At 58.0% G+C, this 56,203-nt stretch carries 58 protein-coding genes and 2 pseudogenes (2 of these 60 cut by a window edge); 35 read left to right on the top strand and 25 right to left on the bottom strand.

The window, feature by feature from the left end:
• A protein-coding gene (gene htpX, locus KB890_RS24130) for a protease HtpX (RefSeq protein WP_002911381.1) crosses the window boundary here: on the top strand, positions 1-420 show its 3' portion. Its footprint begins 465 nt before the window's first position; the window shows 420 of its 885 coding nt (coding positions 466-885); its start codon lies off the left edge, out of view; it ends in the stop codon at positions 418-420.
• A 65-nt stretch (positions 421-485) separates the two neighbouring features.
• On the opposite strand, the gene KB890_RS24135 is transcribed toward htpX, so the two are convergent.
• A complete protein-coding gene (locus KB890_RS24135) occupies positions 486-1,856 on the bottom strand; it encodes an MFS transporter (protein ID WP_004180431.1) in 1,371 nt (456 codons plus the stop codon).
• Between the two features lie 177 nt (positions 1,857-2,033).
• Between KB890_RS24135 and kdgR the strand changes: the two genes are divergently transcribed.
• Positions 2,034-2,825 carry a DNA-binding transcriptional regulator KdgR gene (kdgR, locus tag KB890_RS24140; RefSeq protein WP_002911378.1) on the top strand — a complete coding sequence of 264 codons (792 nt, stop codon included), beginning with the start codon at positions 2,034-2,036 and terminating at the stop codon, positions 2,823-2,825.
• A 56-nt stretch (positions 2,826-2,881) separates the two neighbouring features.
• Here kdgR and KB890_RS24145 read toward each other — a convergent pair whose 3' ends face one another.
• Positions 2,882-3,121 (bottom strand): YobH family protein, encoded by a 240-nt coding sequence (locus KB890_RS24145; protein WP_004145533.1) that lies wholly within the window; start codon positions 3,119-3,121, stop codon positions 2,882-2,884.
• A 159-nt stretch (positions 3,122-3,280) separates the two neighbouring features.
• On the opposite strand from KB890_RS24145, the gene mgrB reads away from it, so the two are divergent.
• The 6 genes and pseudogenes from mgrB (at position 3,281) to rlmA (ending at position 7,538) form a co-directional block, all read left to right on the top strand.
• Entirely contained in the window at positions 3,281-3,424 is a 144-nt protein-coding gene (gene mgrB, locus KB890_RS24150; RefSeq protein ID WP_002911375.1) for a PhoP/PhoQ regulatory lipoprotein MgrB, read from the top strand.
• Positions 3,425-3,498: 74 nt separating this feature from the next.
• Entirely contained in the window at positions 3,499-3,789 is a 291-nt protein-coding gene (locus tag KB890_RS24155; RefSeq protein ID WP_002911374.1) for a YebO family protein, read from the top strand.
• A gap of 590 nt (positions 3,790-4,379) precedes the next feature.
• Positions 4,380-4,451, top strand: a pseudogene (locus KB890_RS24160) (DUF2627 domain-containing protein); the annotation flags it as partial.
• Between the two features lie 85 nt (positions 4,452-4,536).
• Positions 4,537-4,746, top strand: a complete 210-nt coding sequence (gene cspE, locus KB890_RS24165) for a transcription antiterminator/RNA stability regulator CspE (protein ID WP_001062678.1) — start codon at positions 4,537-4,539, stop codon at positions 4,744-4,746.
• A gap of 187 nt (positions 4,747-4,933) precedes the next feature.
• Positions 4,934-6,682, top strand: a complete 1,749-nt coding sequence (gene ftsI, locus KB890_RS24170; RefSeq protein WP_002910924.1) for a peptidoglycan glycosyltransferase FtsI — start codon at positions 4,934-4,936, stop codon at positions 6,680-6,682.
• Between the two features lie 61 nt (positions 6,683-6,743).
• Complete coding sequence (gene rlmA / locus KB890_RS24175; protein WP_002910922.1) at positions 6,744-7,538, top strand: 23S rRNA (guanine(745)-N(1))-methyltransferase; 795 nt, start codon at positions 6,744-6,746, stop codon at positions 7,536-7,538.
• 3 nt (positions 7,539-7,541) lie between these two features.
• Here the strand turns inward: rlmA and mntP are convergent, their stop codons facing one another.
• The 5 genes from mntP to manX form a co-directional block, all read right to left on the bottom strand.
• Positions 7,542-8,108: a manganese efflux pump MntP gene (mntP, locus tag KB890_RS24180; RefSeq protein WP_002910921.1), complete on the bottom strand. Its 567-nt coding sequence runs from the start codon at positions 8,106-8,108 to the stop codon at positions 7,542-7,544.
• A gap of 418 nt (positions 8,109-8,526) precedes the next feature.
• Positions 8,527-8,985 (bottom strand): DUF986 family protein, encoded by a 459-nt coding sequence (locus KB890_RS24185; RefSeq protein ID WP_002910920.1) that lies wholly within the window; start codon positions 8,983-8,985, stop codon positions 8,527-8,529.
• Between the two features lie 62 nt (positions 8,986-9,047).
• Entirely contained in the window at positions 9,048-9,899 is an 852-nt protein-coding gene (locus KB890_RS24190; protein ID WP_004145526.1) for a PTS mannose transporter subunit IID, read from the bottom strand.
• Positions 9,900-9,911: 12 nt separating this feature from the next.
• On the bottom strand, positions 9,912-10,712 hold the full coding sequence (locus KB890_RS24195; protein WP_002910918.1) for a PTS mannose/fructose/sorbose transporter subunit IIC: 801 nt from the start codon (positions 10,710-10,712) through the stop codon (positions 9,912-9,914).
• 56 nt (positions 10,713-10,768) lie between these two features.
• On the bottom strand, positions 10,769-11,740 hold the full coding sequence (gene manX, locus KB890_RS24200; RefSeq protein WP_002910917.1) for a PTS mannose transporter subunit IIAB: 972 nt from the start codon (positions 11,738-11,740) through the stop codon (positions 10,769-10,771).
• 446 nt (positions 11,741-12,186) lie between these two features.
• Here manX and yoaE point away from each other — a divergent pair, with 446 nt between their 5' ends.
• Positions 12,187-13,746 (top strand): CNNM family cation transport protein YoaE, encoded by a 1,560-nt coding sequence (gene yoaE / locus KB890_RS24205; RefSeq protein ID WP_004145524.1) that lies wholly within the window; start codon positions 12,187-12,189, stop codon positions 13,744-13,746.
• A gap of 33 nt (positions 13,747-13,779) precedes the next feature.
• On the opposite strand, the gene KB890_RS24210 is transcribed toward yoaE, so the two are convergent.
• The 4 genes from KB890_RS24210 to pabB form a co-directional block, all read right to left on the bottom strand.
• Complete coding sequence (locus tag KB890_RS24210) at positions 13,780-15,357, bottom strand: EAL domain-containing protein (protein ID WP_004180430.1); 1,578 nt, start codon at positions 15,355-15,357, stop codon at positions 13,780-13,782.
• 182 nt (positions 15,358-15,539) lie between these two features.
• Positions 15,540-16,904, bottom strand: a complete 1,365-nt coding sequence (gene sdaA / locus KB890_RS24215; RefSeq protein WP_004151445.1) for an L-serine ammonia-lyase — start codon at positions 16,902-16,904, stop codon at positions 15,540-15,542.
• 162 nt (positions 16,905-17,066) lie between these two features.
• Complete coding sequence (locus KB890_RS24220; protein ID WP_004180429.1) at positions 17,067-17,645, bottom strand: CoA pyrophosphatase; 579 nt, start codon at positions 17,643-17,645, stop codon at positions 17,067-17,069.
• A 3-nt stretch (positions 17,646-17,648) separates the two neighbouring features.
• Positions 17,649-19,004: an aminodeoxychorismate synthase component 1 gene (gene pabB / locus KB890_RS24225; protein WP_004180428.1), complete on the bottom strand. Its 1,356-nt coding sequence runs from the start codon at positions 19,002-19,004 to the stop codon at positions 17,649-17,651.
• A gap of 88 nt (positions 19,005-19,092) precedes the next feature.
• Between pabB and KB890_RS24230 the strand changes: the two genes are divergently transcribed.
• Positions 19,093-19,278 (top strand): YoaH family protein, encoded by a 186-nt coding sequence (locus tag KB890_RS24230; RefSeq protein WP_004145519.1) that lies wholly within the window; start codon positions 19,093-19,095, stop codon positions 19,276-19,278.
• Here KB890_RS24230 and KB890_RS24235 read toward each other — a convergent pair whose 3' ends face one another.
• Positions 19,279-19,623 (bottom strand): RidA family protein, encoded by a 345-nt coding sequence (locus tag KB890_RS24235; RefSeq protein WP_002910910.1) that lies wholly within the window; start codon positions 19,621-19,623, stop codon positions 19,279-19,281. It abuts the gene before it with no gap.
• Between the two features lie 131 nt (positions 19,624-19,754).
• Here KB890_RS24235 and KB890_RS24240 point away from each other — a divergent pair, with 131 nt between their 5' ends.
• From KB890_RS24240 to rnd, 5 genes are all read left to right on the top strand, one after another.
• On the top strand, positions 19,755-21,665 hold the full coding sequence (locus tag KB890_RS24240; protein ID WP_020324955.1) for an ATP-dependent DNA helicase: 1,911 nt from the start codon (positions 19,755-19,757) through the stop codon (positions 21,663-21,665).
• A 145-nt stretch (positions 21,666-21,810) separates the two neighbouring features.
• Positions 21,811-22,506: a tRNA (adenosine(37)-N6)-threonylcarbamoyltransferase complex dimerization subunit type 1 TsaB gene (tsaB, locus tag KB890_RS24245; RefSeq protein ID WP_004151443.1), complete on the top strand. Its 696-nt coding sequence runs from the start codon at positions 21,811-21,813 to the stop codon at positions 22,504-22,506.
• Between the two features lie 38 nt (positions 22,507-22,544).
• Positions 22,545-23,126 (top strand): Slp family lipoprotein, encoded by a 582-nt coding sequence (locus KB890_RS24250; protein WP_002910905.1) that lies wholly within the window; start codon positions 22,545-22,547, stop codon positions 23,124-23,126.
• A gap of 205 nt (positions 23,127-23,331) precedes the next feature.
• Complete coding sequence (gene fadD / locus KB890_RS24255; RefSeq protein ID WP_002910904.1) at positions 23,332-25,017, top strand: long-chain-fatty-acid--CoA ligase FadD; 1,686 nt, start codon at positions 23,332-23,334, stop codon at positions 25,015-25,017.
• An 81-nt stretch (positions 25,018-25,098) separates the two neighbouring features.
• Positions 25,099-26,214 carry a ribonuclease D gene (rnd, locus tag KB890_RS24260; RefSeq protein WP_020324960.1) on the top strand — a complete coding sequence of 372 codons (1,116 nt, stop codon included), beginning with the start codon at positions 25,099-25,101 and terminating at the stop codon, positions 26,212-26,214.
• A gap of 77 nt (positions 26,215-26,291) precedes the next feature.
• Here rnd and minE read toward each other — a convergent pair whose 3' ends face one another.
• From minE to minC, 3 genes are read right to left on the bottom strand one after another with little or no spacing between them, the layout of a single operon-like run.
• Positions 26,292-26,561 (bottom strand): cell division topological specificity factor MinE, encoded by a 270-nt coding sequence (minE, locus tag KB890_RS24265; RefSeq protein WP_002910902.1) that lies wholly within the window; start codon positions 26,559-26,561, stop codon positions 26,292-26,294.
• A 3-nt stretch (positions 26,562-26,564) separates the two neighbouring features.
• Positions 26,565-27,377, bottom strand: a complete 813-nt coding sequence (minD, locus tag KB890_RS24270) for a septum site-determining protein MinD (protein WP_002910900.1) — start codon at positions 27,375-27,377, stop codon at positions 26,565-26,567.
• A 23-nt stretch (positions 27,378-27,400) separates the two neighbouring features.
• The gene (minC, locus tag KB890_RS24275) at positions 27,401-28,099 is read right to left on the bottom strand and encodes a septum site-determining protein MinC (protein ID WP_004180423.1); all 699 of its coding nucleotides are present in this window, start codon (positions 28,097-28,099) and stop codon (positions 27,401-27,403) included.
• A gap of 126 nt (positions 28,100-28,225) precedes the next feature.
• On the opposite strand from minC, the gene KB890_RS24280 reads away from it, so the two are divergent.
• From KB890_RS24280 to KB890_RS24290, 3 genes are all read left to right on the top strand, one after another.
• Positions 28,226-28,507, top strand: a complete 282-nt coding sequence (locus tag KB890_RS24280; protein WP_002910898.1) for a YcgL domain-containing protein — start codon at positions 28,226-28,228, stop codon at positions 28,505-28,507.
• Between the two features lie 16 nt (positions 28,508-28,523).
• Complete coding sequence (locus tag KB890_RS24285; protein ID WP_020324951.1) at positions 28,524-29,183, top strand: fumarylacetoacetate hydrolase family protein; 660 nt, start codon at positions 28,524-28,526, stop codon at positions 29,181-29,183.
• A 94-nt stretch (positions 29,184-29,277) separates the two neighbouring features.
• On the top strand, positions 29,278-29,724 hold the full coding sequence (locus tag KB890_RS24290) for a YcgN family cysteine cluster protein (protein WP_002910896.1): 447 nt from the start codon (positions 29,278-29,280) through the stop codon (positions 29,722-29,724).
• A gap of 6 nt (positions 29,725-29,730) precedes the next feature.
• On the opposite strand, the gene KB890_RS24295 is transcribed toward KB890_RS24290, so the two are convergent.
• The 3 genes from KB890_RS24295 to nhaB form a co-directional block, all read right to left on the bottom strand.
• On the bottom strand, positions 29,731-30,075 hold the full coding sequence (locus tag KB890_RS24295; RefSeq protein WP_020324966.1) for a TehB family protein: 345 nt from the start codon (positions 30,073-30,075) through the stop codon (positions 29,731-29,733).
• A gap of 150 nt (positions 30,076-30,225) precedes the next feature.
• Positions 30,226-30,756, bottom strand: coding sequence for a disulfide bond formation protein DsbB (gene dsbB, locus KB890_RS24300; protein WP_002910894.1), 531 nt, complete (start codon positions 30,754-30,756; stop codon positions 30,226-30,228).
• A gap of 128 nt (positions 30,757-30,884) precedes the next feature.
• Positions 30,885-32,435, bottom strand: coding sequence for a sodium/proton antiporter NhaB (gene nhaB / locus KB890_RS24305; RefSeq protein WP_004180420.1), 1,551 nt, complete (start codon positions 32,433-32,435; stop codon positions 30,885-30,887).
• 36 nt (positions 32,436-32,471) lie between these two features.
• Here nhaB and KB890_RS27715 point away from each other — a divergent pair, with 36 nt between their 5' ends.
• Both KB890_RS27715 and fadR read left to right on the top strand, forming a co-directional pair.
• Entirely contained in the window at positions 32,472-32,603 is a 132-nt protein-coding gene (locus tag KB890_RS27715; protein ID WP_004163532.1) for a hypothetical protein, read from the top strand.
• An 80-nt stretch (positions 32,604-32,683) separates the two neighbouring features.
• Entirely contained in the window at positions 32,684-33,403 is a 720-nt protein-coding gene (fadR, locus tag KB890_RS24310) for a fatty acid metabolism transcriptional regulator FadR (RefSeq protein ID WP_002910890.1), read from the top strand.
• A 74-nt stretch (positions 33,404-33,477) separates the two neighbouring features.
• On the opposite strand, the gene KB890_RS24315 is transcribed toward fadR, so the two are convergent.
• Positions 33,478-35,010: a SpoVR family protein gene (locus KB890_RS24315; protein ID WP_002910889.1), complete on the bottom strand. Its 1,533-nt coding sequence runs from the start codon at positions 35,008-35,010 to the stop codon at positions 33,478-33,480.
• 76 nt (positions 35,011-35,086) lie between these two features.
• Between KB890_RS24315 and KB890_RS24320 the strand changes: the two genes are divergently transcribed.
• The 3 genes from KB890_RS24320 (at position 35,087) to dadX (ending at position 37,710) form a co-directional block, all read left to right on the top strand.
• Positions 35,087-35,233 (top strand): hypothetical protein, encoded by a 147-nt coding sequence (locus KB890_RS24320; RefSeq protein WP_020324949.1) that lies wholly within the window; start codon positions 35,087-35,089, stop codon positions 35,231-35,233.
• A gap of 98 nt (positions 35,234-35,331) precedes the next feature.
• Positions 35,332-36,630: a D-amino acid dehydrogenase gene (locus KB890_RS24325; RefSeq protein ID WP_004175465.1), complete on the top strand. Its 1,299-nt coding sequence runs from the start codon at positions 35,332-35,334 to the stop codon at positions 36,628-36,630.
• Positions 36,631-36,639: 9 nt separating this feature from the next.
• Positions 36,640-37,710 (top strand): catabolic alanine racemase DadX, encoded by a 1,071-nt coding sequence (gene dadX, locus KB890_RS24330; protein ID WP_002910887.1) that lies wholly within the window; start codon positions 36,640-36,642, stop codon positions 37,708-37,710.
• A gap of 16 nt (positions 37,711-37,726) precedes the next feature.
• On the opposite strand, the gene KB890_RS24335 is transcribed toward dadX, so the two are convergent.
• Both KB890_RS24335 and ldcA read right to left on the bottom strand, forming a co-directional pair.
• Complete coding sequence (locus KB890_RS24335; protein WP_002910885.1) at positions 37,727-39,460, bottom strand: potassium/proton antiporter; 1,734 nt, start codon at positions 39,458-39,460, stop codon at positions 37,727-37,729.
• A gap of 92 nt (positions 39,461-39,552) precedes the next feature.
• Positions 39,553-40,467, bottom strand: coding sequence for a muramoyltetrapeptide carboxypeptidase (gene ldcA, locus KB890_RS24340; RefSeq protein WP_002910883.1), 915 nt, complete (start codon positions 40,465-40,467; stop codon positions 39,553-39,555).
• Positions 40,468-40,642: 175 nt separating this feature from the next.
• On the opposite strand from ldcA, the gene emtA reads away from it, so the two are divergent.
• On the top strand, positions 40,643-41,254 hold the full coding sequence (gene emtA / locus KB890_RS24345) for a membrane-bound lytic murein transglycosylase EmtA (protein ID WP_002910846.1): 612 nt from the start codon (positions 40,643-40,645) through the stop codon (positions 41,252-41,254).
• A gap of 41 nt (positions 41,255-41,295) precedes the next feature.
• Here emtA and KB890_RS24350 read toward each other — a convergent pair whose 3' ends face one another.
• Entirely contained in the window at positions 41,296-43,416 is a 2,121-nt protein-coding gene (locus KB890_RS24350; RefSeq protein WP_004180419.1) for a TonB-dependent siderophore receptor, read from the bottom strand.
• A 251-nt stretch (positions 43,417-43,667) separates the two neighbouring features.
• Positions 43,668-45,413 carry an alpha,alpha-trehalase gene (locus tag KB890_RS24355; RefSeq protein WP_020324959.1) on the bottom strand — a complete coding sequence of 582 codons (1,746 nt, stop codon included), beginning with the start codon at positions 45,411-45,413 and terminating at the stop codon, positions 43,668-43,670.
• Positions 45,414-45,597: 184 nt separating this feature from the next.
• On the opposite strand from KB890_RS24355, the pseudogene KB890_RS24360 reads away from it, so the two are divergent.
• From KB890_RS24360 to KB890_RS24395, 8 genes and pseudogenes are all read left to right on the top strand, one after another.
• Positions 45,598-45,726, top strand: a pseudogene (locus tag KB890_RS24360) (biopolymer transporter TonB); the annotation flags it as partial.
• A 71-nt stretch (positions 45,727-45,797) separates the two neighbouring features.
• Positions 45,798-47,237, top strand: a complete 1,440-nt coding sequence (locus KB890_RS24365) for a circularly permuted type 2 ATP-grasp protein (protein ID WP_004180417.1) — start codon at positions 45,798-45,800, stop codon at positions 47,235-47,237.
• On the top strand, positions 47,231-48,160 hold the full coding sequence (locus KB890_RS24370; protein ID WP_002910835.1) for an alpha-E domain-containing protein: 930 nt from the start codon (positions 47,231-47,233) through the stop codon (positions 48,158-48,160). Before KB890_RS24365 ends, KB890_RS24370 begins: the two co-directional genes overlap by 7 nt.
• Complete coding sequence (locus KB890_RS24375) at positions 48,157-48,972, top strand: transglutaminase family protein (protein WP_002910832.1); 816 nt, start codon at positions 48,157-48,159, stop codon at positions 48,970-48,972. The genes KB890_RS24370 and KB890_RS24375 overlap by 4 nt, the downstream gene beginning before the upstream one ends.
• A 16-nt stretch (positions 48,973-48,988) precedes the next feature.
• On the top strand, positions 48,989-49,735 hold the full coding sequence (locus KB890_RS24380) for a proteasome-type protease (protein ID WP_004175481.1): 747 nt from the start codon (positions 48,989-48,991) through the stop codon (positions 49,733-49,735).
• 479 nt (positions 49,736-50,214) lie between these two features.
• On the top strand, positions 50,215-51,072 hold the full coding sequence (locus KB890_RS24385; protein WP_004180416.1) for a GIY-YIG nuclease family protein: 858 nt from the start codon (positions 50,215-50,217) through the stop codon (positions 51,070-51,072).
• A gap of 155 nt (positions 51,073-51,227) precedes the next feature.
• Complete coding sequence (locus KB890_RS24390) at positions 51,228-52,214, top strand: fatty acid desaturase (RefSeq protein WP_020324956.1); 987 nt, start codon at positions 51,228-51,230, stop codon at positions 52,212-52,214.
• Entirely contained in the window at positions 52,207-53,007 is an 801-nt protein-coding gene (locus KB890_RS24395) for a phosphate/phosphite/phosphonate ABC transporter substrate-binding protein (RefSeq protein ID WP_004180414.1), read from the top strand. The genes KB890_RS24390 and KB890_RS24395 overlap by 8 nt, the downstream gene beginning before the upstream one ends.
• Positions 53,008-53,044: 37 nt before the next feature.
• Here KB890_RS24395 and KB890_RS24400 read toward each other — a convergent pair whose 3' ends face one another.
• Together KB890_RS24400 and KB890_RS24405 are read right to left on the bottom strand one after the other, a co-directional pair.
• Positions 53,045-53,167, bottom strand: a complete 123-nt coding sequence (locus KB890_RS24400; protein ID WP_004145488.1) for a nitrilotriacetate monooxygenase — start codon at positions 53,165-53,167, stop codon at positions 53,045-53,047.
• A 297-nt stretch (positions 53,168-53,464) separates the two neighbouring features.
• Positions 53,465-53,608, bottom strand: coding sequence for a hypothetical protein (locus KB890_RS24405; RefSeq protein WP_004219597.1), 144 nt, complete (start codon positions 53,606-53,608; stop codon positions 53,465-53,467).
• Positions 53,609-53,784: 176 nt separating this feature from the next.
• On the opposite strand from KB890_RS24405, the gene tdcA reads away from it, so the two are divergent.
• From tdcA to tdcC, 3 genes are all read left to right on the top strand, one after another.
• A complete protein-coding gene (gene tdcA, locus KB890_RS24410; RefSeq protein WP_020324950.1) occupies positions 53,785-54,726 on the top strand; it encodes a transcriptional regulator TdcA in 942 nt (313 codons plus the stop codon).
• Positions 54,727-54,819: 93 nt separating this feature from the next.
• Entirely contained in the window at positions 54,820-55,809 is a 990-nt protein-coding gene (tdcB, locus tag KB890_RS24415; protein WP_004180413.1) for a bifunctional threonine ammonia-lyase/L-serine ammonia-lyase TdcB, read from the top strand.
• A 25-nt stretch (positions 55,810-55,834) separates the two neighbouring features.
• Positions 55,835-56,203, top strand: partial view of a threonine/serine transporter TdcC gene (gene tdcC, locus KB890_RS24420; protein WP_004145486.1) — the 5' end (the start) only. It continues 963 nt past the right edge of the window; only the first 369 of its 1,332 coding nucleotides appear in the window; its start codon is at positions 55,835-55,837; its stop codon lies beyond the right edge, outside the window.

The raw sequence follows: 56,203 nt of genomic DNA on the forward strand, positions 1-56,203 counted from the left end.
CAGGGGGTGGTGAACACCTTCGTTATCTTTATCTCCCGCGTTATCGCGCAGATTGCGGCCGGTTTCCTCGGCGGCAACCGGGAAGATGAAGGGGAGAGCAGCAATGGCAACCCGCTGATCTACTTCGCGGTCGCTACGGTGCTTGAGCTGGTGTTCGGTATTCTGGCCAGCATAATCACCATGTGGTTCTCGCGTTACCGTGAGTTCCATGCTGACGCCGGCTCGGCGCGTCTGGTAGGCCGCGAGAAGATGATTGCAGCCCTGCAGCGTCTGAAAACCAGCTATGAGCCGCAGGAAGCCAGCAGCATGATGGCGTTCTGCATTAACGGTAAAGCGAAATCCATGAGCGAACTGTTTATGACTCACCCGCCGCTGGATAAGCGTATTGAAGCCCTGCGTAGCGGTGAATATCTGAAATAATCTATCTTCTGACGCTGAAAACGAAAATCCGCAGCCCGCAAGCTGCGGATTTTTTTTACCGTCCGTCAGGCTGCGCGCGGCTGAGTGACCCGCAGACCGCTAATTAGCGCGGCGACGATAGCCAGGGTGCCGGCCAGCAGCAGGGCGGTGTGGGTGCCGTTGTTACCGAGCAAATTGAATAGCAGCGCCACCAGCGCCGCGCCGGTGCTCTGTCCGAGCAGGCGAGCGGTGCCCAGCATGCCGCTGGCGCCGCCGCTACGATGGCTCGGAGCCGAGGCGACGATGGTATGGTTGTTCGGCGACTGAAACAGCCCGAAGCCGGCGCCGCACAGCGCCATGCGCCAGATGATATCCAGATCGGAGGGCGACGAGGGCAGCAGCGCCAGGCCGAACAGGCCGCAGGCCATAATCAGCAAACCGATAGCCCCCAGCAGCCCGGCATGACATTTCTCGATCAAATAGCCGGCCAGCGGCGCCATCACCATGGTCGCTAACGGCCAAGGCGTTAGCAGCAGACCGGTCTCCACTTCGCTGCGCCCCATCATCGACTGCAGAAAAAAGGGCAGGGAGACCATCGCCAGCATCTGCGCGCAGAAGGAGCAGATGGAAGTGCAGATAGAGAGAGAGAAGAGTGGGATACGCAGCAGGTCGACCGGCAGCAGGGGGACGGGCATCGTGAGCTGGCGGCGAACGAAGAAGAACCCCACCACCAGCATAGCGGCGACCTCCGCCAGCACCAGCTGAGTGGACTGCCCCTGGGCGAAACCGCTCAGGGCGGTGATCAGCAGCCCGAAGGTAAGGGCGTTCATAATGGTGCTCGGCAGATCGAAGCGGATGATTTTGCTGCGCGCGCTGTTGGGCGGCAGAAAGCGCATGGCCAGAACAAAAGCGACGATGCCGAGAGGCACGTTAATTAAAAACAGCCATTGCCATGAGGCGAGGGAGAGGATCGCTGCGGCGATAGTCGGGCCGGCCGCCGAAGAGACGGCAACGACAAAGGAGTTAATGCCCATGCCGCGACCAAGAAAGCGCTGCGGATAAATCAGACGGATCAGCGCGGTGTTGACGCTCATCAGCGCGGCGCCGCCCAATCCCTGCGCGACGCGAGCGAAGGTTAGCATTTCGAGGCTACGCGACAGCGCGCAGGCCAGCGAGGTAAAGATAAACACCACCAGGCCTATCTTATAGATACGCCGATAGCCGACCATGTCGCCGAGGAAGGAGAGCGGCAGCAGGGCGATGACAATGGCGATTTGGTAGGCGTTAACGATCCAGATTGAAGCCGCCGGTGAGGCGTTGAGATCGCTGGCGATAGTCGGCAGCGCGACGTTGGCGATAGCCCCGTCGAGCACGGCCATGGTCAGCCCAAGCACGATGGTCAGAATGGCGCCATAGCGTTGCGGCAACGGCACGCCATCAGAAGAATTTTTATCCATGGTGAATATGAGTCTTAAATGAAACGGTTTTTTGAATGATGAGTTTAGCATTGATTAATTCGCAGTATGTCGCAGATTTGTAACGAAGTGGCAGAAGAATGATTGCGGCTCAGAGGCGGCGAATTTATAATAAAAACCGGTTCTAATTTTTATAAAACAGTTACGACGAGGTGATAAATGGCAGGTGCAGATTTGGATAAACAGCCAGATTCTGTCTCTTCGGTATTGAAGGTTTTCGGCATCCTACAGGCGCTGGGTGAAGAGCGTGAAATTGGCATTACCGAACTGTCCCAGCGCGTCATGATGTCGAAAAGCACCGTTTATCGCTTTTTACAGACCATGAAATCACTGGGCTATGTGGCACAGGAAGGAGAGTCTGAGAAATACTCTCTCACCCTCAAGCTGTTCGAACTGGGCGCGCGCGCGCTGCAGAACGTCGACCTGGTGCGCAGCGCCGATATTCAGATGCGCGAACTTTCGCGACTGACGAAAGAGACCATCCATCTTGGGGCGCTGGATGAAGACAGTATCGTCTACATCCATAAAATTGACTCGATGTATAACCTGCGGATGTACTCGCGTATTGGCCGCCGCAACCCGCTGTACAGTACCGCGATTGGCAAGGTGCTGCTGGCATGGCGCGATCGCAGCGAAGTGGAGCAGATCCTCGACGGCGTGGAGTATAAGCGCAGCACCGAGCGGACCATTACCAGCACCGAGGAGTTGCTAAAAGTGCTGGATGGCGTTCGCGAGCAGGGCTATGGCGAGGATAATGAGGAACAGGAAGAGGGGCTGCGCTGCATTGGCGTGCCGGTGTTTGACCGTTTCGGTGTGGTCATCGCCGGGCTGAGCATCTCTTTCCCAACGCTACGTTTCTCTGAAGAACGCTTGCATGAATACGTGGCGATGCTCCATCAGGCGGCGCGTAAGATTTCTGAACAAATGGGATACAACGACTATCCGTTCTGAGGCGGCGGATACCGGGTTGGCGACCGCGGCGCTACGTCGCGATCGCCGGTTCGATGTTAGCCGTTATCAACCACGGTTGTGCTTTTACGCAGCAGAGGGCAACTGCTGACGCCGATCACTCCGCTGTCGGAATGAACATAAAGTGCGGTGCTGACTCCGCGGGCGGTGAGGTATTGGCACTTAAGACCCAGACCGCCGACGTTTTCCTCACTGTGGAATAACACCCCATAACCGCTCAATAATACGCCAATCCATAAGATAGCCACCAAGATAATAGTACGAATGATTAATCGCATTGATGCCTCATTATTTGTATGATCCCTGGCGTGATTTTGACACGAACACGTTTTGAAACAAGTCGATGATTCCTAAACTTACCTTTCGTAATACAGTTAGCCGCGGTTTAAGAAGGCCGTGCTATCCTGGCGACATTGCGTACTGATGCGGAGAGTGGAGTGAAAAAATTACGGTGGGTTTTACTGATAGTCATCATAGCAGGCTGCCTGTTGCTGTGGACTCAGATGCTTAACGTAATGTGCGACCAGGATGTTCAGTTTTTCAGCGGCATTTGCACTATTAATAAATTTATTCCGTGGTAAGACATTTTTCTGCCGACTGATTTCCTTCTGCGCCGCGGGTGGTAGAATGAACGCCTTCTCTTTGAGGTGGTGAAATGAGTGAGTTACTAAATCCTGGGATTTTAAATCTGGCATCGCTGGCTGTGTCCGTGGCGCTGCTGCTTGTCGGTCTGTTGTTATGGTTCTTCGTCAACCGCGCCAGTTCGCGGGCGAATGAGCAGATAGAGCTGCTGCAAGCGCTGCTGGATCAGCAAAAGCGGCAGAATGCGCTGTTACGTCGCCTGTGCGAAGCTAATGCGCCAGAGAAAGAGGATGTGGCTGAGCCGACCGTCGCCGGCAAGGCGAAAGGGGAGGATGAGTTTATCCGCCTGGTAGCTGAACGTTAAGGTGCCCGACAGGTGTGCATCATAAGATGCGCACCTGCATGATAGCGGGCGGTAATATCTTATTCTTATTCCATTATTCCTTTCTTAGTGCAATATCCTCTTTATTACACGCTGTAAATAAAGTCATTCTCGCCGCGTTTATTGTTGGGTAACGTGACACTGTCATCTTTTTTTCATTATTAAGGTGCAGAATTAGCACTATTTTTAGCGTGACGACTAACAGGTTTTATTATCACTACACTGGCACGGCTTAGCGATTTTTAGTCTGGAGTTATAACGAATTATGCGCATCAATATTCACCGTTGCCCACCAGACGCTTACATCACAGCAGTTCGTGTACGGACATACCTGGACGAAGCGAAGTTGTTGAGCTATGGTAAAAAAGTTGCAGTAATGAGGCAGCGAATGGGCGATATTGGCTGATGCTGTAGCGCCTTGCCAGGGGCGGCAAAGACGCATAAATGTGCAGGCGATCAAATGATTACCTTATAATTTGTGCGAACGATCGAGACACGTTTAAAAATGGCTTGCCATTATTTACGTAGTGTGTGATAACACGTTTCGGGTTAAACGAGGTACAGTTCTGTTTATGTGTGGCATTTTCAGTAAAGAAGTCCTGAGTAAACACGTTGTCGTTGAATACCGCTTCTCTGCCGAACCTTAAATTAGTGCCTCATGCAGTTATGTGTCAGTTTTATCTAGGTAAACGCCAGCAGGCGAAGAAAACAGTCTAAGGAATTTTGCAAATGGCAAAGATTAAAGGTCAAGTTAAGTGGTTCAACGAGTCTAAAGGTTTTGGTTTCATTACTCCGGCTGATGGCAGCAAAGACGTGTTCGTACACTTCTCCGCTATCCAGGGTAACGGCTTCAAAACTCTGGCTGAAGGCCAGAACGTTGAGTTCGAAATTCAGGACGGCCAGAAAGGTCCGGCTGCAGTTAACGTAACTGCTATCTGATACAAGACCACTCTTCTTGTATAAAAGCCTCGCCTGCGCGGGGCTTTTGCATTTTTATTGCAAAGCATGTCATTTTTCCCCCTCCCGTCGCGTCTTGTTGCAAATACTCATCTTTATTAGCATTGTGTAGCAGTCTGTTTTGCTAATTTTCTGTTAAATCAGTTGGTTGCAAAACAATGCCGGAGCTATGGTGTTAAAGAAAAAAACGAAGTCCGCCGCCAGTTTCACCCCGATTCGCTTCGGGTTACTGTGTGTGGCCATTCTCGGTTGTCTGGGGCTGCTGCTGGTCCGCGTGGGCTGGCTACAAATTATCTCCCCCGATAACCTGGTAAAACAAGAAGATATGCGCTCCCTGCGCGAAGAACCCGTAGCGGTTGAGCGGGGGATGATCAGCGACCGGGAAGGACGGCCGCTGGCGGTGAGCGTTCCGGTCAGTGCTATCTGGATCGACCCGCAGACCACTATGGAGAAGGGCGGTGTGGGCTATGGGCCCCGCTGGCAGGCGATGGCCGAAGCGCTGCACCTCAACCTCGGAGAGCTGGCCCAGCGGGTACAGAGTCATCCCCACGCTCGCTTTCTCTATCTGGCGCGTCAGATCAATCCCGAGCAGGCAGAGTGGATTGATAAACTGCATCTGCCGGGCGTCTACCTGCGCGATGAATCGCGACGGTTCTACCCGGCGGGCCACGTGGCTGCCAATCTGCTGGGCTTTACCAATGTTGATAATCAGGGCATCGAAGGGGTGGAGAAAAGCTTTAACGCCCAGTTGACCGGTAAACCCGGGCGACGTCTGGTGCGTAAAGATAAACATGGCAATGTCATTGAGAACATTACCGAAGTGCCGCCGGTTCCGGCGCATAATCTGCAGCTGAGTATTGATGAACGCCTGCAGACGGTGACGGAAGACGCCCTCGACAACGCCGTCCGCTGGAACAAAGCAGAGTCCGGGGCGGCGGTATTGATCAAAATTGATACCGGCGAGATCCTGGCGATGGCCAGCTATCCGGACTTCAATCCGAACAATCGCGATAGCGCGACGCTGGATGATTTTCGCAACCGGGCCATCAGCGACACCTTCGAGCCCGGGTCGACGGTCAAACCGCTGGTGATCATGACTGCGCTACAGCAGGGGATTGTCCAGCCAGACAGCGTGGTGGATACCCATCCGTTCGTCCTCGATGGCCATCGTATTCGCGATGTGGGCTATTATCCGGAGCTGAGCCTGACCGGGATCCTGCAGAAATCCAGCGATACCGGCGTGTCCCACCTCTCGCTCGCCATGCCGGTGCAGCATCTGATCGATACCTATAAAGCTTTCGGCTTTGGCGAACCGACGGGGCTGGGGTTGACCGGCGAAAGCGCCGGGCTGATGCCGCATCGCCGCTACTGGGGGCAACTGGATCGCGCCACCTTCGCCTTCGGCTATGGTTTGATGGTCACCCCGCTCCAGCTCGCCCACGTCTACGCCACCATCGGCGGCTTCGGCATTGCGCGACCACTGTCGATTACCCGCATCGATCCGCCGGTGATGGGCACGCGGGTGATGCCGGAGAGTATTGTGCATAGCGTGGAACATATGATGGAGAGCGTGGCGCTCCCGGGCGGGGGCGGTACCAAAGCGGCGGTACGCGACTACCGGGTGGCGGTAAAAACCGGCACGGCGAAGAAAATCGGCCCGGACGGCAAATATATCGATAAGTATGTGGCCTATACCGCCGGCGTGGCGCCCGCCAGTCGACCACAGTTCGCGCTGGTGGTGGTGATGAACGATCCGAGCAATGGTTCCTATTACGGCGGCGCTGTGTCCGCGCCGGTCTTCAGCCAGATCATGGGCGATGTCCTGCGGCTGGAGAACGTCATGCCGGACGGCATGCCGCAAGGGGCGGAGAATCTGATCGTAATGCACGATAGCCACCCACAGGGGCCGGCGCTGTAACAGTGGTCTGCAGGGGCGAATAGCGCTACACTTTCGCCCTTTCAGCAACACCGGAGCCGTCATGTCATACAGTTGCCCCCTTTGTCACGCGCCGCTCAGCCGTAGCGACAACCACTATTCCTGCCCGCAGCGGCACCAGTTCGATCTGGCGAAAGAGGGGTACGTCAATCTGCTACCGGTGCAGTTCAAGCGGTCGCGCGATCCCGGCGATAGCGCCGAAATGATGCAGGCCCGGCGGGCGTTCCTCGACGCCGGACATTATCAGCCGCTACGGGATGCTATCGCTGAGCGGCTGCGACATTACGCCCCTACGGATTTACTGGATATCGGCTGTGGCGAGGGGTATTACACCCACGCGTTTGCCGCCATCGCCAGCCGCAGCTGGGGGCTGGACGTGTCGAAGCCGGCGATCCGCGCGGCGGCAAAACGCTATCCGCAGGTGAATTTTTGCGTGGCCTCCAGCCAGCGCCTGCCATTTTCCGACGCTAGCTTCGACGCGGTAGTGCGCATTTACGCGCCCTGCAACGCCGAAGAGCTGGCGCGGGTGGTGCGTCCCGGTGGTTGGGTGATCACCGCCACGCCGGGTCCCCGTCACCTACTGGAGCTGAAAGGGCTGATTTACGATGAAGTTCGCCTGCATGAGCTGAAGACGGAAGCGATGCCGGGGTTCCGCCTGGAGGCTCAGCAGCAGCTGGCTTATCCGATGATCCTGACGGGAAGTGAAGCGCAGGCCCTGCTGCAGATGACGCCGTTCGCATGGCGGGCTAAAGCCGAAGTGCACGCCGCGCTGCGTCAGCAGCCGACCTTTGGTTGCCAGACCGATTTTATGATCCACTGCTGGCAGCGCGAAGCGTAAAGCTTAACCGGCGAAATGGCTCCAGAGGATTTCGCTGCCGATGCCAATCAGCACGATACCGCCGAGAATTTCGGCTCGTTTGCCAAGCAGCGGGCCGATAAAGCGACCGACCATCATCCCCAGCGTCGACATGATAAAGGTGGCGCAGCCGATCGCCAGCGCGGTGGTCACAATGCTGACCTGCAGGAAGGCCAGACCGACGCCGACGGCCATCGCGTCAAGGCTGGTGGCGAAGGCGGTGGTGACCAGAAGCCAGAAACCATGTCGGTGAGGCGCCTCGCACGCCTCGTCGCTGTCGCCGCGAAAACCTTCGACGATCATTCGCCCGCCGAGAAACACCAGTAAAATAAAGGCAATCCAGTGATTCCACTCGAGGATAAACTGGCTGGCCAGCATGCCAAGCCCCCAGCCGACCAGCGGCGTCAGGGTTTCAATGGCGCCAAAAATCAGCCCGGTGCGTACTGCCTCTGAAAATTTGGGTTTATGCAGGGTGGCGCCTTTGCCGATGGAGGCTGCGAAGGCGTCCATGGACATGCCGAAAGCGAGAAGAATGGTAGCGGATAAATTCATGTGCGTGTCCTGACCGGGGATAATCCATATGACACATCGCTGCCCCCAGTAAACATACGCGGAGCCGCTCAATGGCTGAGCAATACGTACAGCAGTGATGTATCTATGGTCTCGCCTGATTGAATCTCTTCAACCCGTACGTGCCACGTTTTGCAACGAGTATGTTGACACGTACATTTCCTGGCGGGCAGGAAATCGGCTACTCCCCAACGACGGGCGCAACCTTAACATATTTTTAGAATATAAAACAATAACAGAAGAGGGCTATTTTAATAACCAAATGATAACGATTTTCATTTAAATTTATAAGTGAAAAAATAGTTAATAAAAAAGATAAGGTTAGGCGGGAAATATAGCCGTGGCTATAATATTTCTCCGCTGCTAACGGGAATAATATAGCGCTGGCTATATTTTTAAGTCATTGAGTTGTAATGAGAAGTTTGTATATCTTCTCCAGATCGTCGATATTTCGTACGCGTATCAGCAGCCGCCGTTGCTCTAATTGCATCACCAGCACACCGTCCTCGGATAAATTCATCTCTTTAATCCGCTGATATTCTATCCACACGTTGGCGAAGAAAAAGCCGCGCGGTTTAAAAATGATTTTCGGCGTACGGATCCAGAATAAATAGAGCCCCATCAGCGCCAGCGCAGATAATAGCCAGGTGGTGATCGCCGTGCCGTGCTGGGTGATGTTGTTATAGATCAGAATGGCGGTGAGGCCGACAAAGATCATGCCGTCAACGCGACTGCGGCGAAGCAGGGGGATGGCCAGCAGTACCGGGCCGTTTCGCCTCGGCATAATAAACTGGTCATATATCGCGTAGGCCAGTAGCGCAAGGATAAACAGGATGATCACCAGGTCCGTGAAGGTCATTGCTTTGCGTTTCTCCTGATAAAAAAAAGCCGGGGGCAAGCCCCCGGCGTACAGCCTGGAAATTACAGACCCAGCAGGCCGACCGCGTAGCCGGCGATACCGATGACGAAGAAGCCAACGATGATCCACAGCGGGTTAACTTTCTTACGCAGCAGCCACATACAGGCGAAGGTCAACAGCAGCGGCACCAGACCAGGCATCAGCTGATCAAGGATAGTCTGCACCGTGGTGACGTGAACCTGTCCGTCAGAGCCGGTGATTTTTGACACCACCATCGGAATGTTCACATGCGTCCACTTGTTAACCAGCGCCCCCATGACAAACAGGCCGAGGATTGACGCCCCCTCAGTCAGTTTCTGCAGGAAGCCGCCGCCCATATCTTTAACGATATCCACGCCTTTGCGATAACCATAGGCGACACCGTAGTAACGGGTCAGCAGACGCACCGCGTTGAACAGGATAAAGAACAGCAGAGGACCGAGCAGGCTACCGCTCATCGCGATCCCGGCGCCTAAGGCTGCAAACACCGGACGCACGGTACCCCAGAAGATCGGGTCGCCAACGCCGGCCAGCGGTCCCATCAGACCGACTTTGATGCCGTTGATAGCGCCATCGTCAATCTCTGCGCCATTGGCGCGCTGCTCTTCCATCGCCAGGGTTACGCCCAGTACCGGAGCGGCAACGTAAGGGTGGGTGTTGAAAAACTCAAGGTGACGCTTAATCGCCTGCTTACGCGCATCGTTGTTCTCCGGGTACAGACGACGAATCGCCGGAACCATAGAGAAGCAGAACCCCAGCGCCTGCATACGTTCGAAGTTCCATGAACCCTGGAACAGGTTAGAACGAATGAACACGCCACGAATATCACTCTGTGTGAGTTTTTTCTCGGTGGTATTTTTAGTCATATCAACCATTTCGCTCACCTGTTAGTCCAGTTCGTTATCGAGATCGTTGTTACCAGCCGCCTGAGCCGGCGCACCGGCGACGCGGTTATATTTCGGGCTCAGCTGGATGTAGAGGATTGCCATGACCGCACCAATCACACCCAGGGCCACCAGGTTGAAGTTGGTGAAGGCGGCGGTGACGAAGCCGAGGTAGAAGAACGGCATCAGATAGCCTGCGCGCATCATGTTGATGACCATTGCATAACCGACAACCACGATCATACCGCCGGCGATGTTCAGACCGCTGGTGACCACTTCCGGGATAGCATTCAGCAGGCCCTGAACTTCGCTGGTGCCGACGGAAATCGCCACGATAACGGCCGGGATAGCGATACGCATCGCCTGCAGGAACAGGGACGAGACGTGCAGCCACGACAGGGCGGTCAGGTTACCATTCTCCGCCGCTTTATCCGCCGCGTGCTGGAAGGCCACGGTGATGGTGCGCACGATGATGGTCAGCACCTGGCCTGCCGCCGCCAGCGGGATAGCCAGCGCGATACCGGCGCCGATGCTCTGATGGCCGGCAATAACCAGGACGGTGGAAATAATGGACGCCAGCGCGGCATCAGGGGCTACCGCCGCACCGATGTTCATCCAGCCCAGGGCTATCATCTCCAGCGTACCGCCGATGATAATACCGGTTTTCATATCGCCGAGAACGGCGCCGATCAGCGTACAGGCGATCAGGGGACGGTGGAACTGAAATTCATCAAGTACCGACTCCATACCCGCAATACACGCGACGATGAACACCAGCACAATCTGAAGAAGGGTAATCTCCATTGTACTTCTCCTGTTGATTAAGTCTTAAAGTGAAAACTGGGGCGCGATCCGCCGGGTTATTTATCAACCTTAGCGATCAGATCCATCATTTTCAGTTTCGGGTCGGTGGACACTTTACGTGCCTCCAGCTCGATACCGCGGGCGTTCAGCTTTTTAAACGCCTCAATATCTTTGGCATCGACTGAAATCGCGTTGTTAACCTGGGTTTTACCCTGGCGGAACGCCATACCGCCGATGTTGACGCTGGTGATTTTCACGCCGCCCTCGACGATACGTTCAACGTCGGTCGGGTTAGTAAACAGCAGCATAACGCGCTGTCCGGCATACTTGGGGTTGTTGTAGACGCGGATCATTTTGGCCACATCCACCACGTGAGCGGTGACGCCCGGCGGCGCAACCTGGGTCAGCAGAGTTTTACGCACGGTATCCGCGGCCACTTCATCACTGACAACGATGATGCGGGTAACGTTGGTCTCTTTGGTCCAGCGGGTGGCGACCTGACCATGGATCAGACGGTCGTCTATACGCGCAAGGCCAATTACCATGTAGTCGTTCGGGCCCATGGGTTTGGCCGGTGCGGCGGCTTTTGGCGCTGCGGCAGGCGCGGGCGCAGGGGCCGCTTTTTCCACCGGTTTGGCTTTAAGCGCTTTCACGCCTTCGCTGCCGGTTTCAACCGCTAAGGCGACCAGTTCATCAAAGGAAGGATCGTCGTCGCGGGCCATGAAGGTTTCCACCAGCATCGGGATATTGACGCCGGCGATAACTTCGTAATGCTCTTTATCGACGACAATGCGGCTCGCAGCGTTGAAAGGGCTGCCTCCCCATGTATCGACGAGAAATAGCACGCCTTTACTGGTATCCAGTTTTGCCAACTGGGCGTTGTATTTCTCGATCAACGTTTCGGCATTTTCACCCGGAACGAAATCGATCCAGCCAACGTTTTCCTGCTCGCCCAACAGCATTTCTGCTGTTTTCAGCAGCTGTTCTGCAGCCCAACCATGTGTGCCTATTACAATAGCAATCGTCACTTGCTACCTCCTTTATTATCGTGAATGCATCATCTGCTTTGATACATCCTGAATCACTCTTGAGGACAAAATCGATTCAGTTAGGGTGTAAGATAGAAAATAGTTACTACCGCGAATTATTTTAGACAGTGAAAAAATAATTAATGTGATGAAGATCCGTTAATCACGTATCGTCTGCGAATAATTTTGCAGCGCAAAAAATAGCCTTAGTTATTGCAAATTCAGGTAAATTATTTCCAATTTCGATCTATATTTTGCTATGTTTAACTTCCGTTTAATTACTCAGGAGTATAGGGCATAGCCCGCAGTATGGACCGTCATCGACGTCTTTTCACTTTCTGGCATCTGATTGCCACCTCTACGTATCCCGCATTTCTTTCAGCACCTGGTGTCGCGCCCCTGCATGGCATGGCGATGACTGACCTTGCCGCAAACCGGAGTCGTACATGGAATTGTTAATGGATCCCTCAATCTGGGCCGGCCTGTTGACGCTTATCGTTCTGGAAATTGTGCTCGGTATCGACAACCTGGTGTTTATTGCCATCCTGGCGGACAAACTGCCGCCGAAGCAGCGCGATAAAGCGCGTCTGATCGGCCTGTCACTGGCGCTGGTGATGCGCCTGGGGCTGCTGTCGGTCATCTCCTGGATGGTGACGCTGACGAAACCACTGATTACCATCGCCGATTTCTCCTTTTCCGGGCGCGATCTCATCATGCTGCTCGGCGGGATCTTCTTGTTGTTTAAGGCGACAACCGAGCTGCATGAACGGCTGGAAAACCGCCAGCACGATGCCGGTCACGGTAAAGGCTATGCCAGTTTCTGGGTAGTAGTATTGCAGATAGTGGTGCTGGATGCCGTCTTCTCCCTGGACGCCGTGATCACGGCGGTCGGGATGGTTAACCATCTGCCGGTGATGATGGCGGCGGTGGTGATCGCGATGATCTTGATGCTGCTGGCCTCCAAGCCGTTGACGCGCTTTGTCAACCAGCACCCGACGGTGGTCGTGCTCTGTCTGAGCTTCCTGTTGATGATTGGCCTGAGCCTGGTGGCGGAAGGGTTTGGCTTCCATATTCCGAAAGGGTATCTGTACGCGGCGATCGGTTTCTCGATCATTATCGAGTTCTTTAACCAGGTGGCGCGCCGTAACTTTGTTCGCCACCAGTCGACGCTGCCGCTGCGCGCTCGGACCGCGGATGCCATCCTGCGCCTGATGGGCGGCCGCAAACAGGCCTCCGTCAGCCATGACGCAGACAGTCCAGCCGCGGTGCCCGTTCCTGAGGGCGCCTTTGCGGAAGAAGAGCGCTACATGATTAATGGCGTGCTGACCCTGGCCCAGCGCTCCCTGCGCAGCATCATGACCCCGCGCGGAGAAATCAGCTGGGTCGACGCTGAACAGAGTGAAGATGAAATTCGTCGTCAGCTGCTGTCGTCGCCGCACAGCCTCTTCCCGGTCTGCCGCGGAGAGCTGGATGAAATCATTGGTATCGTGCGGGCGAAAGAGATGCTGGTGGCCCTGGAGTCGGGGGAAAACGTCGCGGCGCTGGCTTCTGCCTCCCCGGCAATTGTCGTTCCGGAAACGCTGGACCCGATCAATCTGCTCGGGGTCCTGCGTCGGGCGCGCGGCAGCTTCGTCATCGTAACTAATGAATTTGGCGTGGTGCAGGGGCTGGTCACGCCGCTGGACGTCCTTGAAGCCATCGCCGGTGAATTCCCGGACGCTGATGAGACGCCAGAGATTGTCATCGATGGCGATGGCTGGCTTATTAAGGGGTCGACCGACCTGCATGCGCTGCAGCAGGCGCTGGGGCTGGATCCACTGATCAATGACGATGAGGATATTGCCACCGTTGCCGGGCTGGTGATCTCCGCCAATGGTCATATCCCGCGCATTGGCGACGTCGTGTCGCTTCCGCCGCTGCATTTTACCGTAGTGGAAGCGAATGATTACCGGGTCGATCTGGTGCGCGCGGTGGTCACTCGTCCGCCGAGCGACGAAGAAGAGTAATCGCCAGGCTCGCCGGCCGCTGCGGCCGGCGAGTTATTCTGTCGTCTCGCTCTCATCCTCACTCTCCTCCCTGCTGGCCAGCCACGCCGGGAACGCCTCCACCGGCATCGGCCGCGCATAATAAAACCCCTGCAGCACATCGACGCCGTGGCTACGCAGGTAGTTTTCCTGCTCCAGCGTCTCCACCCCTTCGGCAACGGTAACAATATGCAGGCGGTTGGCGAGGGCGATAATAATATCTGTCACCGTCGCGTTCACGCTATCTATGCCTACCGAGCTGGTGAACGAGCGGTCGATCTTCAGGACGTCCGGGCGCAGCTTTTCCAGCCATGAGAGCGAAGTATTGCCGGTACCAAAATCATCGATCGCCAGCTGTACGCCTTTAAAGTGCAGATGTTCGGCCATATGCTGGTCGCCATCCTGCAGGACATCGCGTTCGGTTAGCTCGACCACCAGCTGCTGCACCGGATCCACGCTGAACCAGTAATTGTGCAGGTCGCGCAGCAGGAGTCCGTTAGCGAAATGGCGCGCGGCGACATTGATCGCGATGTGAAAATGGCGGTCGCGAGGAAAAGCGTCCAGGCGGCGAGCGGTTTCGGCAATCACATAGCGGGTGAGAGGGATGATCAGATTATTGCCTTCGGCGATGGGGATAAATACCTCCGGCGAAATCGTCCCACGGCGGGGATTATTCCAGCGCAGCAGGATCTCCACCCCGCAGCAGCGGCCGCTGCGCGCATCCTGCAGCGGCTGGCACCAGAGGGCAAACTCCCGGGCCGAAATGCCAAGGCTTATTTCCCGCGAGAAACTCATTCTGCCGGCGGTGGCCAGCCAGGCGATGCCGGTCATTAGCAGGCTAAAAATCAGCGCCAGCGGCAGCTCGCCGGGCAGCTCCTCAAGCGCAATCGCCGAGGCGCCAGGGCCGTTAATATTGACAGTAAACGGAAACTCCGTAGAGCGCTGGCGATAAATCACCGTGCCCTGCGGGACATGCGCTTTTTCGAGAAGCCCATGGCGGCTGCTAAAATAACGATCGCCAACCTGCAGGCTGACGTCGCTGATCAGGGCCGATTTTTCATTAAGAATTAAGGTTCCCAACAGCTCAATATTCACCACCAGCATCACGCCGTCCAGGCCGTTCTCCGCGGCTGGATACCATTGGATCAGTACCGGCGAGCCTTTGAGCAAGGAGCTGTCGTTCGAGAAGAGCAGCAGAGGGCGGGGCGCAGGAAGCGCGGGCTGCAGGCGATGTAAGTCCGCCTGTCGCGGGCCAAAAATACTGGAACAGTAAACGATACCTGACGTGACGAGGGCGACGGAACGAATGGTTTGCAACGAGGCCGCCATTTTGCGCAGCGTCAGATGGATATCAGGGCAGGGTTTGCCCACCAGAGGGAGCAGGGTGGCTCGCTGCGCGCTTAGCGGGCGCAAGATGTCATTGAGCGCCGCCACCCGTTGGCTGGCGGCCGTGCGAATATAATCTTCATTTACGCTGCGCTGCGAAATAAATCGGATGGCTAATGTGGCGCTTAGGGTCGCCAGGGCTACCAGCAGGCAGACAATAATGCGTTTGTGACGATAGGCCGTAATGACTTTTTGTGCAGTCTGCATGTGCGACACCCTGTCGACAGGACGAGTGGTTAAGCGTGGCTTATTTGATAGAGCAAGTGTAGTGGCAGAATATCGCCAGGTATAGAAAAAAGAAAATGCGCCGTTGAAGGCGCATCAGGGAGATTTCAGTCACCAGGGTTAACCCCCTGCGCGCTTTGCAGGCGCAGAGGGGCACGAAAAGTTTAGTCACACTGAACTTTAATCGCCAGGCCGCCGCGCGAGGTTTCGCGGTACTTGGCGTTCATGTCTTTACCGGTTTCATACATGGTCTCGATCACCTTATCGAGCGAGACGCGCGGTTCGCTGGTGCGGCGCATCGCCATTCGCGCGGCGTTGATCGCCTTGACGGAAGCGATGGCGTTACGTTCAATGCATGGCACCTGCACCTGGCCGGCGACCGGATCACAGGTCAGGCCGAGGTTGTGTTCCATGCCGATCTCCGCCGCCACGCAAACCTGTTCCGGGCTGGCGCCGAGCAGTTCAGCCAGGCCCGCCGCCGCCATCGAGCAGGCGACGCCCACCTCGCCCTGACAGCCGACTTCCGCGCCGGAAATGGACGCATTCATCTTATACAGCGCGCCGATCGCCCCACAGGCCATAAAGTAGCGAATATAGATCTCCGGGCTGACGGACTCGATAAAGTGATCGTAATAGGCGAGTACCGCCGGAACGATGCCGCAGGCGCCGTTGGTCGGCGCGGTTACCACGCGACCGCCGGCGGCGTTCTCTTCATTGACCGCCAGCGCGAACATATTGACCCAGTCAACAACGTTCATTGGATCGCTGGAGAGCTTATCGCTGGCCACCAGCAGACGACGCAGCGCCGAGGCGCGACGCGGTACGCGCAGCGGGCCAGGCAGCACGCCCTCGGTGTTCATCCCGCGGTCGATACAGGCGCGCATGGTCTGCCAGACGTTGGCGAAATAATCCTCGATCTCTTTTTTGCTGTGCAGAGCCAGTTCGTTCTGCATCACCATCCCGGAGAGCGACAGGCCAGTCTCTTTGCAGTAGGCCAGCATTTCCTGCGCCGATTTAAATGGGTAGGGCACCTGCAGTTCGTTGGCGTTTTCCTTGCCGAAGTGCTCTTCGTCGACAATAAAGCCGCCGCCGATAGAGTAGTAGGTCTTGCAGTAGATCTCTTTCTCGCCGGCCCAGGCGTGAATGGTCATGCCGTTTTCGTGCAGCGGCAGGTTGTCGCTACGAAAACGCATGCCGTCATCCGCCGGGAAGTCGACCTCGTGCTGGCCGTTGGCCAGCAGCAGACGACCGCGCGCTTCGACGTCACGGATAAAAGCCGGGATCGCGTCAATATCGACCGTATCGGGCTGATTGCCCGCCAGTCCCATGATAATGGCGATGTCCGTATGGTGGCCTTTGCCGGTTAATGACAGTGAACCGTAGACGTCAACCGCCACACGAGTCACTGCATTAAGCAATCCTTTTTCGACCAGGTCATCGACGAACTGTTTTCCGGCCTTCATCGGGCCAACAGTGTGGGAAGATGAGGGACCAATCCCCACCTTGAACATGTCGAATAGACTAATCACGATAATACTCCTGACAGGGTTACCGCGGGTGCGGTAACGATGTAATAACTGCGCATAGTGTAAGAGGGAAGCGCCCTGTCAGTTCAACTATTCACATGAATTAAACTAATGGCTAACCGCGATTTTACTAATAATGAGAGCGCCCTCTCATTATCAGTATAGCTAAGGACGTGCGCCAATTTGCAGCGCCAGCTCGCGAATGATCCCGGCGGTCATTCCCCAGACAAAATAATGCTGGTACCAGGAGAGCCAGACGCGGTGGTCGTTGCCCCGGCGGTGGATATCGAGCGGATGGTAGCGCCCAAGGCGCAGGGCTTCGGCGAGCGGCATTTCAAATACCGCGGAGACTTCGTCCTGGCTGGCGTGGTAGTGCAGATCCGGGGGAATAATGCCCACTACCGGCGTCACCTGAAAGCCGGTGACGCTGTCCACCGGCGGCAGGACGCCGATCACCTCGACCGCCTCCGGCGGGATCGCCACCTCTTCCTGAGCTTCGCGCAGGGCGGCGGCGATAAGCGTCGCGTCGGTATTATCTACTGCGCCGCCGGGAAAGGCGACCTGGCCGGCGTGCTTGCGCAGCAGCGGCGAACGCTGGGTCAGCAGCAGGCCGGGCTGCGGCCGGCGCACGATCGGCACCAGCACCGCCGCCTGCCGCTGATTGAGCGCATGGCGCGAAGGCTGCGGGCGCAGAAGCTGAAAGCGGGACAGAAAATCATCCAGATTAAGGGCGCGATCCGCCATGGTCTAATTCTCCAGTTGCTGCAGGATACGATTAACTTTATCAAAAGTTTCCTGATATTCCGCCGCTTCCTCGCTATCCGCCACAATTCCGCCGCCGGCGGAGCAGTACAGCTGTCCCTGCCATGCCGTCAGGGTGCGAATGGTGATGCTGGTATCCATATTGCCGCAATAGCTCAGGTAGCCAATGCTCCCACACCAGGCGTTGCGACGCTGGGGCTCCAGTTCATCGATAATCTCCATCGCCCGCACTTTCGGCGCGCCGGTGATCGAGCCGCCGGGAAAGGCGGCGCGCAGCAGGTCGCTGGCGTGCAGCGTCATTGGCAGGCGGGCGGTGATGGTACTGACCAGATGATGGACCGCCGGGAACGGCTCCACCACGAACAGCTCGGGGACCCGCACGCTGCCCGGGACGGCGACGCGGCCGATGTCGTTGCGCATCAGGTCGACAATCATTAAATTCTCGGCGCGATCTTTCGGCGAATTCGCCAGCTTCTCAGCCTGCTGCGCATCTGCCAGCGGCGAATCGAGCCGCGGCAGGGTGCCTTTTATCGGCCGCGTCTGGATCTCCCCCTGGCGCAGCTGGATAAAGCGCTCCGGCGACAGGCTTAAAATCGCCCCTTCATCGAGGCGAATAAAGGCGCTAAAGGGGGCGCGGTTGACGGCGTTCAGCTGGCGGAAGGCCTGCCATTCATCACCGACGTAGCTGGCCTGAAAACGCTGGGCGAGGTTGACCTGATAGCAGTCGCCGCTGTGCAGATAGGCCTGTACCTGGCGAAATTTTTCCCCGTACTGCTGGCGGCTCATATTTGACTGCCAGGCAGAGCTCAGGGCGAAGGTTTCACCCGGCGTCGGCGTTTGCGCCTCCAGCCACTGTAGACGCTGCTGCGGGTCGTCATAGCTGAGCAGCGATATCTGTTGGCGCTGGTGGTCGACGATAAGCGCCCAGTCATAGATCCCCACCGCCATATCCGCCAGCGCGATATCGGCCTGCGCGTGCGAAGGGAGACGCTCAAAGCGACGGCCCAGGTCGTAACCGAATAATCCCAGCGCGCCGCCGAGAAACGGCAGATCGTCATGGGGCTGCGGCGTGAACGGCTGACGATCCAACTGCTGCTGCAGGAGCTGCAGCGGATCTTCCGCTGAGACAACAACGGTTTCGCCGTCGTCGACCCACGTCTGTTCACCGCGCGTCAGCAGCGTGGCGCGCGGGGCAGCCACCAGAATATCAAAGCGGTTATGCGGATGGTCGGCAAAGCCGGAATGCAGCAGCATCGCCCAGGGCAGGGCGCTTAACGGCGCAAAATAGTGTTCGGCCGCATCCGGGCGCCAGGGCAGGGTAATAATCGCGGGGGACAACATCTTTCTCGATCCTGAACGTTGCCGCCCCTCTGGCGTAGTTGGGGACGGCGTGAAATAATTACGCCCCACAATGTAGCAGGAGTAAAAGATGTTTGCAGGTTTACCTTCGCTGAGCCACGAGCAACAGCAAAAAGCGGTCGAACGTATCCATGAGCTAATGGCTCAGGGGATAAGCAGCGGCCAGGCGATTGCCCTGGTGGCGGAAGAGCTGCGCGCAACGCATACCGGCGAGCAGATCGTCGCGCGCTTTGAAGATGAGGATGAGGACGAGTAATTACACCGCGGCGATAATTTTGATCTCAACTTTATACTGCGGGTTCATCAGCGTCGCTTCCACCGTGCAGCGCACCGGGGCGTGACCAGCCACCACCCACGCGTCCCAGGCTTTATTCATCGCCGCAAAGTCGCTTTTATCGGCGAGGAAGATGGTGGCGTCAAGAATACGCGACTTGTCGCTGCCCTGTTTTTCCAGCACCGCGTCAATCTGCGCCAGGGTATTGGCGGTCTGCTCGAAAGCGTCGGCATCGAGATTTGCCGGCACGCCGGTGTAGTACAGGGTCTGGTTGTGGATCACCACGTCTGACCAACGGGCTTCGGCATCAATACGCGTAATTGTCATTGCTTTTTCCTCTTTAAGCATTCCATTCGGCTGCGGCAAGACTGCCATAATGTGCCGCTCGCGTCACTACCCGGACTGGCGAAACGCCGTCCTCCCTGACATAATCACTGTCCAAATAACCAGGGGGCAATGTGATCGACGATTTTGCAGCAGACGGCCAGCTAGCCAAAGCCATACCGGGATTTAAACCGCGCGAGCCGCAGCGCCAGATGGCGGTGGCGGTCAGCGAAGCGATTGAGGCCTCCCGGCCGCTGGTGGTGGAAGCGGGGACCGGAACCGGTAAAACCTACGCTTACCTGGCGCCTGCGCTGCGGGCGAAAAAAAAGGTGATTATCTCCACCGGCTCGAAAGCGCTGCAGGATCAGCTTTACAGCCGCGATCTGCCCACCGTCGCCAAAGCGCTCAAATTCACCGGGAAACTGGCGCTGCTCAAAGGGCGTTCCAACTACCTGTGTCTCGAACGTCTTGAGCAGCAGGCGCTGGCGGGCGGCGATCTGCCGGTGCAAACCCTCAGCGATGTGATCCTCCTGCGCTCCTGGTCGAATCAAACCCAGGATGGCGATATCAGCACCTGCGCCAGCGTCGCGGAAGACTCTCAGGCCTGGCCGCTGGTGACCAGCACCAACGATAACTGTCTCGGTAGCGACTGCCCACTGTATAAAGATTGCTTCGTGGTGAAGGCGCGTAAAAAAGCGATGGACGCCGACGTGGTGGTGGTCAACCATCACCTGTTCCTGGCCGATATGGTGGTCAAAGAGAGCGGCTTTGCCGAGCTGATCCCCGAGGCGGAAGTGATGATCTTCGATGAAGCCCATCAGCTGCCGGATATCGCCAGTCAGTACTTTGGCCAGTCGCTCTCCAGCCGCCAGCTGCTGGACCTGGCGAAAGACATCACCATTGCCTACCGCACCGAACTGAAAGACACTCAGCAGCTGCAAAAATGCGCCGACCGCCTGGCGCAAAGCGCGCAGGATTTCCGCCTGCAGCTGGGAGACCCGGGCTACCGCGGCAATCTGCGCGAGCTGCTGGCGGACAGCCACATTCAGCGGGCGCTGCTGCTGCTCGATGACGCGCTCGAGCTATGCTATGACGTCGCCAAACTTTCGCTGGGCCGCTCGGCGCTGCTCGACGCCGCTTTTGAGCGCGCCACCCTCTATCGCGGGCGCCTGAAGCGGTTGAAAGAGATCAACCTGCCGGGCTACAGCTACTGGTATGAGTGTACCTCGCGCCACTTTACTCTCGCGCTGACGCCGCTGACCGTGGCCGAGAAGTTTAAAGAGGTGATGGCGCAGAAGTCGGGGAGTTGGATCTTTACCTCGGCGACGTTGTCGGTTAACGACGATCTGCATCACTTTACCGCCCGGCTGGGGATCGACGAGGCGCAGACTCTGCTGCTGCCGAGTCCCTTTGACTATCAGCACCAGGCGCTGCTCTGCGTGCCGCGCAACCTACCCCTGCCGAACCAGCCCGGCGCAGCGCGACACCTGGCGGCGATGCTCAAGCCGCTGATCGAGGCCAACGATGGTCGCTGCTTTATGTTGTGCACCTCGCACGCCATGATGCGCGATCTGGCGGAGCAGTTCCGCGCCACCATGACGCTACCGGTGCTGCTGCAGGGCGAGACCAGTAAAGGCCAGCTGCTGCAGCAGTTCGTCAGCGCCGGCAACGCGCTGCTGGTGGCTACCAGCAGCTTCTGGGAGGGAGTCGATGTGCGCGGCGACGCGCTGTCGCTGGTGATTATCGATAAGCTACCGTTCACCTCGCCGGACGATCCGCTGCTAAAAGCGCGAATGGAAGATTGCCGGCTGCGCGGCGGCGATCCCTTCGATGAAGTGCAGCTCCCGGATGCGGTGATCACCCTCAAGCAGGGGGTGGGCCGCCTGATCCGCGATATCGACGACCGCGGGGTGCTGGTGATCTGCGACAACCGGCTGGTGATGCGCCCCTACGGCGCGGTGTTCCTGGCCAGTCTGCCGCCGGCGCCGCGAACCCGCGATATCAGTCGGGCGGTGCGCTTTCTCGCCGTACCGCCGGCAAGGTAATCCGCACTAAAATGTGTTAAGCTGCGCGCCATTTTGTTAATTAGCGGTTCCCAATAGACTTCGGGCGGCATGGCGGCGGGTTGGCCGTTTGCCGGAAATCAGGCTGCCTGAAGGCCTGAACTATGTAACGAGAGCGTGACCACCCATGCGAATTTTGGCTATCGATACCGCCACAGAGGCCTGCTCCGCGGCTCTGTGGAATGATGGCACCCTTAGTGCTCATTTCGAAATTTGTCCCCGCGAACATACCCAACGTATCCTGCCGCTGGTGCAGGAGGTCCTCACCGAGAGCGGCACCACGCTGAGCGAGCTGGACGCGCTGGCCTTTGGCCGCGGTCCGGGCAGCTTTACCGGCGTGCGCATCGGCATCGGTATCGCCCAGGGGCTGGCGCTGGGCGCCGAACTGCCAATGATTGGCGTTTCCACGCTGGCCACCATGGCGCAGGGCGCCTGGCGCAAAACCGGCGCCACCCGTGTGCTGGCGGCCATTGATGCGCGTATGGGCGAAGTCTACTGGGCCGAGTACCAGCGCGACGAGCAGGGCGTCTGGCATGGCGAAGAGACGGAAGCGGTGCTCAAACCGGACGCGGTAGCCGAACGACTGGCACAGCTTTCCGGCGAATGGGCCACCGTCGGCACCGGATGGCAGGCGTGGCCGGATCTGGCGAAAGCGAGCGGACTGACCTTAAGCAGCGGCGAAATTGAATTGCCGGCGGCGGAGGATATGCTGCCGTTAGCCTGTTACCTGCTGGCGGCGGGGAAAACCGTGGCCGTGGAGAAAGCGGAGCCGGTTTATTTGCGAAACGAGGTGGCGTGGAAGAAACTTCCAGGCCGCGAGTGAATCTCAGTAACAAGAAGACTGAGAAAAGGAGTCGCATCATGGCGGGTCAAAAACAGGGCGTTCGCTGGCTGTTAGCCGCGGCGGTTGCCGTTGCGCTAAGCGGCTGCGTGTCAGTGCCGGATGCCATCAAAGGCACCAGCCCGACGCCGCAGCAGGATTTAGTGCGGGTGATGAACGCGCCGCAGCTGTACGTTGGCCAGGAAGCGCGCTTTGGCGGTAAGGTGGTCAATGTGCAAAACCAGCAGGGGAAAACCCGCTTAGAAATCGCCACCGTACCGCTGGACAGCGGCGCGCGGCCAGTGCTGGGCGAGCCGTCCCGCGGAAGGATTTTTGCTGACGTCAATGGCTTCCTCGATCCGGTGGATTTCCGCGGTCAACTAGTGACCGTGGTCGGACCGATCGCCGGGGTGGTTGACGGCAAGGTGGGCAGCACGCCGTATAAATTTATGCTGATGAACGCCACCGGCTACAAGCGCTGGAACGTAGTGCAGCAGGTGGTGATGCCTCCGCAACCTATCGACCCGTGGATGCTGGGTCCGCGCCCCTGGGGCTACGGCTATGGCGGCTGGGGCTGGTACAATCCCGGCCCTGCTGAGGTGAGAAACGTTGTAACCGAATGATTTTGTTGTTTATGTTAGTTCAAAGAAACAGCGGCCGGTCCGCTGTTTCTTTGTTTTCAGTCGAATAAGAAAAAAAATAGTGACGCGCTTCGCAACCTGCTCATTGCCTAATTAATAAACTGGTACGCTGAGTTAATATAATGTTAACAAAATGTATTATCCAGGGGCTGTGATGACGACGAATAACTATTTCAGAGGTGATGCAGTGAAAAAGGTTTGGCTAAACCGTTATCCCGCAGATGTTCCGGCGGAGATAAATCCTGACCGCTATCAATCCCTGGTTGAACTGTTTGAACATGCCACCACCCGTTACGCCGACCAACCGGCGTTTATCAATATGGGTGAAGTGATGACCTACCGTAAGCTGGAGGAGCGTAGTCGCGCCTTCGCCGCTTATCTTCAGGAGGGGTTGGGGTTACAGAAGGGCGATCGCGTGGCCCTGATGATGCCTAACCTGCTGCAGTATCCGGTGGCTCTGTTTGGCATCCTGCGCGCCGGGATGATCGTGGTTAACGTCAACCCCTTATATACCCCGCGCGAACTGGAGCATCAGCTCAACGACAGCGGCGCGGCGGCGATCGTCATAGTCTCCAACTTTGCCCATACCCTGGAAAAAGTGGTGGCGAAAACTCAGGTCCAGCATGTGATCCTGACGCGCATGGGCGACCAGCTTTCCACCGCCAAAGGTACGCTGGTGAACTTTGTGGTCAAGTATATTAAGCGCCTGGTGCCGAAGTACCATCTGCCGGACGCCATCTCGTTTCGCAGCGCGTTGCAGCACGGCTATCGCATGCAGTACGTCAAGCCGGAGATCGTTGCGGAAGATCTGGCGTTTCTGCAGTACACCGGGGGCACCACCGGCGTGGCCAAAGGTGCGATGCTAACCCACCGCAATATGCTGGCTAACCTCGAGCAGGTCAATGCCACCTACGGCCCGCTGCTGCATCGCGGCAAAGAGTTCGTGGTGACCGCGCTGCCGCTGTATCACATTTTCGCCCTGACCATGAACTGCCTGCTGTTTATCGAACTGGGCGGGCAAAATTTGCTGATCACCAACCCGCGCGATATCCCCGGGCTGGTGAAGGAGCTGGCGAAGTATCCTTTTACCGCCATGACCGGGGTCAATACCCTGTTCAACGCCTTGCTGAACAACAAAGAGTTCCAGCAGCTTGATTTCTCCTCGCTGCATTTGTCCGCCGGCGGTGGGATGCCGGTGCAGCAGGCGGTGGCCGAGCGCTGGGTAAAACTGACCGGGCAATATCTGCTGGAGGGCTACGGCCTGACAGAGTGTTCCCCGCTGGTCAGCGTTAACCCGCACGATATTGACTACCACAGCGGCAGCATTGGCCTGCCGGTGCCTTCCACCGAAGCCAAACTGGTGGATGATGATGATAACGAAGTGGCGCCGGGTCAGCCGGGCGAGCTCTGTATTAAAGGGCCGCAGGTGATGCTGGGCTACTGGCAGCGCCCTGACGCGACGGATGAGATTATCAAAGACGGCTGGCTGCACACCGGGGATATCGCGGTGATGGATGAAGAGGGGTTCCTGCGCATCGTCGATCGCAAAAAAGATATGATCCTGGTGTCGGGTTTTAACGTCTATCCGAACGAAATCGAAGATGTGGTCATGCAGCATAGCGGGGTGCTGGAAGTGGCGGCCATCGGCGTGCCGTCCGGCAGCAGCGGCGAAGCGGTGAAGATTTTCGTAGTCAAGAAAGATGCTGCGTTAACCGAAGAGGCGCTGATTACGTTCTGCCGTCGCCATTTGACCGGATACAAGGTGCCGAAGCTGGTGGAATTCCGTGACGAACTGCCGAAATCCAACGTCGGGAAAATTTTGCGGCGAGAACTGCGTGACGAAGCGCGCGCTAAAGTGGACAATAAAGGCTAAGTAACGAATGAGTCGCCTGACGCCGGCTACGCCGGCGTTTTTTATGGGCGCAAGTTAAGAGAGTATGCTTTGAACTATCAGATGATCACCACCGACGATGGCCTGCGCGCTGTCTGCGAAGCGGCAAGCGCGGCCACCGCCGTCGCTCTGGATACGGAATTTGTCCGCACCCGCACCTATTACCCGCAGCTGGGCCTGCTGCAGCTGTTCGACGGCCAGCAGGTCTCTCTGATCGATCCCTTGACGATTAACGACTGGGCGCCGATGCGCGACCTGCTGCTCAACCAGGATGTGACTAAATACCTGCATGCCGGCAGCGAAGATTTAGAAGTCTTCCTTAATGCATTTAACCTGATGCCGCAGCCGCTGATTGACACCCAGATCCTGGCGGCCTTTTGCGGCCGCCCAATGTCCTGGGGCTTCGCCTCAATGGTGGAAGAGTATTCCGGGGTAGCGCTGGATAAAAGCGAATCCCGCACCGACTGGCTGGCGCGCCCGCTGACTGAGCGTCAGTGTGAATATGCCGCGGCCGACGTCTGGTATCTGCTGCCGATCGCCAGCCAGTTAATGGCGGAGACCGATCGCGCTGGCTGGCTGCCGGCGGCGCTCGACGAGTGCCGCGTGATGCAGCAGCGTCGTCAGGAGGTGGTCGACCCGGCCGAGGCCTGGCGCGATATCGGCAACGCCTGGCAGCTGCGTACCCGCCAGCTGGGTTGTCTGCAGCTGTTGGCGGAGTGGCGCCTGCGCAAAGCGCGCGAGCGCGACCTGGCGGTAAACTTTGTGGTGCGGGAAGAGCATCTGTGGAGCGTGGCGCGCTATATGCCCACCAGCCTGGGCGAGCTCGACAGCCTCGGGTTGTCCGGTAGCGAAATTCGCTTCCACGGCAAAACGCTGATTAGCCTGGTCGAGAAAGCGCAGGCGCTGCCGGAGTCGGCCCTGCCGGCGCCGCTGCAGAACCTGATCGACATGCCGGGCTACCGCAAAGCCTTTAAAGATATTAAAGCGCTGGTGCAGGAAGTGAGCACAGAGAAGGGCGTAAGCGCGGAGCTGCTGGCGTCGCGTCGGCAGATCAACCAGCTGCTGAACTGGCACTGGCAGCTGAAAACGCAAGCCGGTGAACCTGAGCTGATTTCCGGTTGGCGCGGGGAGCTGATGGCCGAGCGGCTGAAGAGGCTGTTAAACGACTATCCGCGCTAGTTCGCGGCCAGGTTCAGACCATTAAAAAACCGGCGGCGCGTGGCGTAGCCGGTTTTTTTTCGCGAAAGCGCGACAGGTCAGGATTTCGACTCTTCCGTTTCGGGTAGGGTCACGTTCAGCTCAAGAATGGATATATCCCCGTCCCGCTGCTCCAGCTGCACGCTGACCATCTCCGGGTCGATCTGTACGTATTTACAGATCACTTCCAGGATATCTTTGCGTAACTGCGGCAGGTAATGCGGCTCCGCGTCTCCGCGGCGGCGCTCGGCGACGATGATTTGCAGGCGTTCTTTCGCAATATTAGCCGTGTTCTTTTTTCGCGAGAGAAAAAAGTCGAGTAAAGCCATAATTTATCCTCCGAACAGGCGTTTGAGGAATCCTTTCTTCTCTTCTTCAATGAAGCGGAAAGGGCGTTCTTCTCCGAGCAGACGTTCAACGGTATCGGCATAGGCTTTGCCTGCGTCCGAGGCGGCATCGAGGATCACCGGCTCACCCTGGTTGGATGCGCGCAGGACTGACTGGTCTTCCGGGATCACGCCTACCAGGTTGATGCGCAGAATTTCCAGCACGTCTTCCATGCTCAGCATATCGCCTTTATTAACGCGGCCTGGATTGTAGCGGGTCAGCAGCAGATGCTCTTTGATTGGCTCTTCGCCATTTTCCGCGCGGCGGGATTTAGAGGCGAGAATGCCAAGGATGCGGTCGGAGTCGCGAACGGAGGAGACTTCCGGGTTAGTGGTGATGATGGCTTCATCAGCAAAGTAAAGCGCCATCAGCGCACCGGTTTCAATGCCTGCCGGGGAATCACAGACGATGAAATCGAATTCCATTTTCTTCAGTTCTTCGAGAACCTTGTCGACGCCTTCGCGAGTCAGAGCGTCTTTATCCCGGGTCTGGGAAGCCGGGAGAATGTAGAGATTTTCCGTGCGCTTATCTTTAATCAGCGCCTGGTTCAGTGTGGCATCGCCCTGAATGACGTTGACGAAATCATAAACGACGCGACGTTCGCAGCCCATAATCAGGTCGAGGTTACGCAGGCCGATGTCGAAGTCGATAACGACGGTTTTCTTTCCCTTCTGGGCCAAACCTGTAGCGATGGCCGCGCTGGAGGTGGTCTTGCCAACGCCCCCTTTACCCGAAGTCACAACAATAATGCGTGCCATAGAAATTCCTTGTTAAAAAGGGATTAATTTAACGGTTGAATTGCCAAAGCGCTTTCACCTAAACGCAGGCGCGCCGCTTTGCCATAAAATTCGGCCGGGATGTTATCGCTCAGCCAATATTCCCCGGCGATGGAGACCAGCTCCGCCGCAAGGTGGGTACAAAATATCTGGGCGTCTCTGTCGCCACCGGCGCCTGCCAGCGCGCGTCCTCGCATCATGCCATATACATGGATATTTCCGTCAGCGATAAGTTCCGCACCGGCACTCACATGATTTGTAACAATAAGATCACAGTGTGGCGCATAAATGCGCTGACCGGAACGTACCGGCTGATCAATCAAACGCGTTTTTGTGATCTGACTAGCAACTGGCGGCGGCGGGGTGGGGTCGGACGGTGCCGGACGAGAGGCTTTTTCTTTCCCTTCGGTTAATAACGGGATGCCGGCGCGGTCGATTTCGGTTTTCAGGCGCGGAATTTTGCATCCGCTAACGCCCATAATACGTAAACCGGTCGCGGCGATAGCCTCGTTGATGGCGCGCCATTCTACCTCCTCCTCGATGCTGGCGATATTCACCACCACCGGAGCATGACGTAAAAAAGCGGGAGCCTGGGCGATTTTGTCTTCTAACGCCTGACGAATAACCTCGGGATTTGCATCGTGCAAATGAACGACAGATAACGTGAAGCTACTGCCTTTAAGTTCGATTGGCGTATTTGACATCCTGGCCTTACTCAATTTGCTGTTTATCAACCGCCGAAGTGCGGTGATATTCCGAAGACTAAAAGGCATGTTATAGTCACTCATATATTGAGGCAAGTGACCACGGGTCTAATTCCGAGTAAAACTATGTTTTGTGTGATCTATCGAAGTACTAAACGTGAACAAACCTATTTATACGTCGAAAAAAAGGACGATTTCTCGCGCGTTCCTGACGAGCTAATGCGCAGCTTTGGCACGCCGCAAATGGCGATGCTGCTGCCGCTGGATGGGCGCAAAAAACTGGTTAACGCCGATCTGGAAAAAGTGAAACAGGCGTTAAGCGAACAGGGCTATTACCTGCAACTGCCTCCGCCGTCTGAAAATCTACTAAAGAAACACCTGGCGGAACAGGGGAAACAATCCGATTAACCCACGAGGGAAAATAATGTACCAACATCATAACTGGCAGGGTGCGCTTCTGGATTATCCAGTAAGCAAAGTAGTGTGCGTCGGCAGTAATTATGCGAAACACATCAAGGAAATGGGCAGTGCGACGCCGGAAGAGCCGGTGCTGTTTATTAAACCTGAGACTGCGCTGTGCGATCTTCGTCAGCCGTTGGTGCTCCCTGAGGGGCTGGGCTCGGTGCATCACGAAGTCGAGCTGGCGGTGCTTATCGACAGCACGCTGCGTCAGGCGACGGAAGAGCATGTGCTTAAAGGGATTGCCGGCTATGGCGTCGCGCTGGATCTCACGCTGCGCGACCTGCAGGCGAAAATGAAAAAAGCGGGACAACCCTGGGAGAAGGCCAAAGGCTTCGATAACGCCTGTCCGATCTCCGGCTTTATCCCGGCCGCTGAGTTCCACGGCGACCCGCAGAATACGTCGTTAAGCCTGAAGATTAATGGCGAAGTGCGCCAGCAGGGCACCACTGCCGACATGATCCATAGGATTGTGCCGCTGATCGCCTATATGTCGCGCTTCTTTACCCTCAAAGCCGGGGATGTGATCCTCACCGGCACCCCGGAAGGCGTGGGGCCGCTGCACAGCGGTGACGAGCTGGAGGTCGGCTTCAACGGCCTGGCGCTCACTACCCGCGTGCTGTAAGCGCTATTTGCCGCCTTTTGGGGCGGCAAAACTTGCATCGGCGTGCCAGACTGGTTATAAGGTGCACCCTTAACTGGCAACGACGGACACTCCGATGAGCGAACAACCTTTCTGGCAACAAAAAACACTGGATGACATGAGCGACGCGGAGTGGGAATCGCTGTGTGACGGCTGCGGCCAGTGCTGCCTGCACAAGCTGATGGATGAAGACACTGACGAGATCTACTTCACCAACGTCGCCTGTCGTCAGCTCAATATCAAAACCTGCCAGTGTCGTAACTACGCGCGTCGCTTTGAGTATGAGCCGGACTGCATCAAGCTTACCCGCGAAAATCTGCCGACCTTCGAATGGCTGCCGCCGACCTGTGCCTATCGCCTGCTGGCGGAAGGCAAGCCTCTGCCGGCCTGGCACCCGCTGCTGACTGGCTCAAAAGCGGCGATGCACGGCGAACGCATCTCCGTTCGCCATATTGCGGTGCCTGAGTCCACGGTGGTCGACTGGCAGGACCATATCCTTAATCTGCCTGACAGGGCGCGCTAAGCGCCGTCACGCTTTCTTCGCGTGGAACAGCCCGTTTTCACCGTCGGTTTCTTCCGCCACCCAGAAGTGAATATTGAAGCGGGCGTCGTCACTGAGTTCGACGCGGTGCCAGTACTGCGGCGGACTGGTAGCAAACTGCCCGGCATGAATCACGACTTTTTTCTCCGGCTCCGTCGCCTGTTCATTGGCAAAACCGTAATAGGTCACCGTTCCCTCCATGACGCACAGCTGGCCGAAGACGCCAGCCGCGGTGTTGTGGTGGCTCAGCAGGGCGGCAGGGACATTCTCTTTGGTAAAGAATGGGGTGGAGCGTTTAACTTTCCAGTCTGTGGGGATCAGTAAAGATGACATGTGAGCTCCTGTGGGGTTTTAAAAGATGTATTTAATATGCGCCTTTTGGTGGCTGTGGTCAACCATAGACATGAAACGATTCAGCGATGCGCAGGAGGCATAAAAAAACGCCCCGCAGGGCGTTTCATTGTGGGCTGTACTCGCCGCGGCTTAACGACCAAACAGATCGCGTTTTTTCGCTTTGAAAGGCTGAGCAACGATCACCAGAATAGCGACCAGCAGATAGGCGGCGAAAATCCCCACCAGCCATTGCGGCATCTCCAGCGACAGGAACTGCCACTGACGTACTGAACAGTCTCCGGACGCAACGAAAACCTGCGGCAGCCATTTATCCAGCGGCAGCCAGGTTGGGAAGCGGGCGGCGAAATCGCAGGTCTGGAACGGTGAAGGGTGCAGCTGGATCATCGTATGCTCCCACGCCAGCTGTAGTCCGCGTATCGCGCTGTACAACCAGATTGCCATGGCGACATAGCGCAGCGGCGTTTTGGGGGCGATAGCGCCCACCAGTCCCGCGCCCATGATGCCGAACAGCGCGCAGCGTTCGTAAATACACATGACACACGGCTGCAGCAGCATCACGTGCTGGAACCACAGCGCGACAAGTTCGAGAATAAAAGCGGTCAACGCCATCAGGAGCCAGGCACCGCGTCCTCTTGAGCACTGGTTTAAATATTGCAACATAATCATTTCCCTGGAAGATGCTAAATCATGGCAGTGTAAACGAAAACCGAACCGACGCCAGAGGCGCGGCGGAAAATATTCCGTAACGGGTTATTGATGCGCCCGGGCGAACCCGGGCAAAAACTGACTCAGGGCAGGCTGGGCGTCACCAGCCAGCCGTGCGCCAGCAGCCAGTCGGTGACTGGCATCAGGGTGAACTCGACGCATAACAGGCCGACCAGCGTCAGTACGATGGTGTAGGGCAGCGCCATCCACACCATACGGCCATAGGAGAGCCTAATAAGCGGCGCCAGGGCGGAAGTCAGCAGGAAGAGAAACGCCGCCTGGCCGTTCGGGGTGGCCACCGAGGGCAGGTTGGTGCCGGTGTTGATCGCTACCGCCAGCATCTCAAACTGGGGCAGGCTGATGGCGCCATGTTCGAGCGCCGCTTTCGCTTCGTTGATGTAGACCGTGCCGACAAACACGTTATCCGAAATGGACGACAGCAGGCCGTTGAACAGATAAAACAGCGACAGCTGCGCGTGCGGCGAGGCCTGCAGGACAAACTCGATCACCGGCGTGAACAGCTGCTGATCGATGATAACCGCGACGATGGAGAAGAAGACCGTCAGCAGCGCGGTAAAGGGCAGCGCCTCGGTGAACGCCTTGCCAATGGCGTGCTCATCGGTAACGCCGGTAAAGGTGGTGGCGAGGATGATCACCGACAGGCCAATCAGGCCGACCTCAGCCAGGTGAAAAGCCAGGGCCACGATCAGCCAAACGCCAATGAGCGCCTGGGCAATCAGCCGCAGTCGCTCCTGACGGCTGCGCTGGGCGCGGCTGCGATCGTCAAACTCCTGCAGCACCTTGCGCACCGTCGGCGGTAGCGGTTCGCCGTAGCCAAACAGGCGATACTTTTCGACAAGCAGACAGGTTAACAGACCGCAGACCATCACCGGCAGGGTCACGGGCGCCATGCGAAGAAAGAACTCGCCAAAATGCCAGCCCGCGGCTTTGGCGATAATCAGGTTTTGCGGCTCGCCGACCATGGTCATGACGCCGCCGAGCGCGGTCCCGACGCCGGCGTGCATCATCAGGCTGCGCAGAAAGCCGCGGAACTGCTCCAGCACCTCACGGTAGTGCTGCTCGATATGGCTGTCATCGAGCAGGTCGCTATCGTCCGGGCGCGCCGAGGCGACGCGGTGATAGATGCCGTAGAACCCGACGGCGACGCTGATCACTACCGCCACCACCGTCAGCGCATCGAGAAAGGCCGAGAGGAAGGCGGCCGCCAGGCAGAAGGCCAGCGATAGCAGCATTTTGCTGCGGATCCCCAGCAGCAGGCGCGTAAACACGAACAGCAAAAGCTGTTTCATAAAGTAGATACCCGCCACCATGAACATCAGCAGGAGCAGCACCTCCAGATTGCCGGCGATCTCTTCCCGCACGTGCGCCGGGCTGGTCATGCCGATCAGCAGCGCCTCGATAGCCAGCAGACCACCCGGCAGCAGCGGATAGCACTTCAGCGCCATGGCGAGGGTAAAGATAAACTCGACCACCAGCAGCCAGCCGGCGACAAACGGCGCCACGGCGAACACCAGCGGATTTACGATTAAGAAAATGATTAATGCCAGCTTGTACCAGTCCGGCGACTGGCCAAGAAAATTGCGCCACAGCGCGCGGCCATAAGAAATTTCCACGACAGAATCCTTCCCCGTCAATGAGTGCATGGTTTTGTGCATAACGATTGGCAAGAGTACCAGTTGAGCAAAATGAGAAGCAACTTTCTTCGCGCCGCGCTGGCGGTTTGTGAAGATAAGGAAAAGCGCAAAGTAAAAGCGGAAAATGAAACGGCGATCCCTTTTTAATTCACTTGCCATGCTATCTGCGCTATAGCGGCTCTGGTATGATGAGTGCAATTGTAACGCTGTGTAATGGAAATCTTACTATGGTCATTAAGGCGCAGAGCCCTGCGGGTTTCGCGGAAGAGTACATCATTGAGAGTATCTGGAATAACCGCTTCCCTCCCGGATCGATTCTCCCCGCTGAACGCGAGCTTTCTGAGCTGATCGGTGTCACCCGCACAACCCTGCGCGAAGTATTGCAGCGTCTGGCCCGTGACGGCTGGCTGACCATTCAGCATGGTAAGCCCACTAAAGTGAATAACTTTTGGGAAACCTCAGGCCTGAATATCCTCGAAACGCTGGCGCGCCTCGATCACGACAGCGTACCGCAGTTGATTGATAATCTGCTCTCCGTGCGCACCAACATTTCCACGATTTTTATCCGCACCGCGTTTCGCCAGCATCCGGATAAAGCGCTGGCGGTCCTGGACAGCGCCCGGGAGGTGGAGGATCACGCCGACGCCTTCGCCGAGCTTGATTATAATATTTTCCGTGGTCTGGCGTTTGCCTCCGGCAACCCGATCTACGGTCTGATCCTCAACGGCATGAAGGGGTTGTATACCCGCATCGGCCGCCACTATTTCTCCAGCCCGGAAGCGCGCAGCCTGGCGCTCGGTTTCTATCATCAGCTGGCGAAAGTGTGTGAGGCTGGCCTGCATGACCAGGTTTACGAGCTGGTTCGTCGCTACGGCCATGACAGCGGCGAGATCTGGCACCGGATGCAGAAATCGCTGCCCGGTGATTTAGCCATGAATATGCGTTAAGCGGGCTTTTCGCGATCGATATACAGAACAAGGGGGCCAATGGCCCCCTTTGTTATTTTACTCGCCCCGCAATGCTATAGTGCGTTCGGCCGCGCCGGGCAGCGGTCCAACAGCTCAATGCTGCCGTCGGCGTTCTGCTGCTCCAGCAGCACATCGAACCCCCACAGACGATGCACATGCTTCAGCACTTCGCGCCGGCCTTTGTCCAGCGGGACGCGGTTGTGCGGCACATAGCGCAAGGTCAGCGATCGGTCGCCGCGCAGGTCAACGTTCCACACCTGGATGTTCGGCTCAAGATTGCTGAGGTTATACTGCGCGGAGAGCTTATTGCGGATCTCGCGATAGCCCTCTTCGTTGTGAATCGCCGAGATCTCCAGGTAATTGTTGTGATCGTCGTCGAGCACGGTAAAGAAGCGGAAATCGCGCATGATCTTCGGCGACAGGAACTGACTGATAAAGCTTTCATCCTTAAAGTCGCGCATGGCGAAATGCAGCGTTTCCAGCCAGTCAGAACCGGCGATATCGGGGAACCAGTACTTATCCTCTTCCGTGGGCGACTGACAGATGCGCTTGATGTCCTGGAACATGGCGAAGCCCAGCGCGTAGGGGTTAATCCCGCTGTACCACGGACTGTTGTACGGCGGCTGGAACACCACGTTGGTATGGCTGTGGAGAAACTCCAGCATAAAGCGCTCAGTCACTTTCCCTTCATCGTAGAGATGGTTGAGGATGGTGTAGTGCCAGAAGGTGGCCCACCCCTCGTTCATCACCTGGGTCTGTTTCTGCGGGTAGAAATACTGGCTGACTTTACGCACGATGCGCAGGATCTCGCGCTGCCACGGTTCGAGCAGCGGGGCGTTCTTCTCCATAAAGTACAGCAGGTTCTCCTGCGGTTCGGAGGGGTAGCGACGAGCGGATTCAATCGCTTTTTCTTCCTCGCGCTTCGGCAGGGTGCGCCACAGCATATTCACCTGGCTTTGCAGATACTCTTCCCGGCTTTTCTGCCGCGCTTTCTCCTCCTGCAGAGAGATTTTTTGCGGACGTTTATAGCGGTCGACGCCGTAGTTCATCAGCGCGTGGCAGGAGTCGAGCAGTTTCTCTACTTCGTCGACGCCATAGCGCTCTTCGCACTCGGTGATGTACTTACGGGCAAAGATCAGATAGTCGATGATCGAGCTGGCGTCGGTCCAGCTGCGAAACAGATAGTTATTTTTAAAAAACGAGTTATGCCCGTAGCAGGCATGGGCCATCACCAGCGCCTGCATGGTGATGGTGTTTTCCTCCATCAGGTAGGCGATACAGGGGTTGGAGTTGATGACTATCTCATACGCCAGACCCTGCTGACCGTGCTTATAGGCCTGCTCGGTCTCAATAAATTTTTTGCCAAACGACCAGTGCGGATAGTTGATGGGCATGCCGACGCTGGAGTAGGCGTCCATCATCTGCTCGGAAGTAATGACTTCGATCTGGTGCGGGTAGGTGTCAAGACGATAGAGCTTGGCGACCCGGTCCACTTCGGCCAGGTAGGTTTCCAGTAACTCGAACGTCCAGTCGGGTCCATCGCTTAAACGGGTGGTGTCCCTGTTCATGGAGTCAATCGTAGCCATTAGCGCGCCCTCGTTGTTGTTGGTTTTCTCTGAACGGAAAACCTCTAAACAAGCATAGAACACGGTGCAGCAAACTGTGCTGTACGCCAATCGCTTTTCTTCGCGATTTCCCCATCTCAAAGCCGTTTTTTTGCCTTGTTTGCAGAATTTAATGCTGGGTAAAAATAAAGCGCAGCATGAGATCGTAAATCTCACAGCGCAGGTCTGGTGCGGTTTGCTGTGAGTTAAGTCACCATAAATAAAGCGTATGTTGAATAATATTTTCAACTGAGTTATCAATTTGTAATTAGATGATTGTTCTTTAACTGTTACGGAGTCGCTATGCGTGTCGTCATACTGGGAAGTGGGGTGGTTGGGGTAGCCAGCGCGTGGTATTTGAGTCAGGCGGGTCATGACGTGACGGTCATCGACCGTCAGCCCGGTCCGGCAGAGGAGACCAGCGCGGCCAACGCCGGGCAGATTTCTCCCGGCTATGCGGCGCCCTGGGCGGCGCCGGGGGTGCCGCTGAAGGCGATCAAATGGATGTTTCAGCGCCATGCGCCGCTGGCGATCGGTCTTGACGGCACCTCGTTCCAGTTGAAGTGGATGTGGCAGATGCTGCGCAACTGCGACACCCGCCACTATATGGAGAACAAAGGCCGTATGGTGCGCCTGGCGGAGTACAGCCGCGACTGCCTGAAGGCGCTGCGCGACACCACCGGCATTCAGTATGAAGGGCGCCAGGGCGGGACGCTGCAGCTGTTCCGTACCGCCAAACAGTATGAAAATGCCACCCGCGACATCGCGGTGCTGGAGGACGCCGGCGTGCCGTATCAGCTGCTGGAAGCGAAGCGGTTGGCGGAAGTGGAGCCGGCGCTGGCGGAGGTCAGCCACAAACTGACCGGCGGCCTGCGTCTGCCAAATGATGAAACCGGCGACTGCCAGCTGTTTACCACCCGTCTGGCGGCGATGGCGGAGCAGGCCGGCGTGACCTTCCGCTTCAACACCGCGGTGGATGCGCTGCTGCACGAGGGCGATCGCATTGCCGGGGTGAAATGCGGCGATGAGATTATCAAGGGCGATGCCTATGTGATGGCCTTCGGCTCCTACTCGACGGCGATGCTTAAAGGGCTGGTGGATATACCGGTCTACCCGCTGAAAGGCTACTCATTGACTATTCCGATCGCTCAGGAGGACGGCGCGCCGGTTTCAACTATCCTTGATGAGACTTACAAAATCGCCATCACCCGCTTCGATCAGCGCATTCGGGTCGGCGGCATGGCGGAGATCGTCGGTTTTAACAAAGCGCTGCTGCAGCCGCGTCGCGAAACCCTGGAGATGGTGGTGCGCGATCTGTTCCCGCGCGGCGGCCACGTGGAGCAGGCGACGTTCTGGACGGGCCTGCGGCCGATGACGCCGGACGGCACGCCGGTGGTCGGCCGCACAGCGTATAAAAATCTGTGGCTCAACACCGGCCACGGCACGCTTGGCTGGACCATGGCCTGCGGCTCCGGGCAGCTTATCAGCGATCTGATCTCCGGCCGCACGCCGGCGATCCCTTACGACGATCTGGCGGTTGCCCGCTACAGCCCCGGTTTTACCCCGGCGCGCCCGCAGCACCTGCACGGCGCACACAACTAAGGAGCTTGCATGACCCGTCCGGTAGTGGCCAGCATCGACCTGCTGGCCTTGCGGCAGAATTTACAGATAGTGCGTCGCGCGGCCCCCGGGTCGCGCCTGTGGGCGGTGGTCAAGGCCAACGCCTACGGCCACGGCGTGGCGCGCGTATGGAGTGCGTTAAGCGCGGCGGATGGTTTCGCCTTGCTCAACCTGGAAGAGGCGATCCTGCTGCGGGAGCAGGGCTGGAAAGGCCCGATCCTGCTGCTGGAGGGCTTCTTCCATGCCGATGAGCTGGCGGTGCTGGATCAATATCGTTTAACCACCAGCGTCCACAGCAACTGGCAGATTAAGGCCCTGCAACAGGCGAAGCTGCGCGCGCCGCTGGATATCTATCTCAAGGTGAACAGCGGCATGAACCGGCTGGGCTTTATGCCTGAGCGGGTCCACACCGTCTGGCAGCAGCTGCGGGCGATAAGCAACGTCGGCGAGATGACGCTGATGTCGCACTTCGCGGAGGCGGAGAACCCGCAGGGAATTGTCGAGCCGATGCGCCGTATCGAACAGGCGGCGGAGGGGCTGGATTGCCCGCGCTCGCTGGCCAACTCGGCGGCGACCCTCTGGCATCCGGAAGCGCATTTTGACTGGGTTCGTCCAGGCATCGTGCTGTATGGCGCGTCGCCTTCCGGGCAGTGGCAGGACATCGCCAACACCGGGCTGAAGCCGGTCATGACGCTGCGCAGCGAGATCATCGGCGTGCAGAACCTGCGTCCCGGCGAGGCGATTGGCTATGGCGGCCTGTACCGCACCACCCAGGAGCAGCGGATCGGCATCGTCGCCTGCGGCTATGCCGACGGCTACCCGCGGGTGGCGCCGAGCGGCACGCCGGTGCTGGTGGATGGCGTACGTACCACTACCGTGGGACGCGTATCGATGGATATGCTGGCGGTCGATTTAACGCCTTGTCCGCAGGCCGGGATCGGCGCGCCGGTCGAGCTGTGGGGCAAAGAGATTAAAATCGACGACGTGGCGGCCAGCAGCGGCACCGTCGGCTATGAGCTGATGTGCGCCCTGGCGCCGCGGGTGCCAGTTGTGACCCTGTAACCTATTCCGGGGCGGATCACTCCGCCTCGTCTTCCGCGACCCGCACCCCAACCTTCAGCACGTGATCGTTCTCTTTTTCAGCTACCGTCCACACCATCCCGGCGAACTCCACCTGGTCGCCCACCACCGGCGCCGCGCCCAGCAGCTGCTGCACCACTTCCCCGAGCGACTGCTGATGCTCGCGGAACTCCTCACCGCCGTCGAGACCGTAGATTTGCGCCACATCGGCGAAGCGGGCCTCAGCATCAAGAATGAAGTCGCCGAAAAAGCGCTGATCGAGCGCCACCGGCGGCGACTGGCTGAACATTTTGCCGAGCGCCGGCAGGTCGTGCTCCCGACCAATAACGCACAGGATATCGCCTTCCCGCAGGCGGGTGCTGCCGGTGGGGTGCAGCAGGACATTGTTGCGAAACAGCGCGGCAATCCGCGTCTCCGGTGGCATGTGCAAGTCGCGCAGCGCCGCGCCGATGCACCACTTATCGGCCCCCAGCTGGTAGACAAACTGCTCCCACGGGTTTTCCGGGTGAATATCCAGCCCGACGCGGGAGATGGGCCAGCTGATGGGCGGCACCACCACTTTGGCTTTTTTCGCCGCCCACGACAGCGAAGTGCCCTGCAGCAGCAGCGACACCAGCACCACGAAGAAGGCGACATTGAAGAACAGGCGGGCGTTGTCCAGGCCGGCCATCATCGGGAACACCGCGAGAATAATGGGCACCGCGCCGCGCAGGCCAACCCAGCTGATAAACACCCGTTCGCGCAGGTTAAAGCCGCGAAACGGCAGCAGGCCGGCAAACACCGACAGGGGCCGGGCAATGAATATCATCCACATCGACAGCAGCAGCGCCGGGATGGCGATCGGCAGCAGGTCGGAGGGCGTCACCAGCAGGCCCAGCACCAGGAACATGGCGATCTGCGCCAGCCACGCCAGGCCGTCGAAGTTCTGCAGGATGCCGTGCCGGTTGCGGATCGGCCGGTTGCCCAGCAGAAAGCCGCAGAGATAGACGGCGAGGATACCGCTGCCGTCGAGGGAGGTGGTGACGGCAAAAATCATGATCCCGCCGCTCAGCGCCAGCAGCGGATAGAGGCCGGCAGGCAGCACGATGCGGTTAATCATCTGCAGCAGCAGGTAGCCGCCGCCGAGGCCGATGGCGATCCCGAGGCCGAACTGCTGAATGATATGCACGGCGAACATCCAGCTGAGGCCGGTTTGGTGCTGCTGGATCATTTCGATCAGGGTGATGGTCAGGAAGACCGCCATCGGGTCGTTACTGCCTGACTCTATCTCCAGCGTCGAGCCGACGCGCTCGTTGAGCCCCTTGCCGCCGAGCAGCGAGAAGACCGCCGCGGCGTCGGTGGAGCCGACAATGGCGCCGATCAGCAGGCCTTCGATCAGATCCAGCTTGAACAACCAGGCCGCCATCATCCCGGTCAGCGCCGAGGTGATCAGCACCCCAACCGTCGCCAGCGACAGCGCGGGCCACAGCGCGACGCGAAAGGAGCTGGCCTGGGTGCGCATCCCGCCATCCAGCAGGATCACCGCCAGCGCCAGGTTACTCACCATATAGGCGAAGGGGTAGTTGTCGAAGGGGATGCCGCCGATGCCGTCAATGCCTGCCAGCATCCCGATGGCCAGAAAGATGACCAGAATCGGGATGCCAAGGCGCGAAGAAAAGGAGCTCAATAAGATACTGCAGGTTACTAAAACAGAACCCAGAATAAACAGACTAATGACCGCAGCGGCGTCCAATGTTCACGTACTCCCTGACTGGCGTGAAAAAATGGCTAAAAGTGACACTATTTTAACAATTCGCAGGGGATCCGCCTATGCGTTCGGGAAATTTATTCTGTCAGCACCGGATGGCCGCCGATCGTCAGGGTGGTGGCCGCCGCCTGATTCACCAGGCGCGCGCGGGCGCCCAGCGGCAGGGTCACCGTGCGCTGCTCGTGGCCAAACTCCAGTCCGCTAATCAGCGGCAGGGATAGCTGCTGGCGCAGATAATCAAAGACCTGCGGCAAATCGTATCCCGCGTCATAGTCGTTCGGCGCGCTGCCGGTGAAGCTGCCGAAGATCACCGCTTTCTGCGCCGCCAGCACGCCGCTGTGCAACAGCTGAAGCAGCATGCGCTCGACGCGGAACGGGTGCTCATTGATATCCTCCACCACCAGGATGCCGTCGCGGATCGCCGGCAGCCACGGCGTGCCGATAAGCGAGGTCAGCATCGCCAGATTTCCCCCCCACAGGGTGCCTTCCACCCGGCAGTTCGGCCCTTCGCCCGGCCATTCGAGGGTGAATTCCGGCTGGCGTAGCGCCTGCCAGAAATGGTGCTCGGTAAATGGGTCGAGGGTCTCCGCGCCGAAGTTGCCGGCGAGCATTGGCCCGCTGAAGGTGATGACGTTGCCCATGGCCAGCAGGCCCGACTGGATAGCGGTGAAATCGCTGTGGCCGCAAATCAGCAGCGGGTCGCGCTGCTGGCGGGCAACCAGTCCCTGCCAGTCGATATGCGGCAGCAGGCGACTGGCGCCGTAGCCGCCGCGCACGGCGAGGACGATCCGGTTGCGGCCGGGCAACTGGGCCAGCTGGTTAATATCGGCCAGCCGTTCATGTTCAGTCCCGGCGAAACGCTGCTGCCGGCGGGGAATGACCTGCTGGTGGGCCACCTCGTGTCCGGCCTGCTGCAGACGCTCGACGCCGCGGGCTGCCGCCTGCTGGTTGATGCAATACCCGGATGGCGCGACCAGATAAAACTGAGACATGATAATTCCTTGCTATGAATGAAAGGGTTATGATGCCGCCTGGAATGGCGATTGTCATCTCCAGGTGGCTAACTTCAGTCCGCACCCGTCATCCTTCAGGTTGTCGGCAGGCGGGAGACGTACCGCGGCCGTCGTTCTGTAGCATGATGGCGTTTGGGTAGATAAGGATAGATGTGTGAAATTGAGATGGTTGCTTATTTTAGTCGTTTTTCTGGCCGGTTGTAGTTCGAAACATGATTACACTAACCCGCCTTGGAACCCCGAGGTCCCGGTGAAGCGGGCGATGCAGTGGATGCCGATCAGTGAAAAAGCCGGCGCCGCCTGGGGCGTGGATCCGCAGCTGATCACGGCGATCATCGCCATCGAGTCGGGTGGTAATCCTGCGGTGGTGAGTAAATCCGGCGCCGTCGGGCTGATGCAGCTCAAGCCGTCGACCTCCGGACGCGATGTCTATCGGCGGATGGGGTGGCGCGGCGAGCCGTCGGTCAGTGAGCTGAAAAACCCGGAACGTAATATCTCGATGGGGGCCGCCTATCTGAGCATTCTGGAGAACGGTCCGCTGGCGGGGATCAAAGACCCGCAGGTGATGCGCTATGCGGTGGTGGTCTCCTATGCCAACGGCGCTGGCGCGCTGCTGCGTACCTTCTCCTCGAACCGCCAGGACGCCATCGAGGAGATTAACGATCTCGACGCCGATGAGTTCTTCGAACATGTGGTGAAAAAACACCCGGCACCGCAGGCGCCGCGCTATATCTGGAAACTACAGAAAGCGCTGGACGCCATGTAATCCCTCGTTTGGCCTCCGGTAGTCTCCCGGAGGCCACGTCCTCAGAAATCGTAGCCCACGGTGGCTATAACGCTGCGCTCTGCTCCCCAGTAACAGTTGCCGGTGCCATAGCAGCCGGAAATATACTCGCGGTCGCCGATATTGTTGGCGTTAACCTGCACATAAGCGCCTTTCAGCGTTGGCGACCAGACGCCGAGGTCGGCCCGCATCATGGCGTCCATCAGCGTGACCGACGGCAGCCGCGCGGTGTTGGCATCATCCGCCCACTGTTTACCGATGTAGCGGACGCCGGCGCCAACGGAGATCCCCGCCGGGAACTGATAGCGCGCCCAGAAGGAGGCCATCTGATCCGGGGTCAGCTGCGGCGTGTTATTGTCGGTCCCGTCTTTGGTGTCCTGGAAACGCAGACGATTCCAGGTATACGAGGCGATAGTACTCAGCTGCGGGGTGATCTGGTGGTGCGCTTCCAGCTCAACGCCCTGGGAATGGACCTTACCCGCCGGAATATAGGTGGCGGTGGCGATGTTCGGGTCGCGAGTGGCGACATCCTTTTGCGTCAGGTCGTAAATCGCGATGCTATAGAGATCGCTGCTGCCCGGCGGCTGGAACTTCAGGCCGGCTTCAACCTGTTCGGCGGTGGTCGGTTTCAACGGTTTGCCGTCCGCGCCCGGCAGCATCGCCGGAGTGATCGCCTGGCTGTAGCTCAGGTAGGGCGACAGACCGTTGTCCAGGGCGTACAACAGCGAGGCGCGGCCGCTGATATGGTCGTCTGAACGGCGGTTTGAGGTCCCCTGGGTATCGCTGACCTGCTGGGAAACGATGCGGTCGTAGCGGGCGGAAACATCCACATGCCAGCGGTTCCAGACCATCTCATCCTGCAGATACAGCCCGGTCTGGTAATAGCGGCGATTATTGTCGTCGCTGTAGGTAACGGTATGTCCGGTCTGCGCGGTATAGCCGCTAAACGGGTTAAGGGGCGCCGCGCCGCCGGCGCCGGTCCACAGGTCGTTACGGAAGCGATGATATTCGGCGCCGAGGATCAGGGTGTGCGCCAGGTCGCCTGTATTGAAATCGGCGCGCAGGCGGTTATCGGTTGACCAGCCGTCCAGCGAACCGCGCGAACCGCTGTAGCCGCGGGCCAGCATGTCGCTGTCATCTATCCAGCCGACCTGGTAGACCTGATCGAGGGAGACGTTGGTATGGGTGTAGCTCCCGGCGGAATAGACCGACCAGACGTCGGTGAACTGGTGGTCAAACTCATAGCTGTAGATCTGCTGGCGGCGTTGATAGCCATCTCCCGGATCGCCTTCGTTGGTGCTGGGGGAGAGCTTACGGCCATTGTGCGCGTAGCGGGTGCCGTCCAGCGGCAAAGAGCCGTGGTAGCCGCCGGAAGGATCTTTTTGCAGATAGGCGCGCAACAGCAGCGAGGTGTCGCTGTCCGGCTGCCACAGCAGGGAAGGCGAAATCGCGTAGCGCTCTTCGCGGGTATGGTCATACTGCGTGTCGCTGCTGCGGGTCATCCCGATCAGCCGCCATGCCCACTGGTCATTGATGGCGTCGGTGTAATCGAAGGCCGCGCCTTTGGTATTTTGCGTGCCGCCGGTCAGGCGGATGTGGCCCTGCTGACTGAACTGCGGACGTTTGGAAGTCAGGTTGACCACGCCGCCCGGCACGCTCTGCCCGTAGAGCGCGGAGGAGGGGCCGCGGATCACATCCACGCGTTCGATAAACCACGGGTCGATTTGCAATACGTTATGGCTGCCGCCGTCGCTCATCAGGCGCATGCCGTCGAGGAACAGGTTATCGACGTCGCCGCCGTGGTAGCCGCGCAGGGAGATGGCGTCGAACCGGGTGGCGCCGCCGCCGAAGCTGGAGTAGACCCCCGGGGTATATTCCAGCGCCTGGCTGATGGTATTCGCCCCCTGATCCGCCATCTGCTGGCGGGTGACCACCGACACCGACTGGGCGGTAGTGATTAACGGCTGGTCGGTTTTCGTCGCCCCGAGCGAGGTGCTGGCGCTGTAGCCCTCCGTCGGCGCGCTGGCGGACGCCGGCGGGGTGGCAATGACCACCACCGTCTCTTCGGCTTGCGCGGTGAAGGGGAGTGCGACCGCAAGGGCATACAGCAGCCCCGGGCGTTTTCGAGAAATAGCCACGTTCATAAGATCATCCTGAACCAACGCGGTCTGGTACTCCTGTACGCCGCCGCGTGAAAAACGAATCTGTCATTATTCGTTAAAAAGTAATGCGAATTATTATTGTTTGTATTTGTGCAATCAAGCGAAAAGGTGACCTGTTCAACGCGAGGGGGTGGGGAAGTGTTTCCCGCGAGCCGCAGAATGGGTCTGCGCGGGACGGTAGTGACCAGGGAGACCGCTTCCCCCTACCGATTTTGGTAGGGGGCGGCGAAGCGTCAGGAGCCGGTCTTTTGCGGTTCCGCAGGGGCGGGGTCGTTAGCCGCGGGCGCCGCAACAGGTTTGTCCTGCGGTGAAGGGGTTGTCGCCGGACGGGTAGCGGGCAGCGCATCGCAGGGTTTCTCCTGCGGGCAGATCAGATCCAACATCTTCAGGGTGACGCCGTTGGTCCAGCCAAAGCCGTCCTGCAGCGGATATTCCCCGCCGCCGCCGCCGGTGCCGGTCGAGCTCACGTCATACTTCTCCACCAGCTTTTGCTTACTGTCATAGGTATGCTGCACGTTGGTCAGGAAGCGCCAGGTGACCTCCATGGCGATCTTCTGCTGACCATAGTTTTGCAGCCCCTCGACCGCCACCCACTGCAGCGGCGCCCAGCCGTTGGGAGCGTCCCACTGCTGGCCGCTGTTGACGGTGGTGGTGGTCAGCCCGCCGGGTTTAAGCAGGCGCGACTCGGCGGCGGCGGCCACTTTCGTCGCCCGCTCGCGTGACGCGGCATTGACGTACAGCGGGAACAGCGCCGCCGCGGTCAACTGATTGCGCACCTTGTGGCTTTTCAGATCGTAGTCGGCGTACCATCCCTCTTTATCATTCCACAGGTATTTCTCGATGGCCTGCTGGCGGGCGTTAGCCAGCGCATCGTACTGCGTAGCGCCAGCGCTGTCCCCGGATGCCTTGCTGGCGCGGGCGAGGGTTTTCTCCAGATGGAACATCAGGGCATTGAGATCGACCGGGACAATCGAGGTGGTGCGAATGGTGGCGAGCTGCTGCGGATTGTCCATCCAGCGGGAGCTGAAATCCCAGCCGGAGGCGGCGGCGGAGCGCAGGTCGCGATAGATCTCGGTTGCCGGACGATTCGGGTTGCTTTTGGCGGTTTTGACGTCGTCAAGCCAGGACTCGGGACGCGGGGTGTCGTTATCGTCCCAGTAGCGGTTGAGCAGCGCGCCGTCCGGCATCCGCACCGCCCGTTTGTCGGCGTTGCCGGGAGCCAGCGCGTCCGCTCCGGCCATCCAGTAGCGATACTCTTTCTCCAGCTGCGGCTGGTAGGTTTTCAGCACCTGGTCGCCATCGTGCGTCGCCAGCAGGCTCACCATAAAGGAGAAGAAGGGGGGCTGCGAACGGCTGAGATAATAGGTGCGGTTGCCGTTGGGGATATGGCCCCAGGCGTCAATTTCCGCGGCGAAGTTGGCGACCATATCCTCGACTTTATCCCAGTGACCGCTTTCGGCAAGACCCAGCATGGTGAAATAGCTGTCCCAGTAATAGACTTCGCGGAAACGTCCTCCGGGCACCACGTAGGGCTTAGGCACCGGCAGCAGCGAGTCCCATTTTTCCACCTCGACGGTGCTGCGGGTCAGGACCGGCCACAGGCCATCGATATGTTGACGCAGAGTTTGCCCTTTGGGCGGCACATAGGTGTCGTTCTCTTTCGGCAGCGTGAAGTTCAGTTCGACGAAGTGGCGCAGGTCGAAGCTGGCCTGGTTTTTTTGCATCCGGTAATCGGCAAGGATCATCAGCGGATCGCTGTTAGGGATAGCGTCGGCGAAGGTTTTCTGATCGGCAAACAGCTTCGCGCTCTGGACATCATTGAACAGCGGGCCCAGCAGAATATCCGGCGAGGGGGGCGGCGCGGTTTTGCCGTCTTCCGCCTGAGCGTTCAGGCTCATCAGGGCGATCAGAGCGCCGCCGATCGCCAGGCGCAGGGAACAGGGCAAAGCAGCGGGACGACGTGCATCAGTACTCGTCATGGGGAGTTCTCCTTATCATTATCGACTGCGGGCCACGACGTTTGGCCATCCAAAAACCTTAGACGAATATCTGCCGCTGCGCGTGTCAGGGGTAACATTTTGCGCGAAAACAGAGGATTTACCTGCCAGGTCTCCTGAGACCGCCGCGGGCTGGGCCGCCTGGCTGAGGGCGCTGGCGTCCACGATGGCGCAAAAAACGTCGCCCTGCCTCACGACGGTGCAGCCGCCGCCGGGCGCGGGCGGCTGTTTTGTCGATTTTTTGCACAACCAGACGGCGGGGCTGAACCGATTTGCACAACGCCGCGGCGGCAGAGGACCTGGCATAATTAATGCTTATCTCTTAGCGGGATTACCACAAAGTGAGTACAACCGGAGGGGATAGCCATGATTAAAATTACGCTACCTGACGGGCATTATTATGACGAGATGCTGACCGCGCAGGGTGAACAGCGGCCGCACTATAATGCCTGGTGGCAATGGTTTCGCAACACCGATCAATTCTCTATCCGGCAGAAAAAAGCGCAAGCGGAACTGCTTTTTCACCGTATCGGCATCACCTTTAACGTTTACGGCGAGGATGAGGGGACCGAGCGGCTGATCCCGTTTGATAGCGTGCCGCGGATCATACCTGCCGGGGAGTGGCAGCGCATTGACCGCGGCATACGCCAGCGGGTGAAAGCGCTGAACGCCTTCCTCTATGACATCTATCATGAGCAGAATATCCTGCGCGCGGGGCTGATCCCGGCCGAGCAGGTGCTGGCCAACGAGCAGTATCAGCCGTGCATGCAGGGCATCAACCTGCCAAACAACACCTATGCCCATATCACCGGCGTCGATATGGTGCGCAATAACGACGGTCAGTACTACGTGCTGGAGGATAATCTGCGCACGCCGTCCGGCGTCTCCTACATGCTCGAAAACCGTAAGATGATGATGCGCCTCTATCCGGAGATGTTCGAGCAGCATCACATTGCGCCGGTGGAGCGCTACCCAAGCTACCTCCTGCAGACCCTGCGCGAAAGCTCGCTGGTGGATGATCCCTGCGTCGTGGTGATGACCCCGGGTCGCTTCAACAGCGCCTACTTCGAGCACAGCTTCCTGGCGCAGCAGATGGGGGTCGAGCTGGTGGAGAGCGCCGATCTGTTTATTAAAAACGGCGCGGTGTATATGCGCACCACCGAGGGGCCGCGGCGGGTGGATGTGATTTATCGCCGCATCGACGACGCCTGGCTCGACCCGCTGGCCTTCCGCGCCGATTCGATGCTCGGCGTCCCGGGGCTGCTGTCCGTCTATCGCGCCGGCGGCGTAGTGCTGGCCAACGCCATCGGCACCGGGGTGGCTGACGACAAATCAATCTATCCGTACGTCCCGGAGATGATCCGCTTTTACCTCGGCGAACAGCCGATCCTCAGCAATATCCCCACCTGGCAGTGCCGGAAAGCGGAGGACCTGCGCTACGTGCTGAGCAATCTCGAGCTGATGGTGGTCAAGGAGGTCCATGGCGCCGGGGGCTACGGCATGCTGGTCGGCCCGCGTTCGACTAAAGAGGAGCGGGAGGCCTTCCGCCAGCGCCTGCTGGCCAATCCGGCCAACTATATCGCCCAGGACACCCTTGCGCTGTCGACCTGCCCCACCTTCGTTGATGAAGGGCTGTCGCCGCGGCATATCGATTTACGGCCCTACGTGCTGTCCGGGCAGGAGATGCGGCTGGTGCCCGGCGGCCTGACCCGCGTGGCCCTCACCGAAGGGTCGCTGGTGGTCAACTCGTCGCAGGGCGGCGGAACCAAGGATACCTGGGTGATGGAGGATGACGCATCATGCTAAGTCGTACGGCGAGTGAACTGTTCTGGATGGCCCGCTATCTCGAGCGGGCGGAGAGCTACGCCCGGGTGCTGGACGTGACCTGGAAATTATCAATGATCCCCCGCCACAGCCAGCAGTCGCGGGATCTGGCGCTACCGCTGAATTTGTCGATGACCCACGAGTTGTTTCAGGCGCGCCATGCCCGCTTTACCATGAGCAATCTGCTCAACTTTTTTGCCCTTGATGGCAACAACCCCTGCAGTATTTACAGCTGCGTGGAGATGGCGTGGAACAACGCGCACGCGGTGCGCGGCAGTCTGTCGGCCGAAGTGTGGGAGAGCATCAATGCCACCCGCATTGAACTGCGGACCCTCCGCCAGCAGGGGCTGGGCGAGCTGGGGAGCGACGGCTTTTTTGAGTGGGTGAAAGAGCGGGTGCATCTGTTTCGCGGGGCAGTGATCGGCACGCTGCTGCGCAACGACGCGCTGAGCTTTATCGGTATCGGCACCCTGATTGAGCGCGCCTTCGCCACCACCCAGTTGCTGCTGATTAAGGATCAACAGCTGACCAACGATCCGGACCCGGTGCGGGAATACTACCGGCTGGATACCCTGCTCAATGCGGTCAGCGCCCGCGAAGCTTACAACAGCCTCTACCGCCAGCCGGTCAGTCGCGAAACGGTGATGGAGCTGCTGATCCTGCGCAACGATATTCCGCGTTCGCTGCGCGCCAGCATTGCCGACCTGGTGGGCGAGCTGGAGAAGATCGCCAACGATCGCTCCTATCAACCGTTGCGCCTCGCCCATCAGCTCAACGTTGACCTGCGCTTCAGCACCCGTGACGACCTGGCGCAGGCGGACCTGCAGACCACCCTTAACGGGCTGCTGGCGAGAATTAACGCGCTGTCCGACAGCATCAGACAAACCTACCTGGAGGCCTTATGAAACTGGTCATCGATCATCTCACCCGCTATGGCTACGATGAAGAAGTGAAGTTTTCCACCCAGTATCTGCGCCTGACGCCGCGCAGTACCGCCCGGCAGACGATCACCGCCTGGACGCTGACCCTGCCGGACGGCGCGGCGGTGACCACTACCGACGGCTGGGGCAATGTGCTGCATGTGCTGACGCTGGATAACCCGCACAAGGAGATCACCATCCGCGCCAGCGGGATTGTCGATATCGCCGACGAAGGGGAGGAGACGCGTGATGAAGAGGCCGAGCTGCTGTCGCCGCTGGTTTTTCTGCGCTGTACGCCGCTAACCCGCGCCGATACGGCGATCCGTGAGTTTGCCCAGCGCCTCTATCGTCCCGATGCGGCGGAAGAGAGTCTGAATCAACTGATGGCGGATCTGCTGTTAAGAATGCCATACTCCCCCGGCGCGACCCAGGTGCAGGACTCCGCCGCCGACGCCTTCGCCCGCGCGAAGGGGGTGTGCCAGGATCATACCCATGTTTTTCTCGCCTGCTGCCGCGCGCTGGAGATCCCGGCGCGCTACGTCAGCGGCTATGTCTACAGCGATAACGCCCAGCATGTGGCGATGCATGCCTGGGCGGAAGTCTGGCTCGACGGCCGCTGGCTGTCGTTTGATATCACCAATAATACCCGTCGCCTGAATCAGCATTTACGGCTGGCGACCGGGCTGGATTATCTCGACGCCTGCCCGGTACGGGGCACCCGGCTGGGCGGCGGCGGGGAGATTATGTTAACTAACGCTGAAGTGCGCGAACACAGCCAGCAGGCGCAGCAGCAATAATACGGGAATAACCGCAATGACCTACTGTGTGGCCATGTGCCTGGCGGATGGACTGGTGTTTGCTTCCGACTCCCGCACCAACGCGGGCGTCGACCATATTGCCACTTTTAAAAAGCTGCACGTTTTCCATCAGGAGGGGGAACGGGTGCTGGTGCTGCAATCCGCCGGCAATCTGGCCACCACCCAGAGCGTGATAAGCCTGCTCAGCGCGCGCATCCGTACCCAGCAGGAGCCGAATCTGATGCAGGTCACTTCCCTCTACGACGCCGCGATGCTGATCGGTAAAACGCTGCTGGAGGTGATCCAGCGCGACAGCAGCAACCAGCAGACCTGCAGTAACACCAACTTCAACTGCAACCTGCTGCTTGGCGGCCAGATCGCCGGCGAAACCCATCGTCTGTTCCATATTTATCCGGAGGGCAACTTTATTGAAGCCACCCGCGACACGCCTTATTTCCAGATTGGCGAAAGCAAATACGGCAAACCGATCATCGATCGGGTGCTGACCATCGACACGCCGCTGGAGCAGGCGATGTGCTGCGCGTTGATCTCCATTGATTCGACGCTGCGCAGTAATCTGTCCGTCGGCCTGCCGCTGGATACGCTGCTCTACCGCAGCGGCAGCTTCAGCAGTGCCGGGCAGCATCGCATCACCGACAGCGATCCCTACTTCAACCGCATTCGCAAGGCGTGGTCCGAAGGGCTGTTGCACACCTTCCAGACTCTGCCGACCTGGGCGCCAGCGGAGCGGGAAGAGGAGTAGTCGCTGTGACGCTCCGCCGGTATCGTCGGCGCGAAGGCGGGTAAGGCGCTGGAGTCCTTAAGTATCCTCGACCTGGCGGTAAAGTATCAGTGGTGTTGAGACCGACTACAGCGAGTTTCAGCAACAGCGGTAAAAAAATTAACGACAGGCCGCACGGATTGTAGGCCGGGCAAGGCGCAGCCGCCGCCCGGCACAAAAGCGACGCCGCTGTTCTTGTCCGGCCTGGGAAAGGGGCTTTCGGGCTGTACTAAGTATTTTCCTGCGTTGTATCTGAGTACGTTGCACGTCTGGCGAGGTTCTCTGCATTTAATTGTGGTGCGAAGGCCAACAGGAGGTCAGCCCGCGAACGAAACGTGATATACAACCGAAACGCAGGTTCGGTGAAACGTAATAAGAAATATGTGATACCAGGATAATTAAAGCATTCATGCCATACCGTATTCTGTTGTAACTGAGGAGAATATGTTGCAGGAGGCAGTATGAATAATGAAAATACGTATGGCTACGTATATATACTGGTATCAGATAAAACACCGTATATTAAAATTGGTGGCACGGATTATTTGCCAGAGAAGCGGTGTAAGGAGATTAATACCCAGCCACCCTATTGTTTATATGCCCCATGGCGGGTAGCAGACTACCGTAGCGTACCTGACTGGCATAATGTCGAAACCTGGCTGCACTATCTTTTTCGCGATTCTCGCGTGCGGACTATTGCAAATCAGAAAGAGCTATTTAATGTCACGCCTGAACTGGCTGCCCATCATCTTGCCAGCCTTGATCAACAACCGTTGACGACTAAACCTAAAATCGACCGACTTTTTCATCACCAGGGGTTGAGAGATTACCTGGTAAAACTATTCGCTATCGCCGGTTGTGAGAAATGGCGACATAAAGAAGGGGTTTGGGTGTTTAGTCTGTTCCCAGGGGCGCATAGCGGATGGTCCCGGTATTTTACGCTTAGTATCCATAGCCACGAAGTCGCTTTTTCAACGCGGTCCCGCGATTGTCAAATTCATATGTTATTAGCAGATGAGCTTATCATGGACTATCCCGATATTATTCAGTGGGTAACGGACCATAAAGGAGGGTTTGAAAAACCAATTTATAAAACAGCCTTATCGCACGCGCAGCAAATCTGGTTTGAGGGTGAGTTTGAAGTGGGTCTTCAGTTACTCTCGTTCCCTGAAGTCCAGCAGGCTGTTGCCACCTACTGGGACCGCGCATTAACAAAATACGATTATAGTCTTCAGGCGAAGTATCATAACCGGATGGCAGTTGAGGAGATCTTCAAACAGTTACAAGTACAACGGCAGCGAGAATCGAGCGCAATGTAAACACCGCCAACCTGTTGCGCCATGGACGGTATTCTCTTTGCCCTGTTGAACACAAACGCGCTTTTTGGCAAAGCTAAGTCAATTAAATACTTTGTTATTTAATGTGTTATCTCACATCTTCGGTGGGAATGAGGCAACACGGCAAGGTATCGGAAGTGACGGAAAAGAAGACGGCTGTCTATGTGGATGACCAACAGCGCATCCTGATCCGCCAGCTGGCGCGCGGCTGGCTGTGGCGCAGCGAGCTGCCGACCTGGCTGCTGATTGTGACGGTTTACGGCGGCTGGTTTGCCTGCGTGGCGGGCTGGCGGACGCTGGGACTGTTTCCGGCCACGCTGCTGTTGATCTGGTTTACCGCCTGGTATATGTCCTTACAGCATGAGCTGATCCATGGGCATCCCACCCGGCTGGCATGGTTTAACCAGCTGTTGGGGACGCTGCCGCTGGCGGTCTGGTATCCCTATGGCGTCTACCGCGACAGCCACCTGGCGCACCATCGCAACCATCTGCTGACGCACCCTGAGGATGACCCCGAATCGTACTACGTAACGGCGGAAAGCTGGCAGCGCTTCTCAGCCTGGCAGCGCCGCCTTATCCACCTGCGCAACACCTTCTGGGGGCGTCTGCTGCTGGCGCCGATGATGGATATTATTCACACCCTGAACAGCGCGCTGTGGGCTTTCCGCGAGGGCGACCGCCGCGCTATCGCCATGTGGAGTCTGCATCTGTTGCTGCTGACGGGCCTGCTGACCTGGATGGCGGCGCAGGGTTTTTCTCCGCTGTGGTTTGTGCTGGCGGTGAGCTACCCGGCGCTGGCCCTGACCAAAGTACGCTCTTTTCTCGAACACCGCGCCGCGGATGACCCGCTAGCCCGCTCGGTGATCAACGAGGCCGGGCTCCCCTGGCGGGCGCTGTTCCTCAATCTCAACTACCATGCGGTGCATCATGATCTGCCAGGGGTCCCCTGGTACGCTTTACGTCAACTGTATCTGCATCGCCAGGCGGCGTATCTGCAGCGTAATCAGGGGTTCCTGGTGCGCGGGTACGGCGAGTGGCGACGCCATTTTAGCCGCCGGGCGGTGGCGGTGAACGCCCATCCGGGCTTTGGCGAGCAGGCGCAGGCGGGAGGAGAACATGGCTGAACGCATGACCTTTCCGATGTATGCCATCCACCGTCAACAGACCCAGGCCCTGTGGCAGGCGGTGCAGTCGCTGTTGGCCGAACGCGGCGTGATGGTGGCGGGGGACCCTCCGGCGGCTGACCCCGGGGATCTGCTGGCTCACTGGCGCCAGCCGACGCTGTTGCTGAGCCAGACCTGTGGCTACCCGCTGGTGACCCAATTGCCGGAGGTGCAGACGGTGGGCTGCTTCCACTGCGCTGCGCCCGGTTGCGAAGGGCGCCGCTATCGCAGCCTGCTGGTGGTCCGCGAAGCGGATAGCCACCGGATGCTGGGGGACTTTTTGGGCCGTCGGGCGGTGTGCAATGCCGAGCACTCGCAGTCCGGCTACAACGTACTGCGTAAAATGGTCGCGCCGCTCTCCCGGGAGGGGCGTTTTTTTTCAGCGGTGATGTTCAGCGGCAGCCATCGGCAGTCGCTGCGTGAGCTGCAGCAGGAAAACGCCGATATCGCCGCCATCGACTGCGTGACCTACGCTCTGCTGCAGCGCCATCAGCCGCAGGCTCTGGCTGGCCTGGTGGCGATCGGCTGGAGCCCGGCCGCGCCAGGGCTGCCGCTGATCACCGCCGGCGCCACCCCGGCGGCAACGCTGAATAGCCTGCGCGAGGCGCTCCAGCAGCTGGTAAGCGATGATCGCTATCGTTCCCTGTGCGACGCCTTGCTGATCTGCGGCTATAGCGATATGTCGCGGGAGGCCTATGCGCCGCTGCTGGCGTGGCGGGATGAGGCCGCGGCGCTGGGGGTCAGCCAGCTATAGGCGAAATGCCTGGGCCAGCGATCTGCGCCGGGGCGGGCTATAGCGGCTGGTCCCACGGCTGGGCGCTGAGATCCATTCGCAGATAGGAAGAGAGCAGGTCGACAGCCAGCTGGTCGCTCATCAGCTGCTCGTTAAGCTGCTGGCGCAACCGCGGGATCATCTCTTCACGATAGGCCGGGTCGTTGTTTTATGGATTTGTGATCGGCAACACAAATGACTCTCCAATGGCCGTCGTAAAAGATAAATTACCAGGGTTGATTTTAATCAAAGTATGACCAACTGCGCTATGGCGGAAAAAAGATCGCTGCCTATCGCGACCCAAAAGAGAAATTGTGAATTTAATGTTTCTTTGGTGTAAATAATGACCGTGCATTTTCCCCAACCGCCGGGGATAAAATGTGATGCCCGACCGGCTTGTCGTTAAATAATGGCGTTTATTACGTCTGCTTTTTATTCTTTACAGCATTAATTTAATTTTCGGCTTTCTTCTCACCCTGATAGCGCGGGTCGAATAACGTACAAAAGGCGTATTTTTTATCGCCATTTCGCCGTCGATGTTATCGCCATCAATTATTTTTATCCCCGCATTCGGCCACGGCAAAAGGCGCGCAAATAGCGTTCATGATGCTTTTAATATATTGATTTTACTTTACTTGTTCTGGCTCGTGGATCCTGCTTATCCGCCGCGGCGGAGCCTTTGTGAGAGCTCTCACATAACCCGGCAATTGCGATTTGTTACACTTTCCGCCGTCAACAAAGGAATGAAAGTGAGACGTGATGAATACTTTTTCTCTGCCTAAAACACAGCATCTGGTAGTTTTCCAGGAAGTGATCCGCAGCGGGTCAATCGGGGCCGGAGCAAAAGCGTTAGGACTCACTCAGCCGGCGGTCAGTAAAATTATTGGCGACATGGAGAGTTATTTTGGCAGCGAATTAATCGTCCGGCGAAATACCGGCGTCTCGCTCACCGAGGCCGGGCAGGTATTTCTCAACTGGTCAGAAGCGATCACCCGTGAAATGAAAAATATGGTCAATGAAATGAATGCTCTGACCAACAGCGCGGTGGTGGATGTCTCCTTTGGTTTCCCTTCGCTGGTCGGGTTTACCTTTATGTCGGAGATGGTGCATCAGTTTAAAATGACTTTCCCCAAGGCGCGGGTCTCGATGTATGAGGCGCAGCTCTCCGCCTTTTTGCCGGCAATCCGCGACGGGCGCCTCGACTTCGCCATCGGGACGCTGAGCGATGAGATGAAACTGCAGGACCTGCACGTCGAGCCGCTGTTTGAGTCTGAGTTTGTGCTGGTGGCGAACCGGGCGCGGATCGGCAACGGCACCGTCCGCCTGGCCTTGCTCCAGCACGAGCAGTGGGTGCTGCCGGAGACCAATATGGGCTACTACAGCGAACTGCTGACCACCCTGCAGCGCAGCGGTATCCGCCGTGAAAATATCGTTAATACCGATTCGGTGGTGACGATCTATAACCTGGTGCTCAATGCCGATTTTCTGACGGTGATCCCCTGCGACATGACCACGCCGTTTGGCTCGAGCCAGTTTGTCACCATCCCCATTAAAGAGGCCTTGCCGGTGGCGCGCTATGCGGCGGTATGGTCGAAAAATTACCGGTTAAAAACCGCCGCGGCGTCGCTGGTGGAGATGGCGAAACACTATTCCTCGGGGCAGGGCAACCGCCACTGGCAGCCATTACAAATTATTGCGTAACTGAAAGTCGTTAAATAATCCAACACACGTCCTCGCTGTTATCAGCAGGATGACGCCCGGTCATTGACTTTATATTAAGATACAGAGGCCATAATGCATATTACCTACGATCTTCCGGTATCTATTGACGATATTCTCGAAGCGAAACAACGCCTCGGGGGAAAAATATATAAAACAGGCATGCCCCGTTCGAATTATTTTAGCGAGCGCTGCCAGGGCGAAATATTTCTTAAATTCGAAAATATGCAGCGCACGGGTTCATTTAAAATTCGCGGCGCCTTTAATAAACTGTGCGGTTTAACCGCGGCGGAAAAACGCAAAGGGGTGGTGGCCTGCTCAGCGGGCAACCACGCCCAGGGCGTCTCGCTCTCCTGCGCCATGCTCGGCATTGACGGGAAAGTGGTGATGCCGAAAGGGGCGCCGAAATCGAAAGTTGCCGCCACCTGTGATTATTCGGCGGAAGTGGTGCTACATGGCGATAACTTTAACGATACCCTTGCCAAAGCCAGCGATATTGTTGAACTTGAGGGCCGCATTTTTATTCCCCCCTATGACGACCCGCAGGTTATCGCCGGGCAGGGGACGATTGGACTCGAAATATTAGAAGATCTGTATGACGTGGATAATGTCATCGTGCCCATTGGCGGCGGCGGCTTAATTGCCGGTATCGCGATTGCGATTAAATCCATTAACCCGACAATCCGCATTATCGGCGTGCAGTCGGAGAATGTTCACGGCATGGCCGCCTCCTGGTATGCCGGGGAAATCACCAGCCATCGCCACGCCGGCACCTTAGCCGATGGTTGCGACGTCGCCCGCCCGGGGAAACTGACCTATGAAATCGCCCGCCAGCTGGTGGATCACATCGTCCTGGTGAGTGAGGATGACATTCGCCAGAGCATGGTCGCCTTAATTCAGCGCAATAAAGTGATCACCGAAGGGGCCGGGGCGTTAGCCTGCGCCGCGTTATTAAGCGGCAAACTCGACAGCTATATCCAGAACCGCAAAACGGTCAGCCTGATTTCCGGGGGCAATATCGATCTCTCCCGGGTATCGCAAATTACCGGTTTTGTTGACGCTTAATTCAATACATAAGTGAGGACAGGATATGAGTACGACTGAGAGCATTGCATCCAGCCAGACAAGCCTTTCGTCCTGGCGTAAATCTGACACCACCTGGACCCTGGGCCTGTTTGGCACCGCTATCGGCGCCGGGGTGCTGTTTTTCCCGATCCGCGCCGGCTTCGGCGGGCTGATCCCGATCCTGGTGATGCTGGTGCTGGCCTATCCCATCGCCTTTTATTGCCATCGGGCCCTGGCCCGGCTATGCCTGTCGGGGGCTAACCCCTCCGGCAATATCACCGAAACGGTGGAAGAGCATTTTGGCAAAACCGGCGGGGTGGTGATCACCTTTCTGTACTTCTTCGCCATCTGCCCACTGCTGTGGATTTATGGCGTCACGATCACCAATACCTTT

Origin of the sequence: Klebsiella sp. P1954, from assembly GCF_018199955.1 — a bacterium.
GTDB lineage: Bacteria > Pseudomonadota > Gammaproteobacteria > Enterobacterales > Enterobacteriaceae > Klebsiella > Klebsiella pneumoniae.

What these genes read in the sequence shown, in the direction of transcription:
- KB890_RS24135 (WP_004180431.1), bottom strand. Translation starts at nt 1,856, where the DNA reads ATGGATAAAAATTCTTCTGATGGCGTGCCGTTGCCGCAACGCTATGGC.
- kdgR (WP_002911378.1), top strand. Translation starts at nt 2,034, where the DNA reads ATGGCAGGTGCAGATTTGGATAAACAGCCAGATTCTGTCTCTTCGGTA.
- KB890_RS24145 (WP_004145533.1), bottom strand. Translation starts at nt 3,121, where the DNA reads ATGCGATTAATCATTCGTACTATTATCTTGGTGGCTATCTTATGGATT.
- KB890_RS24155 (WP_002911374.1), top strand. Translation starts at nt 3,499, where the DNA reads ATGAGTGAGTTACTAAATCCTGGGATTTTAAATCTGGCATCGCTGGCT.
- cspE (WP_001062678.1), top strand. Translation starts at nt 4,537, where the DNA reads ATGGCAAAGATTAAAGGTCAAGTTAAGTGGTTCAACGAGTCTAAAGGT.
- ftsI (WP_002910924.1), top strand. Translation starts at nt 4,934, where the DNA reads ATGGTGTTAAAGAAAAAAACGAAGTCCGCCGCCAGTTTCACCCCGATT.
- rlmA (WP_002910922.1), top strand. Translation starts at nt 6,744, where the DNA reads ATGTCATACAGTTGCCCCCTTTGTCACGCGCCGCTCAGCCGTAGCGAC.
- mntP (WP_002910921.1), bottom strand. Translation starts at nt 8,108, where the DNA reads ATGAATTTATCCGCTACCATTCTTCTCGCTTTCGGCATGTCCATGGAC.
- KB890_RS24185 (WP_002910920.1), bottom strand. Translation starts at nt 8,985, where the DNA reads ATGACCTTCACGGACCTGGTGATCATCCTGTTTATCCTTGCGCTACTG.
- KB890_RS24190 (WP_004145526.1), bottom strand. Translation starts at nt 9,899, where the DNA reads ATGGTTGATATGACTAAAAATACCACCGAGAAAAAACTCACACAGAGT.
- KB890_RS24195 (WP_002910918.1), bottom strand. Translation starts at nt 10,712, where the DNA reads ATGGAGATTACCCTTCTTCAGATTGTGCTGGTGTTCATCGTCGCGTGT.
- yoaE (WP_004145524.1), top strand. Translation starts at nt 12,187, where the DNA reads ATGGAATTGTTAATGGATCCCTCAATCTGGGCCGGCCTGTTGACGCTT.
- KB890_RS24210 (WP_004180430.1), bottom strand. Translation starts at nt 15,357, where the DNA reads ATGCAGACTGCACAAAAAGTCATTACGGCCTATCGTCACAAACGCATT.
- KB890_RS24220 (WP_004180429.1), bottom strand. Translation starts at nt 17,645, where the DNA reads ATGGCGGATCGCGCCCTTAATCTGGATGATTTTCTGTCCCGCTTTCAG.
- pabB (WP_004180428.1), bottom strand. Translation starts at nt 19,004, where the DNA reads ATGTTGTCCCCCGCGATTATTACCCTGCCCTGGCGCCCGGATGCGGCC.
- KB890_RS24230 (WP_004145519.1), top strand. Translation starts at nt 19,093, where the DNA reads ATGTTTGCAGGTTTACCTTCGCTGAGCCACGAGCAACAGCAAAAAGCG.
- KB890_RS24235 (WP_002910910.1), bottom strand. Translation starts at nt 19,623, where the DNA reads ATGACAATTACGCGTATTGATGCCGAAGCCCGTTGGTCAGACGTGGTG.
- tsaB (WP_004151443.1), top strand. Translation starts at nt 21,811, where the DNA reads ATGCGAATTTTGGCTATCGATACCGCCACAGAGGCCTGCTCCGCGGCT.
- KB890_RS24250 (WP_002910905.1), top strand. Translation starts at nt 22,545, where the DNA reads ATGGCGGGTCAAAAACAGGGCGTTCGCTGGCTGTTAGCCGCGGCGGTT.
- rnd (WP_020324960.1), top strand. Translation starts at nt 25,099, where the DNA reads ATGATCACCACCGACGATGGCCTGCGCGCTGTCTGCGAAGCGGCAAGC.
- minE (WP_002910902.1), bottom strand. Translation starts at nt 26,561, where the DNA reads ATGGCTTTACTCGACTTTTTTCTCTCGCGAAAAAAGAACACGGCTAAT.
- minD (WP_002910900.1), bottom strand. Translation starts at nt 27,377, where the DNA reads ATGGCACGCATTATTGTTGTGACTTCGGGTAAAGGGGGCGTTGGCAAG.
- minC (WP_004180423.1), bottom strand. Translation starts at nt 28,099, where the DNA reads ATGTCAAATACGCCAATCGAACTTAAAGGCAGTAGCTTCACGTTATCT.
- KB890_RS24280 (WP_002910898.1), top strand. Translation starts at nt 28,226, where the DNA reads ATGTTTTGTGTGATCTATCGAAGTACTAAACGTGAACAAACCTATTTA.
- KB890_RS24285 (WP_020324951.1), top strand. Translation starts at nt 28,524, where the DNA reads ATGTACCAACATCATAACTGGCAGGGTGCGCTTCTGGATTATCCAGTA.
- KB890_RS24290 (WP_002910896.1), top strand. Translation starts at nt 29,278, where the DNA reads ATGAGCGAACAACCTTTCTGGCAACAAAAAACACTGGATGACATGAGC.
- KB890_RS24295 (WP_020324966.1), bottom strand. Translation starts at nt 30,075, where the DNA reads ATGTCATCTTTACTGATCCCCACAGACTGGAAAGTTAAACGCTCCACC.
- dsbB (WP_002910894.1), bottom strand. Translation starts at nt 30,756, where the DNA reads ATGTTGCAATATTTAAACCAGTGCTCAAGAGGACGCGGTGCCTGGCTC.
- fadR (WP_002910890.1), top strand. Translation starts at nt 32,684, where the DNA reads ATGGTCATTAAGGCGCAGAGCCCTGCGGGTTTCGCGGAAGAGTACATC.
- KB890_RS24315 (WP_002910889.1), bottom strand. Translation starts at nt 35,010, where the DNA reads ATGGCTACGATTGACTCCATGAACAGGGACACCACCCGTTTAAGCGAT.
- KB890_RS24325 (WP_004175465.1), top strand. Translation starts at nt 35,332, where the DNA reads ATGCGTGTCGTCATACTGGGAAGTGGGGTGGTTGGGGTAGCCAGCGCG.
- dadX (WP_002910887.1), top strand. Translation starts at nt 36,640, where the DNA reads ATGACCCGTCCGGTAGTGGCCAGCATCGACCTGCTGGCCTTGCGGCAG.
- ldcA (WP_002910883.1), bottom strand. Translation starts at nt 40,467, where the DNA reads ATGTCTCAGTTTTATCTGGTCGCGCCATCCGGGTATTGCATCAACCAG.
- KB890_RS24350 (WP_004180419.1), bottom strand. Translation starts at nt 43,416, where the DNA reads ATGAACGTGGCTATTTCTCGAAAACGCCCGGGGCTGCTGTATGCCCTT.
- KB890_RS24355 (WP_020324959.1), bottom strand. Translation starts at nt 45,413, where the DNA reads ATGACGAGTACTGATGCACGTCGTCCCGCTGCTTTGCCCTGTTCCCTG.
- KB890_RS24365 (WP_004180417.1), top strand. Translation starts at nt 45,798, where the DNA reads ATGATTAAAATTACGCTACCTGACGGGCATTATTATGACGAGATGCTG.
- KB890_RS24370 (WP_002910835.1), top strand. Translation starts at nt 47,231, where the DNA reads ATGCTAAGTCGTACGGCGAGTGAACTGTTCTGGATGGCCCGCTATCTC.
- KB890_RS24375 (WP_002910832.1), top strand. Translation starts at nt 48,157, where the DNA reads ATGAAACTGGTCATCGATCATCTCACCCGCTATGGCTACGATGAAGAA.
- KB890_RS24380 (WP_004175481.1), top strand. Translation starts at nt 48,989, where the DNA reads ATGACCTACTGTGTGGCCATGTGCCTGGCGGATGGACTGGTGTTTGCT.
- KB890_RS24385 (WP_004180416.1), top strand. Translation starts at nt 50,215, where the DNA reads ATGAATAATGAAAATACGTATGGCTACGTATATATACTGGTATCAGAT.
- KB890_RS24395 (WP_004180414.1), top strand. Translation starts at nt 52,207, where the DNA reads ATGGCTGAACGCATGACCTTTCCGATGTATGCCATCCACCGTCAACAG.
- KB890_RS24400 (WP_004145488.1), bottom strand. Translation starts at nt 53,167, where the DNA reads ATGATCCCGCGGTTGCGCCAGCAGCTTAACGAGCAGCTGATGAGCGAC.
- tdcA (WP_020324950.1), top strand. Translation starts at nt 53,785, where the DNA reads ATGAATACTTTTTCTCTGCCTAAAACACAGCATCTGGTAGTTTTCCAG.
- tdcB (WP_004180413.1), top strand. Translation starts at nt 54,820, where the DNA reads ATGCATATTACCTACGATCTTCCGGTATCTATTGACGATATTCTCGAA.